62 protein-coding genes and 2 pseudogenes (2 of these 64 running past the window's edge) are annotated in these 56,971 nt (G+C 39.3%); 19 read left to right on the top strand and 45 right to left on the bottom strand.

Annotation, left to right across the window (positions count from 1 at the left end; genetic code table 11):
• Positions 1-88, bottom strand: the 5' portion of a protein-coding gene (locus BS34_RS12085; protein WP_255327155.1) for a glutathione S-transferase. The gene continues 545 nt to the left of window position 1, outside the view; 88 of the gene's 633 nt are visible here — the first part of the coding sequence; it begins with the start codon at positions 86-88; its stop codon lies beyond the left edge, outside the window.
• 258 nt (positions 89-346) lie between these two features.
• Between BS34_RS12085 and BS34_RS0101505 the strand changes: the two genes are divergently transcribed.
• Positions 347-1,501 (top strand): IS4 family transposase, encoded by a 1,155-nt coding sequence (locus BS34_RS0101505; RefSeq protein ID WP_051640610.1) that lies wholly within the window; start codon positions 347-349, stop codon positions 1,499-1,501.
• Between the two features lie 309 nt (positions 1,502-1,810).
• Here the strand turns inward: BS34_RS0101505 and groL are convergent, their stop codons facing one another.
• The 6 genes from groL to rplU form a co-directional block, all read right to left on the bottom strand.
• Entirely contained in the window at positions 1,811-3,445 is a 1,635-nt protein-coding gene (gene groL / locus BS34_RS0101500; protein ID WP_029406790.1) for a chaperonin GroEL, read from the bottom strand.
• Positions 3,446-3,506: 61 nt separating this feature from the next.
• Positions 3,507-3,797, bottom strand: a complete 291-nt coding sequence (locus BS34_RS0101495; RefSeq protein ID WP_029406789.1) for a co-chaperone GroES — start codon at positions 3,795-3,797, stop codon at positions 3,507-3,509.
• 240 nt (positions 3,798-4,037) lie between these two features.
• Positions 4,038-5,162 carry a glutamate 5-kinase gene (gene proB, locus BS34_RS0101490; RefSeq protein WP_029406788.1) on the bottom strand — a complete coding sequence of 375 codons (1,125 nt, stop codon included), beginning with the start codon at positions 5,160-5,162 and terminating at the stop codon, positions 4,038-4,040.
• Between the two features lie 56 nt (positions 5,163-5,218).
• A complete protein-coding gene (gene cgtA / locus BS34_RS0101485; protein ID WP_029406787.1) occupies positions 5,219-6,289 on the bottom strand; it encodes an Obg family GTPase CgtA in 1,071 nt (356 codons plus the stop codon).
• A 321-nt stretch (positions 6,290-6,610) separates the two neighbouring features.
• Positions 6,611-6,868, bottom strand: a complete 258-nt coding sequence (gene rpmA / locus BS34_RS0101480) for a 50S ribosomal protein L27 (protein WP_029406786.1) — start codon at positions 6,866-6,868, stop codon at positions 6,611-6,613.
• Positions 6,869-6,934: 66 nt separating this feature from the next.
• The gene (rplU, locus tag BS34_RS0101475) at positions 6,935-7,249 is read right to left on the bottom strand and encodes a 50S ribosomal protein L21 (protein ID WP_029406785.1); all 315 of its coding nucleotides are present in this window, start codon (positions 7,247-7,249) and stop codon (positions 6,935-6,937) included.
• 405 nt (positions 7,250-7,654) lie between these two features.
• Between rplU and BS34_RS0101470 the strand changes: the two genes are divergently transcribed.
• Complete coding sequence (locus BS34_RS0101470; RefSeq protein WP_029406784.1) at positions 7,655-8,620, top strand: polyprenyl synthetase family protein; 966 nt, start codon at positions 7,655-7,657, stop codon at positions 8,618-8,620.
• Positions 8,621-8,896: 276 nt separating this feature from the next.
• Here the strand turns inward: BS34_RS0101470 and BS34_RS0101465 are convergent, their stop codons facing one another.
• On the bottom strand, positions 8,897-9,514 hold the full coding sequence (locus tag BS34_RS0101465; protein WP_029406783.1) for a hypothetical protein: 618 nt from the start codon (positions 9,512-9,514) through the stop codon (positions 8,897-8,899).
• Positions 9,515-9,804: 290 nt separating this feature from the next.
• On the opposite strand from BS34_RS0101465, the gene BS34_RS0101460 reads away from it, so the two are divergent.
• The 8 genes from BS34_RS0101460 to BS34_RS13195 all read left to right on the top strand — a co-directional run bounded on the left by BS34_RS0101460 (position 9,805) and on the right by BS34_RS13195 (position 17,635).
• On the top strand, positions 9,805-11,040 hold the full coding sequence (locus tag BS34_RS0101460; protein WP_051640623.1) for a patatin-like phospholipase family protein: 1,236 nt from the start codon (positions 9,805-9,807) through the stop codon (positions 11,038-11,040).
• Between the two features lie 124 nt (positions 11,041-11,164).
• Entirely contained in the window at positions 11,165-12,319 is a 1,155-nt protein-coding gene (locus tag BS34_RS0101455) for an IS4 family transposase (RefSeq protein WP_051640610.1), read from the top strand.
• Between the two features lie 469 nt (positions 12,320-12,788).
• Positions 12,789-13,319, top strand: coding sequence for a diaminobutyrate acetyltransferase (gene ectA / locus BS34_RS0101450; RefSeq protein ID WP_029406781.1), 531 nt, complete (start codon positions 12,789-12,791; stop codon positions 13,317-13,319).
• A 17-nt stretch (positions 13,320-13,336) separates the two neighbouring features.
• Positions 13,337-14,599 (top strand): diaminobutyrate--2-oxoglutarate transaminase, encoded by a 1,263-nt coding sequence (ectB, locus tag BS34_RS0101445; protein WP_029406780.1) that lies wholly within the window; start codon positions 13,337-13,339, stop codon positions 14,597-14,599.
• A gap of 1 nt (position 14,600) precedes the next feature.
• Positions 14,601-14,993, top strand: a complete 393-nt coding sequence (locus BS34_RS0101440; protein WP_029406779.1) for an ectoine synthase — start codon at positions 14,601-14,603, stop codon at positions 14,991-14,993.
• 72 nt (positions 14,994-15,065) lie between these two features.
• On the top strand, positions 15,066-16,508 hold the full coding sequence (locus BS34_RS0101435) for an aspartate kinase (RefSeq protein WP_029406778.1): 1,443 nt from the start codon (positions 15,066-15,068) through the stop codon (positions 16,506-16,508).
• On the top strand, positions 16,496-17,398 hold the full coding sequence (locus BS34_RS0101430; RefSeq protein ID WP_038126223.1) for a tetratricopeptide repeat protein: 903 nt from the start codon (positions 16,496-16,498) through the stop codon (positions 17,396-17,398). Before BS34_RS0101435 ends, BS34_RS0101430 begins: the two co-directional genes overlap by 13 nt.
• A gap of 129 nt (positions 17,399-17,527) precedes the next feature.
• Positions 17,528-17,635: a sodium:solute symporter family transporter gene (locus tag BS34_RS13195; RefSeq protein WP_158660955.1), complete on the top strand. Its 108-nt coding sequence runs from the start codon at positions 17,528-17,530 to the stop codon at positions 17,633-17,635.
• On the opposite strand, the gene BS34_RS0101420 is transcribed toward BS34_RS13195, so the two are convergent.
• The gene (locus BS34_RS0101420) at positions 17,632-17,865 is read right to left on the bottom strand and encodes a hypothetical protein (RefSeq protein ID WP_029406776.1); all 234 of its coding nucleotides are present in this window, start codon (positions 17,863-17,865) and stop codon (positions 17,632-17,634) included. The genes BS34_RS13195 and BS34_RS0101420 overlap by 4 nt on opposite strands.
• Before the next feature lie 254 nt (positions 17,866-18,119).
• Complete coding sequence (locus BS34_RS0101415; RefSeq protein ID WP_029406775.1) at positions 18,120-18,755, bottom strand: TetR/AcrR family transcriptional regulator; 636 nt, start codon at positions 18,753-18,755, stop codon at positions 18,120-18,122.
• 120 nt (positions 18,756-18,875) lie between these two features.
• Between BS34_RS0101415 and BS34_RS0101410 the strand changes: the two genes are divergently transcribed.
• The 4 genes and pseudogenes from BS34_RS0101410 to BS34_RS0101395 all read left to right on the top strand — a co-directional run.
• Positions 18,876-20,054 (top strand): efflux RND transporter periplasmic adaptor subunit, encoded by a 1,179-nt coding sequence (locus BS34_RS0101410; protein WP_051640622.1) that lies wholly within the window; start codon positions 18,876-18,878, stop codon positions 20,052-20,054.
• Between the two features lie 81 nt (positions 20,055-20,135).
• Entirely contained in the window at positions 20,136-23,288 is a 3,153-nt protein-coding gene (locus BS34_RS0101405) for an efflux RND transporter permease subunit (protein WP_029406773.1), read from the top strand.
• The gene (locus BS34_RS0101400) at positions 23,288-24,727 is read left to right on the top strand and encodes an efflux transporter outer membrane subunit (protein ID WP_029406772.1); all 1,440 of its coding nucleotides are present in this window, start codon (positions 23,288-23,290) and stop codon (positions 24,725-24,727) included. Before BS34_RS0101405 ends, BS34_RS0101400 begins: the two co-directional genes overlap by 1 nt.
• A 244-nt stretch (positions 24,728-24,971) precedes the next feature.
• Positions 24,972-26,522, top strand: a pseudogene (locus BS34_RS0101395) (methyl-accepting chemotaxis protein); the annotation flags it as partial.
• A 564-nt stretch (positions 26,523-27,086) separates the two neighbouring features.
• Here BS34_RS0101395 and BS34_RS0101390 read toward each other — a convergent pair.
• Both BS34_RS0101390 and BS34_RS12080 read right to left on the bottom strand, forming a co-directional pair.
• Positions 27,087-27,596, bottom strand: coding sequence for an SDR family NAD(P)-dependent oxidoreductase (locus BS34_RS0101390; protein WP_051640620.1), 510 nt, complete (start codon positions 27,594-27,596; stop codon positions 27,087-27,089).
• Positions 27,597-28,643: pseudogene (locus tag BS34_RS12080) on the bottom strand (IS4 family transposase); the annotation flags it as partial.
• A gap of 410 nt (positions 28,644-29,053) precedes the next feature.
• On the opposite strand from BS34_RS12080, the gene BS34_RS0101375 reads away from it, so the two are divergent.
• Positions 29,054-29,977 carry a LysR family transcriptional regulator gene (locus BS34_RS0101375; RefSeq protein ID WP_029406769.1) on the top strand — a complete coding sequence of 308 codons (924 nt, stop codon included), beginning with the start codon at positions 29,054-29,056 and terminating at the stop codon, positions 29,975-29,977.
• A gap of 107 nt (positions 29,978-30,084) precedes the next feature.
• Positions 30,085-31,316, top strand: a protein-coding gene (locus BS34_RS0101365) for an IS3 family transposase (protein ID WP_106379956.1) whose coding sequence is annotated in 2 segments (ribosomal slippage) — positions 30,085-30,439 and positions 30,439-31,316 — 1,233 coding nt in all. Because the reading frame shifts where the segments join, the coding sequence is not laid out codon by codon here.
• A 76-nt stretch (positions 31,317-31,392) separates the two neighbouring features.
• Here BS34_RS0101365 and ssb read toward each other — a convergent pair.
• Positions 31,393-31,992 carry a single-stranded DNA-binding protein gene (ssb, locus tag BS34_RS0101360; RefSeq protein WP_029406766.1) on the bottom strand — a complete coding sequence of 200 codons (600 nt, stop codon included), beginning with the start codon at positions 31,990-31,992 and terminating at the stop codon, positions 31,393-31,395.
• A gap of 135 nt (positions 31,993-32,127) precedes the next feature.
• Complete coding sequence (locus tag BS34_RS0101355) at positions 32,128-33,507, bottom strand: MFS transporter (protein WP_029406765.1); 1,380 nt, start codon at positions 33,505-33,507, stop codon at positions 32,128-32,130.
• Positions 33,508-33,774: 267 nt separating this feature from the next.
• Here BS34_RS0101355 and BS34_RS0101350 point away from each other — a divergent pair, with 267 nt between their 5' ends.
• The 3 genes from BS34_RS0101350 to BS34_RS0101340 all read left to right on the top strand — a co-directional run bounded on the left by BS34_RS0101350 (position 33,775) and on the right by BS34_RS0101340 (position 38,364).
• Entirely contained in the window at positions 33,775-34,512 is a 738-nt protein-coding gene (locus tag BS34_RS0101350) for an SIMPL domain-containing protein (protein ID WP_029406764.1), read from the top strand.
• Between the two features lie 87 nt (positions 34,513-34,599).
• Positions 34,600-37,407, top strand: coding sequence for an excinuclease ABC subunit UvrA (gene uvrA / locus BS34_RS0101345; RefSeq protein ID WP_029406763.1), 2,808 nt, complete (start codon positions 34,600-34,602; stop codon positions 37,405-37,407).
• Positions 37,408-37,512: 105 nt separating this feature from the next.
• On the top strand, positions 37,513-38,364 hold the full coding sequence (locus BS34_RS0101340) for a DUF2927 domain-containing protein (RefSeq protein WP_051640618.1): 852 nt from the start codon (positions 37,513-37,515) through the stop codon (positions 38,362-38,364).
• Positions 38,365-38,884: 520 nt separating this feature from the next.
• Here BS34_RS0101340 and BS34_RS0101335 read toward each other — a convergent pair.
• From BS34_RS0101335 to fusA, 31 genes are all read right to left on the bottom strand, one after another.
• Entirely contained in the window at positions 38,885-39,625 is a 741-nt protein-coding gene (locus BS34_RS0101335; protein WP_029406761.1) for a tRNA threonylcarbamoyladenosine dehydratase, read from the bottom strand.
• The gene (locus BS34_RS0101330; protein WP_029406760.1) at positions 39,622-40,359 is read right to left on the bottom strand and encodes a TatD family hydrolase; all 738 of its coding nucleotides are present in this window, start codon (positions 40,357-40,359) and stop codon (positions 39,622-39,624) included. Before BS34_RS0101330 ends, BS34_RS0101335 begins: the two co-directional genes overlap by 4 nt.
• Before the next feature lie 57 nt (positions 40,360-40,416).
• Positions 40,417-40,797 carry a 50S ribosomal protein L17 gene (gene rplQ / locus BS34_RS0101325; RefSeq protein WP_029406759.1) on the bottom strand — a complete coding sequence of 127 codons (381 nt, stop codon included), beginning with the start codon at positions 40,795-40,797 and terminating at the stop codon, positions 40,417-40,419.
• A gap of 16 nt (positions 40,798-40,813) precedes the next feature.
• Complete coding sequence (gene rpoA, locus BS34_RS0101320; protein WP_029406758.1) at positions 40,814-41,794, bottom strand: DNA-directed RNA polymerase subunit alpha; 981 nt, start codon at positions 41,792-41,794, stop codon at positions 40,814-40,816.
• 27 nt (positions 41,795-41,821) lie between these two features.
• Positions 41,822-42,442 (bottom strand): 30S ribosomal protein S4, encoded by a 621-nt coding sequence (gene rpsD / locus BS34_RS0101315; protein WP_029406757.1) that lies wholly within the window; start codon positions 42,440-42,442, stop codon positions 41,822-41,824.
• Positions 42,443-42,456: 14 nt separating this feature from the next.
• The gene (gene rpsK, locus BS34_RS0101310) at positions 42,457-42,852 is read right to left on the bottom strand and encodes a 30S ribosomal protein S11 (RefSeq protein ID WP_029406756.1); all 396 of its coding nucleotides are present in this window, start codon (positions 42,850-42,852) and stop codon (positions 42,457-42,459) included.
• 21 nt (positions 42,853-42,873) lie between these two features.
• A complete protein-coding gene (gene rpsM / locus BS34_RS0101305) occupies positions 42,874-43,230 on the bottom strand; it encodes a 30S ribosomal protein S13 (protein ID WP_029406755.1) in 357 nt (118 codons plus the stop codon).
• A gap of 87 nt (positions 43,231-43,317) precedes the next feature.
• Positions 43,318-44,625, bottom strand: a complete 1,308-nt coding sequence (secY, locus tag BS34_RS0101300) for a preprotein translocase subunit SecY (protein WP_029406754.1) — start codon at positions 44,623-44,625, stop codon at positions 43,318-43,320.
• 2 nt (positions 44,626-44,627) lie between these two features.
• A complete protein-coding gene (gene rplO, locus BS34_RS0101295; RefSeq protein ID WP_029406753.1) occupies positions 44,628-45,062 on the bottom strand; it encodes a 50S ribosomal protein L15 in 435 nt (144 codons plus the stop codon).
• A gap of 1 nt (position 45,063) precedes the next feature.
• On the bottom strand, positions 45,064-45,252 hold the full coding sequence (rpmD, locus tag BS34_RS0101290; protein WP_029406752.1) for a 50S ribosomal protein L30: 189 nt from the start codon (positions 45,250-45,252) through the stop codon (positions 45,064-45,066).
• A gap of 1 nt (position 45,253) precedes the next feature.
• The gene (rpsE, locus tag BS34_RS0101285) at positions 45,254-45,763 is read right to left on the bottom strand and encodes a 30S ribosomal protein S5 (RefSeq protein WP_029406751.1); all 510 of its coding nucleotides are present in this window, start codon (positions 45,761-45,763) and stop codon (positions 45,254-45,256) included.
• A gap of 14 nt (positions 45,764-45,777) precedes the next feature.
• Complete coding sequence (gene rplR, locus BS34_RS0101280) at positions 45,778-46,131, bottom strand: 50S ribosomal protein L18 (RefSeq protein ID WP_029406750.1); 354 nt, start codon at positions 46,129-46,131, stop codon at positions 45,778-45,780.
• 12 nt (positions 46,132-46,143) lie between these two features.
• Positions 46,144-46,677, bottom strand: a complete 534-nt coding sequence (gene rplF, locus BS34_RS0101275) for a 50S ribosomal protein L6 (protein WP_029406749.1) — start codon at positions 46,675-46,677, stop codon at positions 46,144-46,146.
• A 10-nt stretch (positions 46,678-46,687) separates the two neighbouring features.
• Positions 46,688-47,083 (bottom strand): 30S ribosomal protein S8, encoded by a 396-nt coding sequence (rpsH, locus tag BS34_RS0101270; protein ID WP_029406748.1) that lies wholly within the window; start codon positions 47,081-47,083, stop codon positions 46,688-46,690.
• Between the two features lie 12 nt (positions 47,084-47,095).
• Complete coding sequence (gene rpsN / locus BS34_RS0101265; protein ID WP_029406747.1) at positions 47,096-47,401, bottom strand: 30S ribosomal protein S14; 306 nt, start codon at positions 47,399-47,401, stop codon at positions 47,096-47,098.
• Positions 47,402-47,410: 9 nt separating this feature from the next.
• Positions 47,411-47,950 carry a 50S ribosomal protein L5 gene (gene rplE, locus BS34_RS0101260; protein WP_029406746.1) on the bottom strand — a complete coding sequence of 180 codons (540 nt, stop codon included), beginning with the start codon at positions 47,948-47,950 and terminating at the stop codon, positions 47,411-47,413.
• Positions 47,951-47,967: 17 nt separating this feature from the next.
• The gene (gene rplX, locus BS34_RS0101255) at positions 47,968-48,282 is read right to left on the bottom strand and encodes a 50S ribosomal protein L24 (protein WP_029406745.1); all 315 of its coding nucleotides are present in this window, start codon (positions 48,280-48,282) and stop codon (positions 47,968-47,970) included.
• 10 nt (positions 48,283-48,292) lie between these two features.
• Entirely contained in the window at positions 48,293-48,661 is a 369-nt protein-coding gene (gene rplN / locus BS34_RS0101250; protein ID WP_029406744.1) for a 50S ribosomal protein L14, read from the bottom strand.
• 149 nt (positions 48,662-48,810) lie between these two features.
• Positions 48,811-49,074, bottom strand: coding sequence for a 30S ribosomal protein S17 (gene rpsQ, locus BS34_RS0101245; RefSeq protein ID WP_029406743.1), 264 nt, complete (start codon positions 49,072-49,074; stop codon positions 48,811-48,813).
• 2 nt (positions 49,075-49,076) lie between these two features.
• Positions 49,077-49,268 (bottom strand): 50S ribosomal protein L29, encoded by a 192-nt coding sequence (rpmC, locus tag BS34_RS0101240; protein ID WP_029406742.1) that lies wholly within the window; start codon positions 49,266-49,268, stop codon positions 49,077-49,079.
• Positions 49,269-49,682, bottom strand: a complete 414-nt coding sequence (gene rplP / locus BS34_RS0101235; protein WP_029406741.1) for a 50S ribosomal protein L16 — start codon at positions 49,680-49,682, stop codon at positions 49,269-49,271.
• A 14-nt stretch (positions 49,683-49,696) separates the two neighbouring features.
• On the bottom strand, positions 49,697-50,377 hold the full coding sequence (gene rpsC / locus BS34_RS0101230) for a 30S ribosomal protein S3 (protein ID WP_029406740.1): 681 nt from the start codon (positions 50,375-50,377) through the stop codon (positions 49,697-49,699).
• Between the two features lie 11 nt (positions 50,378-50,388).
• Positions 50,389-50,721, bottom strand: a complete 333-nt coding sequence (gene rplV, locus BS34_RS0101225) for a 50S ribosomal protein L22 (protein ID WP_029406739.1) — start codon at positions 50,719-50,721, stop codon at positions 50,389-50,391.
• A gap of 12 nt (positions 50,722-50,733) precedes the next feature.
• A complete protein-coding gene (gene rpsS / locus BS34_RS0101220) occupies positions 50,734-51,009 on the bottom strand; it encodes a 30S ribosomal protein S19 (RefSeq protein ID WP_029406738.1) in 276 nt (91 codons plus the stop codon).
• A gap of 12 nt (positions 51,010-51,021) precedes the next feature.
• A complete protein-coding gene (gene rplB / locus BS34_RS0101215) occupies positions 51,022-51,852 on the bottom strand; it encodes a 50S ribosomal protein L2 (protein ID WP_029406737.1) in 831 nt (276 codons plus the stop codon).
• 11 nt (positions 51,853-51,863) lie between these two features.
• Positions 51,864-52,160, bottom strand: coding sequence for a 50S ribosomal protein L23 (gene rplW, locus BS34_RS0101210; RefSeq protein WP_029406736.1), 297 nt, complete (start codon positions 52,158-52,160; stop codon positions 51,864-51,866).
• Positions 52,157-52,762, bottom strand: a complete 606-nt coding sequence (gene rplD / locus BS34_RS0101205; RefSeq protein ID WP_029406735.1) for a 50S ribosomal protein L4 — start codon at positions 52,760-52,762, stop codon at positions 52,157-52,159. The genes rplW and rplD overlap by 4 nt, the downstream gene beginning before the upstream one ends.
• A gap of 25 nt (positions 52,763-52,787) precedes the next feature.
• Positions 52,788-53,423, bottom strand: coding sequence for a 50S ribosomal protein L3 (gene rplC / locus BS34_RS0101200; RefSeq protein WP_029406734.1), 636 nt, complete (start codon positions 53,421-53,423; stop codon positions 52,788-52,790).
• Positions 53,424-53,484: 61 nt separating this feature from the next.
• The gene (rpsJ, locus tag BS34_RS0101195) at positions 53,485-53,796 is read right to left on the bottom strand and encodes a 30S ribosomal protein S10 (RefSeq protein ID WP_029406733.1); all 312 of its coding nucleotides are present in this window, start codon (positions 53,794-53,796) and stop codon (positions 53,485-53,487) included.
• Positions 53,797-53,961: 165 nt separating this feature from the next.
• Positions 53,962-55,152, bottom strand: a complete 1,191-nt coding sequence (gene tuf, locus BS34_RS0101190) for an elongation factor Tu (RefSeq protein ID WP_029406721.1) — start codon at positions 55,150-55,152, stop codon at positions 53,962-53,964.
• A 61-nt stretch (positions 55,153-55,213) separates the two neighbouring features.
• Positions 55,214-56,971 carry the 3' portion of an elongation factor G gene (gene fusA / locus BS34_RS0101185; RefSeq protein WP_029406732.1) on the bottom strand. The gene runs 345 nt beyond the window's last position, so the window shows 1,758 of its 2,103 coding nt (coding positions 346-2,103); the start codon falls outside the window, past its right edge; its stop codon occupies positions 55,214-55,216.

Genomic DNA, 56,971 nt, shown 5'->3' with positions numbered 1-56,971 from the left:
TGACCTTTCCACCAGGTAAAATTAAAACCGGAACCGTTCCTTTAGGTGAAACCAACAACATCTGTTCTGGCTTCTCCCAAAAAACAATTTCTCTTTAATCAACCTGTACCCCAGAAAAAGCAATTGCCATTCGAGCACGCATAGCATAAGGACAACGACGATAAGAATATAAAACAGGGTGTTTTTCCATAATGGCTATCTTTTTTGGATAAAAACCAATTCAAGTTACCAGGCCTGGCACTAGTGTCCGGAATAAATATTAAAAGCCTTGACAAAAAAGCCGTAACTCCTAGGATAGAAGTATTTCCACCACGAAATAGACTTCAAAAACAATGAGATTACGGCTATGTTTAACTCTACCCGATTTGCCCAATTTTTAAAACCCATTCGTACCACTTTTCAATCACTTGTTCATCAATATCAAACCGACAAACACGCCAAAGGGTTTAGTAGCTGGAATCAATTAGTCGCGATGATGTACGCACAACTTAGTGGCACTAAATCATTACGCCAGTTGGTTGAAGGGTTTAACGCCCAATCCTCTCACCACTACCACTTAGGCGTAAAAGAGCTGAAACGCAGCACATTATCTGAAGCAAACCGTAAACGCTCTGCTGATGTCTATCAAGCACTTTGCCAACAACTCATGGCTGGTGTGAATCGACAATTACGAAAAGAACTCCACGCTTTTACCTATCTAATAGACTCTTCTCCAATTCAACTGCTCGGTAAAGGTTTTGACTGGGCAGTACAAGGTTCTCGAGTCACAGGCTTTAAGCTGCATATGCAACTAGAACTATCCAACCAAGTCCCTGTTTGTTTTGAAATCACACAGGCCAATATTCCTGATATTACTCAAGCACGAGAGTGGAATTTAGAACCAGGTTCAACCTATGTGATGGATAAAGGGTACTTAGACTACCTCTGGTGGAAAAAGCTCAATGACCAAAAAATCCAGCTGGTCTGTCGTTTGAAAAAAAGAGCGGCAATTACCGTCATACAATCCTACGAACTCGATGAAAAAGCCCCTCATATTCTTGAAGACCAATGCATTGAGTTTAGTGGTTCAAGCCAGAAAAAACGTCTTGGTCAATTCCAGATGCGCCGTGTTGTTGTCAAACGTGACGATAATAAAGGTGAATTGGTATTGATTACCAATGACTTCGAGCGTTCAGCTCAAGAGATTGCCCATCTATACAAGCAACGCTGGCAAATTGAATTATTTTTTAAATGGATTAAACAACACCTCAAAATCAAAAGCTTCATTGGCCAAAACAGTAATGCTGTTCGTATCCAAGTGCTATCAGCCCTTATTGTGTATCTATTGATTAAGCTTGAACAGATGAAAAATAAGTCAGCAGAACCGTTGAGAGTAACGTTTTGGCGGCTTGCTCATGGGTTGTTTGAAAGACCTATTCAGCAGAGTGAATACTTTAGGCGAAAACAACAACGGGAAGAGTTTAAGAAATACCAACTTCCGCTATGGGAGGCTGGTATATGAATTGTGGTACTGAAATATTATTCCGGACACTAGTGCCAGGCCTGGTAACTTGAATCAATTCTAAATTTTAAGGGTTTAAATACTAAAAAAGCCCGAATTTAACATGTAAATTCGAGCTTTAAATCAAAAATGAAAACTTTTGAGTTAAGCGGTATAAATTTTTGAGTTGAGAAGAACCGTTTTGCGTTAGCTTCAAGGCGATAATTTAAACCGAAGCGCAGTGGACATTATGTCCATTTACGTCCATGAACATCGAAAGTAAATTATCAACGCAGAAGATGGCGTAAAAATGGGCTTCTCAACCAAAAATTACATCATGCCGCCCATTCCACCCATACCACCAGCTGCCGCATCCGCTGCTGCACCATCATCTGATGGTAAATCAGCAATGGCTGCACCGGTTGTTAGGACTAAACCAGCAACAGAGGCTGCGTTTTGTAGTGCAGAACGCGTTACTTTAGCAGGGTCAATAATCCCTGATTCGATCATATCTACGTATTCTTCTTTAGACGCATCAAAACCAAAGTTTCCTTCACCTTCCATTACTTTATTGACAATAACAGAACCTTCTAAACCGCAGTTAGCCGCAATTTGACGCATTGGCTCTTGCATTGCACGTAATGCAATTTGAATACCTACGTTTTGGTCATCGTTTTCACCTTGAACTTCTACTTTAGATAAAGCACGAACCAAAGCAACACCACCACCAGCAACAATACCTTCTTGCACCGCTGCACGAGTAGCGTGAAGAGCATCGTCAACACGATCTTTTTTCTCTTTCATTTCCATTTCAGTTGCTGCACCTAATTTAAGTACCGCAACACCACCAGAAAGTTTTGCTAAACGCTCATTCAATTTTTCAGAATCGTATTCAGAAGTTGTGGTCGCAATTTGCGATTTAATTTGTGCGCAACGACCTTCAATATCGTCTTTTGAACCTGCACCATCAATTAATTTAGTTGTATCTTTACCAACAACAGCAGACTTAGTTTCACCTAGCATATCTAAAGTGACTGACTCTAATGATAGACCGACTTCTTCAGAGATTACTGTTCCACCCGTTAAGATAGCCATGTCTTGAATCATCGCTTTACGACGTTCACCAAAGCCAGGCGCTTTAACAGCAGAAACTTTAACGATTCCGCGCATATTATTGATAACTAATGTTGCTAGAGCTTCACCGTCAACATCTTCAGCAATAATTAATAGTGGACGACCTGTTTTAGAAACCGCTTCTAAGGTTGGTAGTAAATCACGAATGTTTGAGATTTTTTTATCATAAAGAAGTACAAATGGATTTTCTAACTCAGCAACCATTTTTTCTTGGTTTGTGACAAAGTAAGGCGATAAATAACCACGGTCAAATTCCATACCTTCTACTACAACAAGTTCATCCTGCAGTGAAGAACCTTCTTCTACAGTGATAACACCTTCAGTTGAAACTCGTTCCATTGCTTCCGCAATCATTGCTCCTACTGCTTCATCAGAGTTTGCAGAGATAGTACCTACCTGAGCAATCGATTCAGAAGTAGTACATGGCTGAGCAATCTCTTTTATTTCTGCAACCACGGCTGAAACCGCTTTATGAATACCACGGTTTAAATCCATTGGGTTCATACCCGCTGCAACTGATTTCATTCCTTCACGAACAATAGACTGCGCAAGAACGGTTGCCGTTGTTGTACCGTCACCAGCGACATCGTTGGTTTGAGAAGAAACTTCTTTAACCATCTGTGCACCCATATTCATAAACTTATCTTCAAGTTCAATCTCACGTGCAACAGTTACACCATCTTTAGTCACTAAAGGTGAACCAAAAGATCTTTCTAAAACAACATTACGACCTTTAGGTCCTAAAGTAACTTTAACTGCATCTGCAAGAATGTTAATACCTTCAACCATTTTCTCACGTGCATCTATACCAAATCTGACGTCTTTTGCCATCTTACTAATTCCTTAATTCTGTTTGAATATTTAATCTAAATATCTTTGACTATCAGTATGATTAGTCAATAATCGCAATAATATCGTCTTCACGCATGATCATCACAGGCTGACCTGCATCATCTTTTACTTCTTGACCAGAATACTGACCGAACATCACTTTATCGCCAACGCTAACCGTCATTGCAATAATAGTCCCTGCATCAGATGCCTTACCAGGACCTACAGCAATCACTTCGCCCATATTTTGCTGTTCTTGCGCTGAACCAGGAAGAATAATTCCCCCTGCAGATTCTTTTTGCTCTTCTACACGACGAATAACAACGCGATCTTGTAATGGCTTAATGTTCATAGGTTTCTCCTAAAAGTTTAATAATGTTGATAATAGCGCAAACTTTAAAGCGACTTTATCTTGACTTGTTTAGTAAAAATTAAAGCAGCATATTTCTAAATTAGCACTCTTATAACGAGAGTGCTAATAATTTTAGCTATCTATCGGCTTGTGTCAACAAATATAAGGGCGAATCTTTACAATTCAAGAAGATAAAGAAAAAAAGATTAAAAAGAGAACAGAAAAGACAAGGTTTGAGCTTTATTCGCACAAAACCATATTATCGCGATGAATTAAGGATTCATCTTCAATAAAACCCAGAATGGATTCAATCGCTTGACTAGGGTGTCCCGCAATTTGATTGGCTTCTATAAAGGAGTAGTTGATTAAACCTCTTGCCACTTCATGACCTGATTCATCATAACAAACCACCATCTCGCCACGCTGAAAATTACCGCGCATAGACTTTACACCAATAGGCAATAAACTCTTACCAGAAGAACGTAAAACTTTAACTGCACCCTCATCCAAAACAAGCGTGCCTTTAGCTTGCAAATGACCTGCTAACCATTGCTGACGAGCGGTTAAAGGTTCTAAATCTGGAACCAATAACGTCCCCTCTGAATCCCCATTAAACAATCTTGGTAAAACATTATCTGCATGACCGGAAGCAATTAACGTCGCTGTTCCTGAACGTGCTGCACGCTTAGCAGCCATGACCTTAGTGTACATACCACCTTTACCTAAAGCCCCACCTTCTGGACTTGCCATCGCTTCAATATCTTTACGACTCACTTGTGCTTCAGAGATAAGTTCTGCCTTTGGGTTTTCGCGAGGGTTATCGTTGTAAAGTCCTTTTTGATCAGTCAAAATAACCAAAACATCTGCAGAGATAAGGTTAGCCGTTAAAGCTGCCAGCGTATCATTATCACCAAAACGAATCTCATCCGTTACAACGGTATCGTTTTCATTAATAATCGGCACAACACCATATTCTAAAAGAGTTTCAATGGCATTTTTAACATTCAAATAACGCTTACGATTAGATAAATCATCATGCGTCATTAATATTTGAGCAGAGTGAATATCAAACCTTGAAAATTTAGATTCGTAAGCCTGAATCAAACCCATTTGACCAACTGAAGCTGCGGCTTGTAGCTCATTTAATAACTTTGGACGAGTCTCCCAGCCAAGTCTTTTCATGCCTTCGGCAACTGAGCCTGACGAAACCAGCACAACCTCAACGCCCTGTTTTTTTAACTCAACCATTTGCTCGACCCAGCGAGCTAATGCTTCACGATTTAATCCTTTACCATCGTTAGTTAATAAGGCACTCCCTATCTTAACTACCCAACGTTTGGTTGTTTTTAAATCAGATCGTTGCATCTTGTTTTAAGCACCCTGTAAAAGACGGTTTATGAAATTTATAAAATAGTTTAATGTTAAAAATCAAAGTCTTCGTCGACTTGCGCACGAACCGGAGCTTCTTCTTCCTGAGCTTCAATACGGTTTTGGTTAAGTTTGTAAGCAATATCATTAACTAACTTTTGAGTACCATCACGCTGAACGGCGGAGATTTGATAAACTTCACCTTGCCATTGGGTTTCTTCAACAATACGCTGACAAAGCTCATCGATTTCTTCAGCTGGTAATAAATCGGTTTTATTTAACACTAACCAGCGCTCTTTGCCAGAAAGTTCTTCACTGTATTTTTCTAGCTCTTTTTGAATAACCTTAATGTCTTCAACGGGATCTGAACCATCAATCGGCGCAATATCCACAACATGTAATAACAAACCTGTGCGCGATAGATGTTTTAAAAATTGAATTCCCAGGCCTGCACCTTCCGCAGCCCCTTCAATTAGACCGGGAATATCAGCAATAACAAAACTCGTTTCAGGAGAGACTGCAACCACACCTAGATTAGGGTATAGCGTGGTAAAAGGATAGTTAGCAACTTTAGGTCGAGCCGCAGAAACAGAGGTAATTAAACTCGATTTACCCGCATTTGGCATACCTAATAGACCTACATCAGCCAATACTTTAAGTTCTAAACGTAATTCACGTTCTTCACCATCTTCACCGGGAGTACATTGTCGTGGTGTACGGTTTTTACTGCTTTTAAAGTGAATATTTCCTAAACCGTGCAACCCACCTTCTGCAACCATTAATTTAAAACCATGCTCAGTTAAATCACCAATCACTTGATCTGCATTGACATCATAAACCGTTGTTCCCACAGGAACCGTTATAACCAAGTCTTCACCAGCACAACCTGTTTTTTGCTGACCCATACCGCCCTGGCCATTTTGTGCCTTGTAGTGTTTGGTAAAACGAAAATCTACCAGTGTATTTAAGTTGCGGTCAGCCAGTAGATAAACACTACCGCCATCACCACCGTCACCACCGTTTGGGCCACCAAAAGGAATGTATTTTTCTCGGCGAAAGCTCACCACTCCGTTTCCGCCACGGCCTGCTTCTACGTGAATTTTAGCTTCATCTACAAATTGCATGAATGCACCTTTCCTTTGGATTACCACACAGTGTTGTGAGGTTTTGTTTTTTTTGATTTTATAACCTGACTAGTTAGAACACTTAATTCATCTCTAAATTCAGTATTTTAGAAGCCAATAATCAGTTTATAAAATCATTTTTAATGACTAACACAGTCGTGTATAGACATCTCTTTTATGAAAAATATTTTAGCAAAGCTTTATTAAAAAAGCTTTTATTGATGTCGACTTTAAGTCTCAAATCACAAGCTAATCATTTTTCTTTTACATACAAAAACGCCCCGTCTAAGCGGGGCGTTTTATTAACAATTGAAACTGAAATTATTCAGATACGATTGTTACGTAAGTACGTACAGGCTTACCTTTAGAAACGAATGCTACTGCACCGTCTGCTTTCGCAAATAAGGTATCGTCTTTACCGCGACCAACGTTTTCACCAGGGTGGAATTTAGTTCCACGCTGACGAACAATGATGCTACCAGCAGAAACTTGCTGACCACCAAATGCTTTCACACCTAGTCGCTTGGCATTAGAATCGCGACCGTTTTTAGTACTACCTGCTGCCTTCTTATGAGCCATGGTATAGTCCTTTTTTTAACAGTGTTACCCCCTATTAAGAAGTAACAGCCGTTTTTGATTCAAATATTAAGCTGAAATCTTACCGATTTTAACTTCAGTGAAGTTTTGGCGGTGGCCTTGCTTAGTCTTAGAGCGGTTCTTACGACGACGGAACTTGATGATAGTTACTTTCTTGCCACGACCGTTTGATTCAACAGTTGCTGCAACTTTTGCACCTTCAACAACAGGAGTACCGATTTTAACATCAGCGCCTTCACCTACCATCAATACTTCGTCAAATTCAATTGCATCACCTGCTTCTGCATTTAGTGATTCAATACGTAGTACTTGACCTTCACGAACTCTATACTGCTTACCACCGGTTTTAATAACTGCGTACATTCTATATCTCCCGGATATCTAAATTCTTTTTAATAAGCCGCTAATTTAGCGAAGGCGGAATTATATAGTTTTTTAGACTTAAGGTCAACGTAAGAGCAAAATAATTTATAAATATTTTTAACTTACCAGGCCTGGTAAGGCTTTCAGGTAAAATGCCTACCTGCATTTTACATAAAAAACCAATAAGAGTTTGAAACTATTAAATTAATTTTGACGTTATTTATTCATTTTTTTAGGTAAATCACCTGGTTTTTTTGATTAAAAAATCTAGAGATTAGCCCTTGTTTCGCGATTGATTTGGTTAAGAACTTAACTCTTGAAAGTCTAGCACTAGCTTCAACTTACTATTCATACTAAAATAAGCGTCTTTTATTAAAACTGGAAGGCTTCTTGCCTATCACCATCATGACACTATCTGAAATTCGTGCCTTAATTCAAGATGATATTCAAGCTGTTGATCAACTAATCTTAAATAGACTCTCATCAGATGTTGTCCTCATTAATCAAATTGGCCATTATATTATTAACAGTGGTGGCAAGAGATTGCGCCCATTACTGGTTTTATTAAGTGCGCGTGCATGTGGTTACAACGGGACAAACCATCAATTAATGGCTGCAGTCATTGAATTTATTCATACTTCAACCTTATTACACGATGATGTAGTAGATGAATCTGACACTCGCCGTGGTAACAAAACGGCAAATGAAGTATGGGGCAATGCCGCTAGTGTGCTGGTAGGCGATTTTCTCTACTCTCGTTCATTTGAAATGATGGTTGAGCCAGGTGAAATAAAAATTATGCAAGTCATGTCTGAGGCAACAAACGTGATTGCTGAAGGTGAAGTATTACAACTTTTAAACTGCCATGATTCGGATACGACCAAAGAACGTTATATGGAAGTTATTCATCGTAAAACTGCCAAACTTTTTGAAGCCGCCACTCAAATGGGCCCCATCTTGGCCAATAAACCTGAGCTTGAAGACGCTTTTGTGGCCTATGGTAAACATTTGGGTGCAGCCTTTCAGCTAATTGATGACGCTCTTGACTACACGGCTAATGAAGAAGAGTTAGGTAAAAACATTGGTGATGACTTAGCAGAAGGCAAACCCACTCTTCCGTTAATCTATGTACTTGAGAATGGCAGCGAGGATGAAAAAGCTATTATTCGCCGAGCAATTGAAAGCGAAGGCATCAACTTATTAGATGAAGTCACTGCTATCATTAAAAACTCTGGTGCAATAACCTTTACCCAAGAAATTGCTCAAAAAGAAGCCCAACTTGCTAAAACGGCAATAGAGGATTTAGCGGCAAGTGATTTAAAAACCGCCTTATGTTCTTTAGCTGACCTAGCGGTTAATCGCTCACACTAAGCTTTGTATGCTATTTACAATCACTACAGCAACCTACAAAAAAGCCCTGATTTAAACAGGGTTTTTTGTTTCAGGGTGTTACTCACCTTTAATTCACTACGTTTTTAATTCACTATGAGACCTTTGCACGAGATAGGTACGAAAGAAAAATGAGTGAAAATTTGCCTGATTGAGGCGGAAAACGCAGGGAATAGCTAGCTATTCGCAAGTTTTTCAACAAAAATCAGGTGAATTTTAACCATTTTTACTCGTGCATACTCTCGTGCAAAGGTCTCACTACGTTGCGTGAATTTTTCTTACTTTGTTACCCGTTTGATGTTTTGCTAAAGCTCTTTGAATCTCTTCCTCCTCTTGCCTTGCAGCCGCTTCAGCAATTTGCTCTTCAAGCTCTAACTTTTGTTCTTCAAGAAAACGTTTATATAAATCTAAGTTATTTAACTTAGTTTTATCCCAGTCAACTCGACGAATTAACCAGCGAACCATAAAACGAATAACATGACATTGCTGTTTACCAACATATAAAACTTCAGCCTTAGGTCGATAACCATGCAATCGCTCTACAACAATCGCTTGCATATCGTTATCCGGCCTTATTCTAAGAAAACCACTATTATTTTCATCAAAACTCGTACTGTAATAAAGTCTCACAACCCTATTCATACTAAAAATGGCTTTAGATAAAATCGTAGACTCATGCTTACCATTTAACCCAACAGTATGTATAAAAATATTCTGAGTCATGATTTGTCTAAAAAACCCCTCAACCTTATCAAACTCAACTTCTTGTTTGGAAAAGGCTTCGGCTTTAATCGCTTGTTGAATTTGCTCATAACGTTTTTCTAAACGTTTAAAAAAATACCTTACAGCAGGAGCAACCGGCTTGTTATTTCTCATCCTAGGATACCTCTAAGTAAGGTATCGACCAAAACGCAAATTAATGAAGCATTAAATTAAAATTAATGACATTTTTTACAAAACGACTTTCTAACAAAAACTACACGCATAAAAGTCATGATAAGATGTAAAAAACTTTTACCAGGCTAAATATTTTGCAACTTTTTACCGCTTTAAAACTAACCTTTATTTCCCTACTTTTTTTTATAATCGCAGGGTGCTCATCCATTGGCGTAATAAGTAACGACAAATACAAAAAAAACTTAACCCCCTCCCAGCATGAATACTCAATGAGTTCGGTTATTCAAAACAAACCACAAGGGGATATTGCATTAGTTTTAACTTTTTCAGGAGGTGGAACTCGAGCTGCCGCTTTGGCTTATGGCGTGTTGCAAGAGCTAAATGAAACAACGATTCGTTTACAACACAAAAACCTCTCTCTTCTTGATGAGGTCGATATTATTAGCTCTGTTTCCGGAGGAAGTTTTATTGCAGCTTACTATGGTTTAAAAGGTAAACGAACGTTTGATGACTTTGAAAAAGTCATGCTAAAGCAGGACATTGAGTATCAATTAATTAGCGGCTTACTCAACCCTTTTCAATGGTTTGGTAGCACCGGACGCACCGAGATGGCTGTGCAACTCTATAATCAATCTATCTTTAAAGGTGCAACATTTTCCGATTTAAATAAACCAAATAGACCTTTAATACTCATTAATGCCACAGATTTAAGCAATGGAGTTCGCTTCTCTTTTACACAGGATTACTTTGACCTAATCTGCTCAAACATTAATGATTTTCCTTTAGCAAAAGCGGTTACCGCCTCTTCTGCTGTGCCAGTTGTTTTTAATCCTGTTGTTCTCAAAAACTACTACCCCTGCAATAATAACGTTAACCAAAGGCTTAAAAAATTAGCTAATATCTCTAAAACTAATTATGAACTCCAGCAGACCATTAGCGGCTTAAAAAGTTACACCAATACGGTTTATCCCTACCTACATTTAGTAGACGGTGGGATTAGTGATAATTTAGGGTTAAGAGCGATTTATGAAGCGATTGAACTTTCTGGTGGGGCCAACGCTTTTATGAAAAAAGTGGGTAAACATAATGTGAAACACATTGCGGTAATTGCTGTAGACGCATCAACCCAATCCACTAAATCAATACGATTAACCAACGAAAGCCCAAGTATTCAGCAAAGCATGGATGCGGTGACTGACATTCAAATTCATCGCTACAATATTGCTACACTGCAATTGTTTGAAAAAAGCTTAGAAAAATGGGGTAAAGAACTTTCTACAGCCACTCAAAAGGTCGTGCCTCATTTTATTAAACTCAACTTCGACCAACTTCCCAGTAATGAAGAACGAGCGGAATTCAACCTCATTCCAACCAGCTTAACGCTTACTGAACCAGAAATTACCAAATTAATTAAAGCGGGACGCTCACTGCTTAAAAATAACTTACAGTTTCAACTATTATTGCAAGTTTTAGACAATGACCAAACAGCCAATAAGGCTCAATAAAAGTTACCAGGCCTGGCACTAGTGTCCGGAATAAATATTAAAAGCCTTGACAAAAAAGCCGTAACTCCTAGGATAGAAGTATTTCCACCACGAAATAGACTTCAAAAACAATGAGATTACGGCTATGTTTAACTCTACCCGATTTGCCCAATTTTTAAAACCCATTCGTACCACTTTTCAATCACTTGTTCATCAATATCAAACCGACAAACACGCCAAAGGGTTTAGTAGCTGGAATCAATTAGTCGCGATGATGTACGCACAACTTAGTGGCACTAAATCATTACGCCAGTTGGTTGAAGGGTTTAACGCCCAATCCTCTCACCACTACCACTTAGGCGTAAAAGAGCTGAAACGCAGCACATTATCTGAAGCAAACCGTAAACGCTCTGCTGATGTCTATCAAGCACTTTGCCAACAACTCATGGCTGGTGTGAATCGACAATTACGAAAAGAACTCCACGCTTTTACCTATCTAATAGACTCTTCTCCAATTCAACTGCTCGGTAAAGGTTTTGACTGGGCAGTACAAGGTTCTCGAGTCACAGGCTTTAAGCTGCATATGCAACTAGAACTATCCAACCAAGTCCCTGTTTGTTTTGAAATCACACAGGCCAATATTCCTGATATTACTCAAGCACGAGAGTGGAATTTAGAACCAGGTTCAACCTATGTGATGGATAAAGGGTACTTAGACTACCTCTGGTGGAAAAAGCTCAATGACCAAAAAATCCAGCTGGTCTGTCGTTTGAAAAAAAGAGCGGCAATTACCGTCATACAATCCTACGAACTCGATGAAAAAGCCCCTCATATTCTTGAAGACCAATGCATTGAGTTTAGTGGTTCAAGCCAGAAAAAACGTCTTGGTCAATTCCAGATGCGCCGTGTTGTTGTCAAACGTGACGATAATAAAGGTGAATTGGTATTGATTACCAATGACTTCGAGCGTTCAGCTCAAGAGATTGCCCATCTATACAAGCAACGCTGGCAAATTGAATTATTTTTTAAATGGATTAAACAACACCTCAAAATCAAAAGCTTCATTGGCCAAAACAGTAATGCTGTTCGTATCCAAGTGCTATCAGCCCTTATTGTGTATCTATTGATTAAGCTTGAACAGATGAAAAATAAGTCAGCAGAACCGTTGAGAGTAACGTTTTGGCGGCTTGCTCATGGGTTGTTTGAAAGACCTATTCAGCAGAGTGAATACTTTAGGCGAAAACAACAACGGGAAGAGTTTAAGAAATACCAACTTCCGCTATGGGAGGCTGGTATATGAATTGTGGTACTGAAATATTATTCCGGACACTAGTGCCAGGCCTGGTACTTGTCATAGCTATACCACTTGTACAGAACGCTTCACAAATCCATAAACTCTTCCAATCACCTTCAGCCTAATTTACAAGCATCTGAAAAGTCTAGGCCTTGAAATATAACTCTAGTTTGTTATCATATAAAAGAATTTATAAATCCATTGGATTAAATATCTTAAATTTAATTGTATTAAATACAATTTCTTTTGCGTTTAGGCGCCCTCTTACTCTAGACCGATTTAGGTCAAGTCTAATCCAGAGGATACGTCCCGAGGAATCAATCGTATGGTACGAATTTTTTACTAGGTCTCTTTGCACCCTTAAAAAAGCACTGAACACCATATCTTACAATCCATTTTTGTTAATACTTAACGCTATAACGAACTTGCGATTGGTTGATTTAATCAACACACCCTATAAATATAAATACATACCATGGACCCTGATAATAAAAACTTAATTACATTTAGAAAGCCCACTATTAATGATGGCGCTGAAATATACGAACTTATTAAAGAATCCCCACCTCTAGACTTAAACTCTAGCTATCTCTATTTTTTACAAGCAACCCACTTTGCAGATACTTGTGTGCTTGCTGTGCAAAATGAGGAAGTCATCGGCTTTATTTCCGCCTACTTCCGTCCAGATGAAAAAGACAGCCTATTTGTTTGGCAAGTAGCCGTTGCTGAAAAGGCCAGAGGCCAAGGTTTAGGCAGACAACTACTCTATCACTTGGTTAAAAACCAAGAACGTAGACCGACTGTAACTGAGATTTGTTGCACGATAAGTCCATCCAACAAAGCATCACAAAACCTGTTTAAAAGTTTTGCTGAGCAATACCGTTTAACGGTGAGTGTTGAAAATTTTCTTGAAGAAAAGCACTTTGGAGACTTAGGGCATGAAGCAGAAGAACTTTATAGCTTACGTGCTCCTTACAACCAAAACTTAATCAATACCCTATTTTAAAATAAAAGGAGACAAAGATGTCTTTATCAATTTTCAATGAATACGAATCTGAAGTACGAGGTTATGTACGTTCTTTTCCAACAGTGTTTAGCACAGCTAAAATGGCTGAAATCTGGGATGAAGGTGGCAAGCGATATATCGATTTCTTTGCAGGAGCTGGCGCATTAAACTACGGTCACAATAATGAGGTTATTAATAACGCCGTTATCGAATATTTACAAAATAATGGTATCAGTCACGCCTTAGATATGGCTACCGTTGCCAAGCGTGACTTTATAGAAACCTTTGTGAATATCATTCTAAAACCTCGTGAATTAGATTATAAATTACAATTTGTAGGACCTACTGGCACTAACGCAATTGAAACTGCTCTTAAAATCGCACGTAAAGTAAAAGGCCGTAAACAAGTTATGTCTTTTACCAATGGTTTCCATGGCATGTCGATGGGATCTTTAAGCATTACCGGTAACAGTTATTATCATGATGACAACTACGGTGTACCTGGTTATACCTACCAAGTACCATTTCACAACTACCTAGGCGACAAAGTCGATACGATGGCTTACCTACGTAAAATTATTGAAGATGACTCTTCTGGAACAGAACTCCCTGCGGCAATTGTTTTAGAAACAATTCAAGCTGAAGGAGGGATTAACGTAGCGGGAGAAGAATGGCTACAGTCCCTACGTAAAATCTGTGATGATTTCGATATCTTAATGATTGTTGATGATATTCAAGTTGGCAACGGTCGCTCTGGTGAGTTTTTTAGTTTTGAACGTGCAGGTGTTGTACCTGATATTGTCACCCTATCCAAATCAATTGGTGCGGGTCATCCAATGTCTTTAGTTTTAATGAAACCAGAACTAGACAAATGGAGTCCTGGCGAGCATTCTGGAACTTTCCGTGGAAACAACCTGGCCTTTGTTGCACAAACCGCCGCACTTAAAAAATATTGGGCAGATGATGAACTGGTTAAGCAAACCAAAGCTAAATCTAAAATTGTTCAAAAACGTATGGAAGAGATTGCTCTAGCCTTTCCAAACCTAATTCGTGAAATTCGTGGCCACGGTTTTATTTGGGGTATGGAGTTTAAAAAACCAGAACTAACATCGGCTATTTGTTCAACCGCTTTTGATAATGGATTGGTCATTGAAACCGCTGGAGCCGATAGCGAAGTAATTAAGTTCCTAGGGCCATTAGTTATTTCTGAAGAATTAATTAATGAAGGCTTTGATATTCTTCAAAATGCGATTAAAAAAGTAATTACACAGGAAGTATAAAATGATTGTTCGTAACTTATATGATGACATTATTGGAACAGAAGCCGATGTTGACAGCCAACAATGGAATAGCCGTCGTTTATTGTTAGCCAAAGATGGTATGGGATTCTCGCTACATGACACACTAATCAAACCAAATGAAGATTTACACCTTTGGTATAAAAACCATTTAGAAGCTGTCTACTGCATTGAAGGTGAAGGTCAAATATATGATAAAACGACTGGGATTACCCACCCAATAAAGGAAGGTACCGTTTATGCTTTAAATGAGAATGACCAGCATATTCTAAGTGCCAACAAAGGGGTTCAGATGCGTATGGTTTGTGTTTTCAACCCGCCAGTGACGGGTCGTGAAACCCATGACAAAGATGGCTCTTACAACCTGCCAGAATAAGGTTGACTGCAAAGTAGATAATGGCCTCAAATCATGAGGCCTTTTATTTCATGAACTATATTAAGAATATAAATGTCCAACAGAAACAATAAACTCAGTGTCGAGAAAATCGGTGGCACCTCAATGAGTCAATATCAAGCCGTACGTGATAACATCATGCTCTTACCAGAAAACCCTTATAATCGAATTTTCGTAGTATCCGCTTATGGCGGTGTAACAGATGATCTTTTAGAGCATAAAAAGTCTGGAAAACCAGGCGTATATGGACTATTTGCAAATGATGATACAGATGCAGACTGGCAAGTTGCACTTGAAGATCTCGGCCAAAAGCTAAATCATATCAACGCTAACTTTTTTGACGATTCGGATATGGCGTTTCAAGCTAATCACTTTATTAACAAGCGAATTGCAGAGACCGAGCAATTATTAAACTACTTACAAAACCTATGTCGTCATGGTCATTTTTCGCTCGAAAGCCATCTACTAACCGTTCGAGAGCTCCTCGCAAGCCTTGGGGAAGCACACAGCGCTTGGAATTTAACGCATCTTTTAAAGTCCGAAGGCATCAATACCCAATTTGTTGATTTGACTGGTTGGCAAACTGAAAACCCACTTTCATTAGATGAAATGATATCAATTCATTTTTCTGAAATTGACCTCAGCCAAACTCTTCCGATTGTAACGGGCTACACACACTGTTCTGAAAACCTCATGCAAACCTATGACCGTGGTTACAGTGAAATGACCTTTAGTCGAATTGCCGTCAAATTAAAGGCTTCAGAAGCGGTTATTCATAAAGAATACCATCTAAGCAGTGCAGATCCACGATTAGTAGGTGAAGAACAAGTTGTCCCTATTGGTAAAACCAATTATGACATAGCTGATCAACTTGCAAACTTAGGCATGGAGGCCATCCATCCTAGTGCAGCTCAAGGCTTAAGAAAACAGCAAATACCTTTACGCATTAAAAACACATTTGATCCTGAACACCACGGAACACTCATTACAGAAGATTATAAGAGTGAAGCGCCCCAGGTTGAGATTATTGCCGGTATGCAACGTTTATTAGCCGTAGAAATTTTTGACCAAGATATGATGGGTAATCGAGTTTTTTATGAACAACAACTGCTCGAAATTTCTAATCGTCTAAAATGCAAAGTCATCAATAAAGACTTTAATGCAAACACTATCACCATTTTTGTCGATGCCTCTTTGAAAAAAGTGAATCGTTTAACCAAACAGTTACAAGAAAAACTACCCAATGCATCGATACAGAACAGCAAAGTTTCTCTGGTTTCAGCCATGGGAAGTGACATGCGCATTAAAGGTTTCTTGAACAATGCTGTCAGTACCCTGTATGAAAATGGAATCAATATCGAAGCTATTCATCAGAATACACGCCAAGTAGAAATGCAGTTTTTTGTGAATGAAGCGGATTATGAAATATCAATAAAAGCCCTTCACCAAAGTCTAATTGAAGTTCACAACCATGGGAACGCCATATGCGCTCATTAAGCACAACGCTGTTCATCATCTTTTGTTTACTTTATCCAATAAAAGCAATATCAAATGATGATCAAGTTACAGATGAAGAAGCTTCAGCACATATTAATCAGTTGAAAAAGCCTTTATACAACCCTTTTATTGAACGATACTTGGTTGATGAAGTTAAAGCACTACGCATCGACATGCATAAACTTGAGGTCAATCTGACCAAGGAAGTGGTTGATCGAGAAATTAGAACCGTTGATAAGGTCACTAGCTACGCAACCGATACAATTACATACTTTTTCTATCTTATCGCTGGAGTCAGCTCCGTGCTAGTGATGCTTGGTTGGACCTCCATTCGAGATATCAAAGACAAGATTCATCATTTAGCTGATTCAAAAGTAAATGCCATAGTAGGAAGTTATGAAGAGCGCCTTGACCAGATGGAAGAAGCCTTAAATAAAAAATCTAGGGGGATTCTGCAAGCACAAAATAAACTTGAAAGACATCAAGAAATTCATACACTTTGGCTCAAAGCCGCTCAAGAAAACTCCAGTCACAATAAAATTTCAATTTACGACCAAATACTCGAAATTGATCCGGAAAATGTAGAAGCGTTAACCTACAAGGCCGATGCTGCATTGGAAATTAATGAACCTATATGGGCAATCAACCTTTGCCAAAATGCTTTGAAGCTTGATCCTGAAAATGCCCATGCATTTTATCAACTTGCCGGAGCACACGCCTTGCTGAACAAAATTCCAGAAGCCTTAAACTACCTAGAAAAAAACATCCAGTTATCAGAAGGCAGTTTCGAACAAATTACAGACGATCCCGTTTTTACAAACTTACTGGAACTACCTGAGTTTCAAAGCTTACTTGATCAACACCTAACAAGCACAACTAGCAATGGCTAAAAAAAGGCTACTCTTTCAATGATTCTATATGCTTTTATCACTTTTTTATTACTCTTCTTTTTTATTAGTGTCTCCAGCTATTTTGTAAGCAAATAGACACCATCAGACTATTTAGTTGCTGGAAAAAACATGCACCCACTATTTGTTGGTTTGATTTTAGAGGCCCTGTTTGCCGCGACCATGTCGACTGTTGATTCACTTATTCTAGCCTGTTCAGCGTTCTTAAGCCGAGATTAAACGGTAACACCGACGCAATCAATTTGGCTAACTAAATTTTCAACGTTTATCGTCTTAGTCGTTGCCGTAAGTTTTGCAATGAGTAATAACCAAACCATTTTTAATTTGGTCTTAGATGCCTGGGGAATGCTAGATTCGGCTTTTGCACCGCTGGTATTCTGATTAGCACTCGGTCGAGAAACTTCAGCTATCAGTTCAATCACCGCTATCAGTTCAATCACCGCTATCATTGTGGGAATAGTGATCTTTAGTCTGTTTACTTATGGCGGTTATCTCACCAATATCTATGCGTTAACTTTTGGGTTTATCGCTGGTTTAGCCATGCTCGCATTAAGCGAGTATCAGTTAGGAAAAAGTAAAAAATATGTTAGATAATCTACCAGGCCTGGTAGAAGGTAAAAAGTAAAAGCGTTGATCTAATTTAAAAATGCAGTGCAGTAAATCAAAGCCATTTATTTAGATAAAATGGCTTTTTATCAATTATCTATTTACTAATACCTTTCATAAAAATTTGCACGCCTTGAACCAAAGCTATTTCCACCTCTTCTTCTGAAATATCTTCACCAAAAAGCAGTCTATTCACAAATAATCCCTTAACCATTTCAATAAATTGGGTGGCAGCAATATCAGCATTGATAGGCGCAATTTTATTGAGCCTTACCTGTTCTCTCAAATAAGAAGCTAACATTTCTATGCCAACCTGAGGCCCATATTTATAGTAAATTCTTTGAATCTCTTTTTGATCGTCATTGTTTTCCATTAAAACTAAACGATAAATAGCAATGCCATCATGTTTTAACACAACACTTTGCATATGCCGCCCAAAGGTCATCAAACTTTTTTCTACGTCATCACTCCAAACCACACCTTCTTCTAATTCACTAAAAAAGTTCATGGCCAGACGTTTAAAAACCGCTTCAAACAAACCCAATTTATTACCAAATAAACGGTATAAGGTCCCTAAAGAACCGCCCGATAATCTCACAACCTCATTAACACTGGTATTCGCATAGCCTGAGGTCAAAAATAGTTCTTCTGCTGTTTCTAAAAATTTTTGCTGACGCGCTAAGCCCCTTTTATTACATGGCTCAGAAATGGATTGTTGTATTGCTTTTCGCATAATATCGCTAATTATTCACTTTTAATTTTTATGGGTATTGTACCTCATAAGTGATTGCCATAAAAGTGTAGTGTATGCTACACTTCTTCAAAATATTGATTATTTACAAAGGAAATTACCATGTTTTCAGCATTTTTAAATCCTAATAAAGGTTTAATTCAAAGTGTTATTGGGGCATTACTATTTATGCCTCTATTTGTTTCTGCGGCAGATTCAAGTCATAAACCGCAAGCAGTTCCTGTTGCAGCGATAACCGTTCATTTAGACAATATTCCTGTTTATACTGATTACTCTGCCCGAGCACAAGCCGCTCAACAAGTTGATATATATGCACGAGTGAGTGGAATTCTACAAAAGAAATTTTTTACTGAAGGTCAAAAAGTTAAGGCCGGACAACTGCTTTATAAAATTGATGATCGTAAATATCGAGCATTGGTGCTAAAGGCAAAAGCTCAAGTAAATGTTGCAAAAGCCAACCTCAATCAAGCAAAAAGAGAATATAACCGTGTTAAAGGCTTATATAAGAATAAAGCAGTCAGTGCGCAAGAAGTCGATACTGCTTTATCTAACCTTGAATTAGCTAAGGCGGATTTAGAAGGTCAAAAAGCGGCATTAAATGAAACTCAAATTGATTTGGATTACACTGAAGTTCGTGCCGAAATCTCTGGTATTGTTGGTATTAAGCAACAAGATATTGGAAGCTTAGTTGGCTCAAATTCTGAAAATTCTCTACTCACTAACATTACCCAATTAGATGTAATCAATGTGGTGTTTGCTATTCCTGATGCCGATTATATTCAACAGCAAAAAGAAATTCAGGCAGGCAAACTCAAGGCGCTTCCTAAAAACCGATGGACGGCACAAATCATCAATTCAAAGGATGATGAGATTACCTCTGGAAAAATTGATTATGTTGACAGCAACATCAACACAACAACTGGTAGCATTCAGGCACGAGCCGTATTTGATAATAAATCAAAACAATTAATGCCTGGATCATTTGTACGTTTAAGAATGACCGACTCAGTTCGTCAAAATGTATCCATCGTTCCTAAAAAAGCAGTTTTACAGATGGGGGGTCAATCTTTTGTTTATAAGGTTACGGATGGCATTGCAGATTTAGCTCCTGTTCATTTAGGGGATGAAAAAGGCTCAAATTGGTTAGTCGATTCTGGCTTATCTAATGGGGATATTGTCGTCACAAACAACCTTATAAAGTTACGCCCTAAAACCCCCGTATCAATATTGCCAAACAAACCAAATACCGCTGGTAAAACAGATAAAAAACACGCTGAATAATAATGACTTTGTTGTCTATTACCGTGCAAGGTCTCACCGTATTAAACCCATTAAATGAAACCGTTAATCTGAGGAAAAACCATGTTTTCTAAATTTTTTATTGATCGCCCTGTTTTAGCCAGTGTGCTGTCTTTTGTGGTGATTATCGCAGGGTTCCTTGCCATGAAAGGCTTACCCATTGCTGAATATCCTGAAATAGTACCGCCACAAGTTGCGGTAACGGCCGCCTACCCTGGAGCGAGTGCCGAAACCATTTCACAAACCGTAGCAGCACCTTTAGAACAGGCGATTAATGGCGTAGATAACATGTTGTACATCAACTCAGTGACTTCATCTTCAGGGACATTAACGCTTACCGTTACCTTTAAAATTGGTACGGATATCGACCAGGCAAATATTAATGTTAATAACAAGGTTCAAGGTGCATTAAGCAAACTACCAAACGAAGTTCAACGTGCTGGTGTCAATGTCAATAAAAAGTCATCCAGTATCTTAAAAGTGATTTCGCTCTATTCTGGAGATTCGAGTTTAGATACCGTATTTATTGCCAATTACGGCTTAATTAACGTCTTAGACGAACTCGCCCGTATTCCAGGCGTGGGAGAGGCTCGCCAATTTGGTTCTAAAGATTACTCTATGCGTATATGGCTAGACCCAAATAAATTAGCACAATACAAACTGACACCAAGTGATGTTTATAATGCCATTCAGTCACAAAACTCTCCGTTTGCTGCGGGACGTTTTGGCCAAGAACCCATGGCAAATCCTCAAGCCTTTTCTTATACCGTCACGACTGAAGGTCGTTTATCAACGCCTGAACAGTTTAAAAACATTATTTTAAAAGCCGAACAACAAGGTAATACCTTACGTTTAAAAGATGTTGCTCGGGTTGAATTAGGGGCTCAAGACTACAATTTTAATGCAACCTATGATGGTAAACCAACGGTACCGATTGGGGTCTTTTTAAAGCCTGGGGCAAATGCCTTAGAAACCTCTGATCTTATTGATAAAAAATTAGCAGAACTTTCTAATAGTTTTCCAAAAGGTCTTGATTATTCGGTACCTTATGACACGACTGAATTTGTCAATATCTCTATTGAGAAAGTAATCTACACACTGTTTGAAGCCCTAATTTTAGTGGTTTTAGTGGTCTATCTATTTTTACAAAATGCACGCGCAACGTTGATTCCCGTTTTGGCGATACCTGTCTCTATCATTGGTACCTTTATCGGAATGTATCTACTTGGATTCTCAATCAACCAACTGACCTTGTTTGGGATGATACTCGCCATTGGTATTGTGGTGGATGACGCCATTATCGTGGTAGAAAACGTTGAACGAATCATGCGAACCGAAAACCTCTCTCCACGTGAAGCAACCATTAAAGCGATGAGTGAAATAACCGGCCCGATTGTGGCGATTGTTTTAGTACTTGCTGCGGTGTTTATCCCTGTTGCGTTTATTAGTGGGTTAACAGGTCAAATGTATAAGCAGTTTGCCATTACCATTGTTATTTCTGTCACTATCTCAGGAATTGTGGCTCTAATCTTAACACCCGCTTTATGTGCCAATATATTACAATCCGCACATCAAAAACACACAGGCTTTTTCTTATACTTTAATCGCTTTTTTGAACGCATTACCAGTGGGTTTACAGCGGGTGTTAGAACGATTATGCGTTACAGCTTAATCAGCGTATTACTTTTTGCAGGCCTGGTAGCGATAACCTATCAAACATTAGGCACTGTTCCAAAAGGCCTACTTCCCCAAGAAGATAAGGGGACTATGTTTGTACTTAACTATTTACCGCCAGCGGCTTCATTGTCTCGTACCGAGGTGGTTCGTGATAAATCGTCAGAAATGCTACGCCAACACCCTGGTGTGGCTCATGCAATCAGTTTTGCTGGGTTTGATTTACAAACATTTACCAATAAATCCAATGCCGCGGTCTCTTTTGTCAGCTTAAAACCTTGGGATGAGAGAACTGCACCAGACGAAAGTTTACAAGCGATTTTAGGTCAACTATTTGGTCAGTTGATGGCGATTCCAGATGCGTTTAGTATTCCAATTGGCATGCCAACCATTATGGGAATGAGTATGACAGGTGGTTTTGAAGCCTATTTACAAAATCGTACTGGAGATGGCTCTTTAGCCTTAAGTAGAGTCACCGACGAATTGATTAAAAAGGCCACGGCACGCCCTGAATTAAAATCGGTACGGACAACTTTCTCCACTAAAGTTCCTCAATATGAAATCACTTTAGACCGTGAAAAAGCACAAGCGATGCAAATACCTGTTGCGGATGTCTTTTCTGCAATGCAAGCGACCTTTGGAACGCTTTATGTGAATGACTTCAATTTATATGGTCGTATCTATAAAGTGAACTTACAGTCTGAATCTAACTTCCGTGAAAAACCAGAAGATTTAGCTCAAGTTTTTGTGCGTTCACAAACTGGTCAAATGGTTCCTTTAAGTGCCTTAGTTAGCATAAAACGTAGCACAGGTGCCGATATTGTGGATCGTTTTAACCTTTTCCCTGCCGCTAAGTTAATGGGAGAACCTGCTCCAGGCTATAGTTCTGGTCAAGCGATAGCGGCTTTTGAAGAAGTGGCTAATGACGTCATGCCAACGGGTTATAGCTTAGGTTGGGTGGGTGAAGCATTCCAAGAAAAACAGTCTTCTAGCTCGGGGAACCAGGCCTTTATATTTGGTTTACTGTTTGTCTTCTTAATTTTAGCGGCACAGTATGAACACTGGTCAATTCCTCTTGCGGTGCTAACCGCTGTTCCATTTGCCGTATTAGGAGCAACTATTGCGGTTAAATTAAGTGGCCTACAAAATGATATTTACTTCCAGCTGGGCTTATTAACCTTAATCGGTCTATCTGCCAAAAATGCCATACTTATTGTTGAAGTTGCCATACAAAAACACAAACAAGGACTGTCATTGGTTGAAGCGGCAGAAACAGCGGCTAAATTAAGATTTAGACCGATTGTGATGACCTCTTTGGCCTTTACTATTGCTGCAATACCTCTTATGTTGAGCACAGGAGCAGGTGCTGCAGCACGTCACGCAGTGGGTACAGGCCTGGTAGGAGGAATGATTGCGGCAACTTTATTAGCACCACTATTTGTACCCATGTTTTTCCGTTGGGTTGCGGGCATATCTGAAAGATTCTCTTTCAAAAAAACAGATAAAAAAGCGATTGAAAACTCACCAATGGAGTCTAAATAATGAGAAATTTAATCACCATTTCGGCTCTTGTTCCTGTCTTAATGTTGACAGGTTGTAGCCAAATACCGACTTATGAAAAACCTAAAGTAGAACTGCCAACTCAGAGCAGTTGGAATCACTTACAGCCTAAAGTCGGTAATCAATTAAATCTAAATGAACAGGCCTGGTGGAATCAACTGTCTGGCGATGACACCTTAGCAAAATTAATCAAAGAAGCGCTTATTCACAATAGTGATATTGCGCTAGCTCAGCTTAACTTGCAACAGGCACGTTCAGTGTCAAATCAAAGTAAAGCCGCTCAATATCCAGAGTTAAGTTCAAGCGGTTCATTGGGAAGATCAAAAAATTCCTTAAATGAATACCCTGTTGGTTCTGAATATACTTATGGTGCTTTTTCTTTAGGGGGCTTATTAAGTTATGAGATTGATTTATGGGGAAAAAATGATGCCCTTAAACAACAAGCACAGGCCAACTTAAAAGCGACTGAAGCAGATCAAAAAACCATTAAATTAAGTGTCACTGCCGCAGTCGCCCAAGCTTACTTAAATTTAATGGCCTTAAATCAAAATGTGCATATTGCGCAAAACACAGTTGAATCTCGTCAAGGTGCCTTACAACTTCGACAAACACAGCTTAAATATGGCAGTGTTACCCCGTTATATGTTCACCAAGCGGAATCTGAACTAGCCTCGGTTGAAATTTCTCTACAACAGCAACAGCAGCAACGTGATTTACAGCTTCATGCCCTATCAGTGTTAGTCGGTCAATCGCCAAAAGCCTTAACGCAAATGACTGCCAGCTCATTTAAAACTAAAGACTTAAACTCACTTAATAGTTTGCCGATTCCTAAAGGATTACCTTCTGACTTGTTAGAACGTCGTCCTGATATTATTGCGATGGAACAAAAGCTCATTGCCGGCAATGCAAATATTGGTGCCGCCAAAGCCGCATTGTATCCGTCTATCAGTTTGAGTGGTTTGTTCGGTTTTTCAAGTGAAGCCTTAAATGAACTATTTACCGATGATTCTGTTAGCTGGAGTACTTCAGCTGCAATTAACGCCCCCATTTTTGATTATGGAAAACGTCAATCGCAGGTACAAATAACTAAGGCACAAAAGCAAGCGTTAGTCATTCAATACCAACAAACCATCCGTACGGCTTTTAAAGAGGTGTTGGATGCACTGACTAACCTTAAAGGCAGCAGCCAGCAACTAGCGGCACAACAACGCCAAGTGGCCGCACTTAAACAAATATTGGATCTGTCGCAAAAACGCTTTGACGCAGGTTATTCAAGTTATCTAGAAGTATTGGATGCCCAAAGAAACTTATTTAATGCTGAAATAAATAGCGTAAATTTAAAACTTGCTCACTCAACTGCTTTGGTCAATTTATACAAAGCGCTTGGTGGCAATTGGCAAGAACCTAAACTCTATACCTAAGCTATGAAATCTCTTTGCCTGTTCTGAATAAATACCTTAGCAACCTCTTTATACAGGCAGTTTAAGACGCTACTATTTTTTCTGATAATTTTATTAGTGAAGTTTTGGAATAGAACATGCTTATGTTTTTAGCACAATCTTTGGTAAAGCAGAATATAAATCGCTATTAAATTCAAAACTAGTTTAACGTAAAACTTAACCAATTAATTTATATAGAAAAAATACTTAACAAGAGGTAAAACATATGTTTTGTAGAGAATATAAGCAAAAAATCAATAAACAAACCAAGATACTAGATGAACAAGCCGCCTTTATCAATGCAATTGAAAAATCTAGTGCCATTATTGAATTTGACCTATCAGGAAAGGTATTAACAGCCAATCCAAATTTTTTACATCTAATGGGCTATGAACTTGAAGAAATTGTAGGCAAACCTCATAGAATATTTATAGCACCTGAAGAAGCATCTAGCGCTGAATATGAAGATTTTTGGCGAAAGTTAAGAGCCGGTGATTTTGTGTCTAGCCGATTTAAGAGAATTGCTAAAAATGGGAATACGATTTGGCTGGAAGCGAGTTACAACCCCATTTTAGACAAGACTGGTAAACCATATAAATTTGTAAAATTTGCGACGGATATTACAGAAAAAGTACAACATGAAATAGAAGTTCAAGCAGAGATTAATGCCATTAATTCGGTTATGGCCACGATTGAATTTGATACTCAAGGCAATATTCTGACAGCCAATGACAATTTTTTAAAAATCATGGGTTACACTCTAAGCGAAATACAAGGAAAACACCATAGCATGTTTGCCGTTGGCAATTTTGCACAAACCCCAGCTTATAAAGCATTATGGGATAATCTTGCAAAAGGCCAGGCCTTTTCAGATACTTACGAACGCAAAACAAAAAATGGCGAAACCGTATGGTTGGAAGGAAGTTATAACCCTATATTAAATCCTGATGGACAGGTCTGTAAGGTCATAAAATATGCAACCGATATTGGTTCAAACAAAAATGCTATTTTATTGGATAAGGTTATTGATGATGCCTCCAATGTTATAGATAAAATGGCAGGTGGAAACCTATCGGCGCAAATGCAAAATCACATCGACCCAGATGCGGCATCTCTTTATGACCAAAATATCATAAAATTATCAGGTACGATTGAAGAGCTAGGTTCTAAGTTACAAGATGTTATTTCAGAAGCATTAGAAGCCGCCAATACCGTCAATGATGTGTCAGGTGAAGTGGCGACGAGTGCTTTAGATTTAAGCCAGAGAGTTCAGGAACAAGCGGCTGCTTTGGAAGAAACTTCCGCGACGATGAATGAGATGAACTCTCAAGTGCAAAGTAATACTCAAAATGCACAAGAAGCAGAACAAGTCTCTAATGATGTTCAGTCAAAAGCAAAAAGTGGTCAGACGATTATGGTGGATACCATTAACGCAATGGAAAACATTCAAGAGTCGAGTCACCGAATTTCTGATATTGTCACCCTCATTGATGGCATCGCCTTTCAGACAAACTTACTGGCACTCAATGCCGCTGTTGAAGCCGCTAGAGCAGGAGAACATGGAAGAGGTTTTGCTGTCGTTGCAGGAGAAGTTCGAAACTTAGCACAAAAGTCTGCAGAAGCTGCTAAAGATATTAAAAATCTTATTGAAGAAACCGTAACAAGAGTGACGCAAGGCGTAAAATTAGCCAGTGATTCTGGTGAGATGTTAACTGACATTAATGATGCCATACAGATAGTCACGCAAATGATAACTCAAATCGCACAAGCCTCTACTGAACAGGCTGAAGGTGTTCATCAAGTTCATCAAGCAATAACGCAAATTGATGAAGTCACTCAACAAAATGCCGCATTAGTTGAAGAAACCTCAGCTTCTGCGGAGAATTTAAAAGACCAGTCTGAATCTTTAAATCACACCATGGGATTCTTTAATAGAGGTACGCAGCATCAATCCCAAACGCCTCACAAAAAAAGAATAAAAAACCAGCAGAAGATTGTTGATATCCAGCCTGTGGAAAATAACAAAGTATCATCATTTTCAACAGATTCAAATACTGTTGAAATTCCGGCAAACGCTGAAAAATGGGAAGAGTTTTAATGTGAGACCTTTGCACGAGAGTATGTACGAGTAAAAATGGTTAAAATTCACCCGATTTTTGTTGAAAAACTTGCGAATAGCTAGCTATTCCCTACGTTTTCCGCCGCAATCAGGCAAATTTTCCCTCATTTTTCTTTCGCACCTATCTCGTGCAAAGGTCTCAATGTAAATATTGGAGTTAATGAAAAAAATTGGGGGCTGTTTTTACCTTAGCTCTCTTTTTCAGAAAAAAGCAAAACGACTTTACGACACAAGTTGATTCATTCCACTAATTAATAACCCCTGTTGTGTTAAATCCATTGCCATTTTATTTGGTTTTGCAAAGGCTTCAATATCATTATCAAAATAGAGACCATTAGCATTTATAAATTTATCACTAATAGCCGTTTCAACCAGTAAATCTGAACCTATCGACAAGTCTTTTCCCTCAATTCCAAACCCATCTTTAACCATTTTTGTGGCAAGTAAAGACCCTGGATTAATTGCGATGAATTGAATATCATTTTGTTGAGACTGTGCCATTGCAAAGGTCCATGCAATCAAAGCTAATTTACTCTCAGAGTAAGCTTGCATTGGGTTCGAATAATTTTTGCCCTTTAAAAAATCTAAATCAAATTTTTCTTGGGCCGCTGAGGCCAAATTAACAACTCTTGCCGTGTGAGTTAAATTTTCCAATAACGATTTAGCCAAAATATAGGGAGCGAGTGTGTTCACTCGAAAGCGAACATCGATTTCACCCCACTGCTGTCCCACTTAATTTCTCACCAAGCCTAAACTCATTTGGGGCCTCACGTTTTCTACATTAGGTGGTGGCTTCAAAAGTTCTATTAACGGCCTTCTAATAAATAGATTCATTTGTAGTAATCTTAAAATCTGCTGAAAACTCTTTTTCGATCCTGATTGAAACTTAAGAAAAGCGATAATCAAATAAACACATAATGCGGCCATGATTTGAGTCATTACCGCATTTTTAGAGTTACCTAAAAAAGCTTTGATTTTTAGATTTTGTTTGATCCATTTAAAGAAGAGTTCTACCTGCCAACGCTCTTTATATATATCTGCAATTGTCTGAGCTGACCAGTTCATTTGATTGGTAATAAACTGATAATCTTTTTGCGTGACGGGGTCGTAATAATTCACTAAGCGAATAGCGGGTAAGTTTTCTCTAAGGGATTTCTGTCCAGTGTATTCAATGATCTGATCAGAAATAATGTTTAAGTTTTTTGTCGTCGGTAACGTTTTTACAACTTTATACTTTGCATTGCCTCGGATTCTTGTTACCCATACCAACCCTTTTGAACTCAAGGCTTTGTGCCAGCTGAAGTTGTTATAACCTTTGTCAAAAACGAGTACACTTCCCTTTGGAAACTTCCATAAATCAACTTGTTTCATTTCAGACTCTTTGGCTCCTGTTAAGGATGCAAAAGCTGGGATAAGGCCATCATGATCAAGTCCAATATGCAGTTTCATGGCTGATTTTTTCTTATTGTAATCCGCCCATGGAAAAAGCTTCATGGAAAGATCAATAAGAGAACCATCCAACGAGAATAGCTTTGATTTGAATCTGAAATTATGTTTTGGTGAGTGCTGAGAGCATTGTTTGTAAAGCTTAGAAAACAAGTCAGAATAGAACTGATAATCTAGCTTTTCATTGGCTCGACTGAATGTCGTGCGTTTTATTTTTTGGCTGCCTAAATGATATTGCTGTTGGGGTTGTGACTCTATTGTGGCTTCAATATCTCGAAGGCTATGGCGTGCACCTATCTGGCCAATCGCCAAGGCTGCAAATTGAGACCAGCGACTTAAAGCGTCACTTCGTCATTTCCCATCATGAATGCTTGAAAGCTTTTCAAATTCAAGTCTCGGAAACATTTTTAAGACTTGTGATAATACTGTATTATGAAAGCTCATAGTCTGAATCCTCTGTTATTACATATGTTTGGTGGTACTTACATTGTAACAATCTGTATGGATTCAGGCTTTTTCATTTTAGCTAAGTGGGACAGCAGTGACGTGACCCTCTTTTATCTGAGGTTTGGCAACAACTTGCTGTGAAAATTTTGCCGAAGAACCATATTCATTTAAAACCATTGCTTTCATTATTTTTATCCTTGTATTTAATTGCTTAATCTGACAAAACAATTCTAATACCTACTGAATAAATTTATAATACAGCCTAAAAAACAAACAGTTTATAGATTTTACTGAAAATGAATATTGAACACTTAAAACTTTTTATCCGCATAGCCGCCTTATTAAATATCAGTAAAGCGGGTCAAGAACTTGGACTTTCGCCTGCCGTTGCCAGTGCACATATCAGCAAATTAGAAGAGATGCTTGGCACGCGTTTATTAAGCCGAAGTACCCGAAAAATCTCTTTAACTGAAGAAGGGAGAATTTTCTTACCGCATGCCCAAGAAATTCTAGAAAGCGTTGAACAGGCAAAAGGCTCTATCGGCATTGGCAACCGCACACCAAGCGGGACTATTCGCCTAACCGCTCCTGCCTCTTTTGGTCGACAACACCTACTACCTGCCATTACTGACTTTTTGAAAGATCATCCACAAATCACCATAGATTTAAGTATGACGGACATTATTATGGATGTAATAGAAGGTGGATTTGATGTGGCGATTCGCATTGGAAGTTTAAAAGATTCAAACTTGATTGCACGAAAAATAGCTGAAGACAACAGAGTGATCTGCGCCTCGCCTGATTACCTTAATGAACATAATCCGATTGAATCACTGAACGACCTTAAACAACATGATTGCATTAACCTTAGAGGCTTAGATGTTTGGTATTTTAAAAACCCAGAATCTGTAGATGAAAAACCCATTGCCATTAAGACCCAATCTAGACTCATGACAGACAATGGAGAAGTTATGCGTGACGCTACGGTTGCTGGATTAGGACTTTCAATCAATTCAACTTGGAATTGCTACCAACAAATACAATCAGGTCAATTACAGCAAACCCTAGAGAATGTCTCTTTGAGTGATTCAAATGCCATTTGGGCGGTTTACCCTACTAACCGATTAGTGGCACCCAAAGTCAGGTTGCTTATCGATTATCTAATTAAGCGGTTTGGTAAAGAACCTTATTGGGATAAATCTTTTAAAGCAAAAACATAAACAATATTTTTTGGCATAAAAAAAGCCCGCTTTCGCGGGCTTTTTGAGTAATTTTGACCCGTCCTAAATAAGGTTGACACTTTTTCCACTCTTAAAAGGAAAAAGTAATGACATCAAAAACTAAGCGCACCCAACGCGATTATTCTCTCGCCTTTAAACTGTCTGTTGTAGACCAAATTGAAAAAGGCGAAATGACTTATAAACAAGCACAAGCTCGTTATGGCATCCAAGGTCGCTCAACCGTTTTAACTTGGCTACGCAAGCATGGTCGGTTAAATTGGACAGACTCCACATCGATTAACCGCCATCAACGAGGTATTTGTATGCCAACTGAAAAATCCAAACCCACACCAGAACAACGTATTAAAGAGTTAGAGCAGCAACTTGCCGAAGAAAAGCTAAAAGCGCAGTTCTTTGAAGGTGTGGTCAAAGTCTTAAATGATGACTTTGGAGTCAGTATCTCAAAAAAGCGGCTTGCCATCTTATCACGCAAAAACAGATCCAAGGGCTCAACGTGAGCAATGCTTGTCGGTTTTTGCAGATTAGCCGTCAGGCTTATTATCAAGAGTTGGCAAGACAAGAAAAGAGAGAAAAACAGTATCAGGCGGTACTGGATTTTGTTCGTGAGATAAGAATGGAACAGCCTCGTATAGGCACTCGAAAGTTACAACACTTATTACTCTCTCAAGCTCAAGAAGTGTTGAAGATAGGACGAGATCGATTGTTTGACTTACTGCGTTGGCAGCGTTTATTAGTCGTTAATAAGCGCGCCTATCATAAAACTACGCACAGTCATCATCGGTTCTATAGGCATCCTAATTTACTAAAGGAAAAGCCTCGAGAGGAACTGGCATGTTCACCTGAACAACTATGGGTGGCGGATATCACCTATTTACCATTGCAAAATGGGCAAGCTTATCTAAGCTTAGTCACCGATGCTTATTCGCGTAAAATCGTTGGCTACCATGTGCACGATACGCTTCAAGCCACCCCTGTTCTCAGTGCTTTAAAGAAAGCAGTAAAATCAAGACAATACCAAGGCGAGTTAATCCATCACTCAGATGGAGGGATACAATACTGCTCAAAAATCTATCAAGACTTCCATCAAAAGCATGGTATTACCTGTTCGATGACAGATGGTTATGACTGTTATCAGAATGCTTTAGCAGAAAGGGTCAACGGGATATTGAAGAATGAATTCTTGTTAACCAAGCCAAAAGATATCCAGCAGGCTAAGAAAATGGTGAAAGAGTCGATTGAGATTTACAACACAAAACGACCGCACTTGGCGTTAAAATACAAAACGCCCGACGAAGTTCATCGAGCGTTTTTAACCTGAAAAAAGTGTCAACCTATATCAGGACGGTACATTTTAAACAATTTTAAATTTACTGTATTTTAAAATCAGGTACACTTCAAAACGGAACATCATCATCGTCAAAGTCATTAGGTGCATAAGCTGGTGCTCGTTGTGGTTGTGCTGGCTGTTGCCCACCCATTGGCGGTACATTTTGTTGTCCCATTGGGTTTTGTTGTCTTGGTTGTTGTGCTGGCTGCTGGTTGAAACCACCTTGCTGAGGTGCACCACCCATTTGACCACCTTGGTTACCCATGGGCGCTTGGTTAAAATCATTACCAGCACCAAAAGATGCGTCACCACCTTGACGATTACCCCCGCCAAGCATCTCCATTTTGCCTTCAAAACCACTTAACACTACTTCAGTGGTATAACGGTCTTGACCATTTTGGTCTTGCCATTTGCGGGTTTGCAATTTACCTTCAAGATAAACCTGTGAGCCTTTTTTAAGGTATTGGCCAGCAATTTCAGCTAATTTTCCAAACATAGAAACACGATGCCATTCAGTTTTTTGCTGTTTTTGCCCAGTGTTTTTGTCATTCCACTCATCACTGGTTGCCACACTTAGGTTTGCAATGGCATTACCATTTGCCGCATATTTCACTTCTGGGTCTGCACCTAAGGTTCCCACCAAAATGACTTTATTCACACCACGCATACAATTGCTCTCTCTATTTTTAATTTATATCTTGAGTCCTTTGTACCCCAGAAGCGCGAAAGAAAAATATGGTAAAAACCATTTTTATTCATGCCGCCGTCTGGTGCAAAGGTCTAATCTTATTAATTTTACAATTTATCTTTGTTCTATGTAATTAATTAACGCAGCTTCATCGACAACTTTTCTGTCTATTTTGAAGTACACACGTTTTTCATCTGCTAATACTACCACTTCATAAATACCGTCGTAGGATAACAATTTGTTTTGAATACTTTCAATCTCACCTTCTTTAAGGTCTTCAATCGCCAGTGAAGCAATGCTTAATGGAAGAGGTTTTTCCATTGTTAAAGCGGCTAATGTCCATAAAGCACCAATGGTTGCGGTAAAAATGAACACGCCATCATGCCCATAATGCTGATAGAAGTAACCCCCCATTGCGCCACCTAAAGCGGCGCCTAAAAACTGACTGGTTGAAAACACACCACTGGCGGTTCCTTTTTTATCTGCTGGAGCAAGTTTTACGACTAATGAGGGGAGAGATGCTTCTAATAAATTAAAAGCGGTAAAAAAGATTAACAATAATGCAAATAGTGTCCAAAAGCTTGGTGCTACAAAGGCAAAACCAAGTTGCATTAGAGTTAGAGTCGCTATAGCGCCTACAAATACCATTTTCATTCTGCCGCGGCTTTCGGCTTGAATAATAAAGGGCACCATTAATACAAATGACAGGATCATAACAGGTAAATAAATTTCCCAATGATCAGTCACTACCAGGCCTGCTGAATCTTTTAAAGTAAGAGGTAAAACCACAAACATGGCGGTTAACATGGCGTGCAGCACAAATACACCAAAGTCTAGACGCAGCAGTTGAGGATTTTTTAGAATCTCTTTAAATTGACTAGGATCAGCTTCGGCTTCACGTTGAAACTGTTGTTTTTCAATATCAGGCATTGCATATTTAACAAGTAGCATACCCGCAACCGCTAAGGCAGCAATTGTCCAAAATATACCTCTTACCCCAAATACACTGGCTAATAATGGCCCTGCGATTAATGACAAGGTAAATGAGAAACCAATAGTCATTCCTACAATTGACATGGCTCTTAAACGAAACTGTTCTGAGACTAAGTCTGCTACAGAGGCCATAAGCACTGCGGCAACAGCCCCCATACCTTGAATCGCTCGTCCAATAATCATCATTTCAATAGAGTCGGCCATGGCACAGACTATCGAGCCAAGCATAAAAATAAACATACCCGCAATAATGAGCGGTTTACGACCATATTTATCTGAAAGCATTCCGTATGGAATTTGCAAAAACGCTTGGGTAAGGCCATAAATCCCCATGGCAATACCAATTTGTAGACCCGTTATACCGTTAAATTCCTGATGTGCAAATAATGCAAATACAGGAAATATCATAAAGAGACCTAACATTCGGGTAGAAAAAATACCTGCAATAGAGAACGCGGCTCGTTTTTCTGTAGGACTCATGACATTAGAATGTTCAATCATTTATTTTGTGTCTCAATGTTTAATTAATCTGAGAAATCAGGTCTATTTTTTAATAACAAATAACGCGGAATTATAACACCGTTGACAAAAACTAGAGCTATAATCGAATACAACTTATTGACAGTTATAATGAGACCTATGCTCGAGATGAATACTCGAAGCGACTTCTTACAAATTAATTTTAATCTCTAACTATAGTCATAAGCATGGAATAAACATTAAGGTTTCAATTTTAAAAACAACCAGGCCTGGTTGAAAGGAATTATCATGAATAATACGACTTACCCCGCGTTTTTATTACCGATTTTTATTTTAAGCTTGCTATTGCTGAGTGTTACGTCTCTAACGGTAAATGCTGACGATAGCTATAAAGATGATAGCTATACCAAGGGTAATAAAGTGCATTTTTCTATTACGGAATCGCAGAATGTGGCTAACAACCGCATTACACTGACCTTTAATCGAGTTGCCGAGGGCATTAGTCCACAGGCTGTGGCGAATGAAATCAACCTAAAAATGCAGGCGGCAATCAGAGCCCTAAAAGCCTATCCAGAAATCATTACTCAAACCAACCAATACAACATTAGGCCCATCTATAAAAAACAGGTCATTAGTCACTGGCGCGGGCAACAAAGTTTGGTGTTGAGCATAGAAAACAAACCCGGTTTAATTGCTATTTTGACTAAAATCCAGCCTTACTTAGCGTATCAATCAATGCAGTTTGGTATTTCAGATTCGGTAAAAAAACAAGTTATGGCTCAGTTAACCGATAAAGCAATTCAAAGTTACCGCAAGCAAGCCCAACGCATTGCTAATAACTTTCAAGCTAGCTCATTTAGAATTTTAGAGACTCGTATTAATAACGCTAACGGCTATACCCCTCAACCAAGATATGCACGCTCAGAAATGGCCATGATGTCTTCTGATATGGCGGCACCCGCGGTTAAAGTGGGTCAAAGTAAATTAAACGTGACCATTACAGGCACTCTTTTATTAACGCCATAAGAGTGACCAGGCCTGGTAACTCTAGTCGCGTAAGATTTTACTTTCTTGCTATAATGGCCGTTTGCTAATTTAAAACGGTCGTTTCCAATGCTCGAAGAAATTGTTATCCGCGGTGCTCGTACCCATAACCTAAAAAACATCGATGTTACCCTTCCTCGAGATAAACTAATTGTGATTACGGGTTTATCTGGTTCAGGTAAATCCTCACTCGCTTTTGATACGATTTATGCTGAGGGACAACGACGTTATGTGGAGTCTCTTTCTGCCTATGCACGGCAATTTTTATCCGTCATGGAAAAACCCGATTTAGATCATATTGAAGGGCTTTCACCTGCCATTTCTATTGAGCAAAAATCGACCTCTCACAATCCTCGCTCTACTGTTGGTACGGTAACTGAAATCTATGACTATTTGCGTTTGCTTTACGCTCGTGCTGGTACACCACGTTGCCCACATCATGGTTGTGATTTAGAAGCCCAAACCGTTAGCCAAATGGTTGACCACACCTTAACCTTACCAGAAGGCAGCAAGTGTTTACTCATTGCTCCCATTGTACGAGGTAAAAAAGGCGAACATCACCACCTATTGGATGAGTTACAAGCGCAAGGTTTTATACGAGCCCGTATTGATGGCAAAATTTACGACTTAGACGGCACCATTCAATTAGAAAAAAATAAGAAACATGATATTGAAGTTATTGTGGATCGTTTTAAAGTTCGCAATGACATCAAACAGCGTTTAGCTGAATCGTTTGAAACGGCTTTGAGGCTTGCTGAAGGTTTAGCGCAAGTCTTGCCCATGGATGAAGACGATGATTTTGCGCTCCTATTTTCGGAACGCTTTGCCTGCCCGCATTGTGGTTATAGCGTGCCAGAGCTTGAACCTCGAATTTTCTCGTTTAACAATCCGCATGGTGCTTGTCCAACCTGTGATGGTTTGGGCATTAATGATAGTTTTGATGCTGACCGCGTTATTACCCATCCTGAATTAAGTTTGGCCGGTGGAGCAATCCGCGGCTGGGACCGTCGCCACAAATACTATTATGACTTACTCAAAGCCTTAGCCGATCATTATGGTTTTGATATTGAAGCCCCTTGGGAATCGTTAAACGAAAAACATCGTAAAATCATTTTATTTGGCTCAGGTAAAGAAAAAATTCCCTTACCCCATGGAAAATATAGCGACACTCGACGTTTTGAAGGCGTTATTCCCAATATGGAACGCCGTTTTGCGGAAACTGAAAGTAAAGCCGTACGCGATGAATTAGAAAAATATCGAGTCACCACGCCTTGTAAAAGTTGTCACGGAACTCGTTTAAATGAAGCTGCACGTAATGTATTTGTTAATGACCACACCTTACCTGCTTTAACATCACTTCCGGTAGGCGAACTCCATGACATTTTTAGCAGCTTAACGCTTGAAGGTGCCAAGGGTGAAATTGCCAGTAAAATTATTAAAGAGGTGCATGACCGCTTAACTTTCTTAGTCAATGTTGGCTTAAATTATTTAACCCTAGACCGCAGTGCCGACACCTTATCCGGTGGAGAAGCTCAACGAATTCGTTTAGCCAGTCAAATTGGAGCAGGCCTGGTAGGTGTGATGTATGTGTTGGATGAACCCTCAATTGGTTTGCATCAACGTGACAATGATCGTCTTTTAGCCACGTTGACTCATTTACGTGATCTAGGTAATACCGTTATTGTCGTTGAGCACGATGAAGATGCCATTAGAGCCGCTGACTATGTATTAGATATTGGCCCTGGAGCAGGTATTCACGGTGGTCGAATTATGGCGGAAGGTACGCCTGATGAAGTGACGAACAATCCTAATTCATTAACCGGACAATTCCTAAAAGGAACTCGCAAAATTGAAGTGCCTGGTGAACGTTTACAGCCTAGCAAAGATAAATGGCTAACCATTACTGGAGCAAGTGGTAACAACTTAAAAGACGTTACCTTAAACATTCCAGCAGGCCTGCTAACTTGTGTAACCGGTGTTTCAGGTTCAGGTAAATCCACTCTTATAAACGGCACCTTATCTAAGCTTGCCGCTAATGAATTAAATAAAGCTCAACATACACCAGCCCCTTATAGCAAACTCTCAGGAATAGAACATTTTGATAAGTCGGTTAATATTGACCAGTCTGCGATTGGACGCACGCCACGCTCCAATCCAGCCACTTATACCGGATTATTCACTCCCATTCGTGAACTGCTTTCAGCCACTCCAGAGTCACGTGCGCGAGGTTATACTCCAGGACGCTTTAGCTTTAACGTTAAAGGCGGACGCTGTGAAGCCTGCCAAGGTGACGGCGTACTTAAGGTAGAAATGCACTTTTTACCGGATGTATATGTGCCCTGTGATGTTTGTAAAGGCGCCCGATATAATCGAGAGACCCTGCAAGTTCAGTACAAAGGCAAAAACATTCATGAAATTCTAGAAATGACTGTGGAAGATGCTCGTGCATTTTTTGATGTGATTCCAGTCATTGCACGTAAACTTCAAATGCTAATGGAAGTTGGTCTGGGTTATATCAAACTAGGGCAAAGTGCCACAACCTTATCTGGTGGTGAAGCCCAGCGTGTTAAATTAGCTAAAGAACTTTCTAAACGTGATACGGGCAATACACTTTATATTTTAGATGAGCCTACCACAGGGCTGCATTTTCATGATATTGAGTTACTATTAACCGTTATTCGTCATCTAAGAGATCAAGGTAATACCATTGTTATCATCGAACATAATTTAGATGTTATCAAAACCGCAGACTGGATTGTAGACTTAGGCCCCGAAGGTGGCTCTGGTGGTGGTCAAATTTTAGTCGCAGGGACTCCAGAAACCGTAGCAAGCTGTAAAGAGTCTCATACCGGTTTCTATTTAAAGAACATGCTGTAAGTTACCAGTCCTGGTAGAATTCATAACTATTAGTGATTCAAAATTCAGGCGCTTACTCAAATATTTTCTTATGTTTGCAATGTTAATAAATGGAAGAATAAAAGCATGTTCTTAATCAATAGAGTGAATTTTAATTTGAATCATTCAGCTCTTTTAATTTTAGTGATAGCACTATTTCTATATGCTTCGAAGAGCCCTGCGCAAAATATTCAGGGCAACAAACCACTCAATAAAACGCAAAACCAATTTAGCGATTGGCAGACCCCACAATATATTCTTAAAGCATTTCAGGAGATTGCGCTTAAAAACGAGTATAAAAAAAGTAACAAACGTATCGTAAAGTGGCAACAGCCAATTCGTTATCGATTTGATTATCAAAAACTGAAAAGAAATCAATTAGTAGAAACTCTATTTAAAACCCATCTAAAGCATTTAGCAGACATTACAGGGTTAAATATTCAACCCGCAATAAATTCAGATGCAAACTTAATTATCTATCTCACTACCGATAAAACCTACGCCGATGTGATTCATCGTTTTACCCGTTCAACGGTTAAAAATATCGCCAAAGACAGTAATTGCATGGGAAATTACAAAACCAATAAACAGAATGAAATTACACAAGCTGAAGTTGTACTTCCCGTAGATCACGATTACAGCCGTGGACTTCTTGTAGCTTGTGTTGTAGAGGAAACCACTCAAGTTTTAGGATTACCAAATGATGCTAGCTGGGTAAACCCGAGCATCGCCAATGACGATAGTAAAATAGAATTGCTGACCGGTTTGGACTATATATTTTTAAAATTACTTTATGATTCTAAAATCAAAGCAGGCATGTCTCAATTACAGAGTCAAAGAATACTCAAAAAAGAAATTACAAAACTTATTAACTCTGGAGTCGTTAAAAATGCCGCTAAAACGGTTAATTCAAAAGGTCTTTACCAATTGGTAAACTAAGCTAGTTTTGCCTTGATTTGTAAAAAATTAAAATTAATCTGGCAAGACAGCAGTTTATTTCTAACCTAACTTGATGAAAATCCATTATCAGATTTGAGTTATTTTCCAATTTTGTGATACTTAATATTGAAGCTTGGACAAACGCCTTAAGTCCCCCCTTGTAATAAATGGTGCAAAGTTCTTAGCGTAGTGAACGATTAAAAAACGTTGCTGTTTGAGCGTGGCGAGTTCAGCGTTTTCAGTTCACAAGCTTAGAACTTGCCCTTTTATGGAGCGGGGTTTGCTTTTTGGTTACTTTTTTGCCAAATTGCAAAAAGTAACGGGAAGCCTGAGTGACAAAATTTAAGGCAAAGGCATGATATTCAAAAAGGCTTCTCAATCGCTATACGGTCTGATTAAATCTAAGCTTTTACACTTAATTAAACCTGTAGAAACCTACAAGGCCTGGTAAGTTACATTTTTGACAATGAGTTTTGCTCATGGTTATTACTTAGACAAATCTCTTTAATAAGAATCAAAGCTACGGCTTAGGGTGAGCAATCTGGGTAATGACATAGCCTGCTAACATTAGCCCAAAAATACCCGGCATATAACTCGCTGTTCCATTCACTACACGACCACGTGCCCCTTCTATTTCTTCCATTGGTCCTGGTGCTTGAGGTATCTCAGTAGAGAAGACGGTCATAACCCCTTTTTTAATACCTTGTTTTTTGAGTCTTTGGCGCATATTACGGGCTAAAGCACAGCCATGGGTTTTTGATATATCAGCCAAGGCTATTTTAGACGGGTCAATTCTACGACCGGCTCCCATACTTGATACAACTGGAACGCCCTTTTCAACCGCCGTAATTACTAGGTTTGCTTTACAATTTAGGCTATCTATTGCATCCACCACAAAATCAAATCCTTGGCTAGATTGGGTTAATAATGGCTCCATATCTTCAGGGGCTAAAAAGGTTTGGAGAACATTAACCTTACATTGTGGATTAATCTCAGCAATTCGTTGAGCCATAACTATGGCCTTATTGGTACCAATCGTTGAGTTAAGCGCAATAATCTGACGATTCTTATTAGAAGCAGAAACATCATCATGATCAACTATGGTTAATTCACCCACACCGGCTCTTGCTAAGGCCTCAATCACAAAACCGCCTACGCCGCCAACACCCGCGACAAGCACATGAGAGTTGATTAAATTAAGCAATCCTTGTTCTTCAAATACCAGTAAACTTCTTTCATACAGTTCATCGTTTATATTCATAATGCATTTCTTTTAAATATTTTTTGAGCATTATAATCAGTTTGTTGAATAACGTCTTCAATTGGAATAGATAAGAGCTTAGCGACACATTCCGCAATCGTATTAATATCAGCAAGAGATGAACTTACCAGGCCTGGTAACTTTATATTGGGGTAATCTGTTTCAAGAACAATATGCTCTAAACCAAAATATTTTATTAAAGCATGATAACGATTAGCATTCTCTCTTACAGCCACACCATTTACACCAAATTTAAAGCCCAAATCAATATACTGTTTGGCTATTTCTATACTGGTTCCTAATCCATGAATAACACCAAAAGCATGCTTGCTTTTAAGTAACAACAACATCTCATTATGTGCTTTGACACAATGCACAGAGAGGGCTAACTGATTACTTTCAGCTAGGTTTAGTTGCTTTTGAAAACACTCAATCTGGTTTTCTCTAGTGTGTTTGTATGACTCATTAAAATCCAAACCAACCTCTCCTATTGAAGCAATATTATTACTTTGTAGAAGGCGTTCTAAGACAACTAAGTCAGATACAAATGATTCCGTTACAAACCAAGGATGAATTCCAATAGCAGGAAGTACATTGGCATGTTTTCGTGAAAATTTAATTGTGTTAGACCAATCATCAACATTAGTTGAAACATTTAAATAGGAATTTAAAGAATTAGGAAAACGAGTAGAAGAATTTAAATAGGAATTAAGATGACAGTGAGTGTCAAACATAGAAAAGCTTTTTAAAAGATATAAAAAAGCCCGCTAAGAGCGGGCCTTTAAATCTGATTACTCAGCAGCAGAATCAGTAACCGGATGGTCAACTAATTCAACAATTGCCATTGGTGCATTATCACCAGGGCGGAATCCACATTTTAAAACGCGGATATATCCACCTGGACGACCTTGGTAACGAGGACCAATTTCGCTGAATAACTTACCAACAGCTGCTTTATCGCCTAAGCGTGCAAACGCAGTACGACGGTTATGTACGCTGTCATTTTTTGCCAACGTGATTAAAGGCTCAGCAACTCCGCGAAGTTCTTTAGCCTTTGCAACCGTAGTACGAATCACTTCGTGTTCGATAAGTGAAGCAGACATGTTTTTAAACATTGCCTTACGGTGCGAGCTGTTACGATTTAACTTACGACCTGTCTTACCATGACGCATGATAGCTTCCTTATAATTAAGCTGACTCTTTACTTACCAAACTTGCTGGTGGCCAGTTTTCTAATTTAGTACCTAGACTCAAACCTCTTTGAGCAAGAACATCTTTGATCTCTTGCAGAGATTTTTTACCTAAGTTTGGAGTCTTAAGTAAGTGAGGCTCAGCTCTCTGTACTAAATCACCAATGTAATAAATTTGTTCTGCTTTCAAACAGTTAGCTGAACGGACTGTTAACTCTAAATCGTCAACAGGCTGTAAGAAGATAGGATCAAATTCGTTCTCTTCTTCTTCCGGTGCAACAACTTCTTTATGCTTAAGATCAACAAAAGCATTAAGCTGATAGTGAAGAACCGTTGCCGCTTGTTTAATAGCGTCTTCAGGGTCTAAAGTTCCATCAGTTACTACATCAAGAATTAACTTGTCTAAGTCAGTACGCTGTTCTACACGAGCGTTCTGTACTTCGTAACTTACTGTATGAACAGGGCTAAAACTAGCGTCTAAACGAAGAACACCAATCTGTGAATCTTTAGCAGTAGGAGCTGCACGGTAACCCATATCTCTCTCTACTTTAAGAGTCATATTCAACTCTGAACCTTCTGAAACATGTGCAATAACATGATCAGGGTTAGCGATTTCAGTATCGTGATTTAATACGATATCTGAAGCACGAACAACAGCCGGACCTTTTTTATTCAGTGTCAACTCAGCGCTTTCAGAAGCGTTAAGTCGTACTGCAACTTCTTTAAGGTTTAAAAGAATTTCTAAAACATCTTCTCTTACACCTTCAATTGAAGAGTATTCGTGTAAAACACCATCAATTTGGGCTTCTACAATAGCAGCACCAGGCATAGAAGATAATAGAATACGACGTAAAGCATTACCAAGTGTGTGACCATAACCACGTTCTAATGGTTCTAAAGTTACACGGCTATGAAAAGCTGTTTTTCTATCAATGTCTACTAAACGTGGCGTTAGCAACTGTTCTAACATCTCTTGCATTAGAAGTTATCTCCGTAGTATCAAAGTTTACTTAGAGTAAAGCTCAACAATTAAGTTTTCTGAAATATCAGCAGATAAATCTGTACGATCAGGAACATTTTTAAATGTACCTTCAAATGCAGATTTGTTTACTTCAACCCAGCTTACTCCACCAGCTTGTGCATTTAATTCTAATGCAGTCGCGATACGAGTTTGACTACGAGATTTCTCTCTAATAGAAACGATGTCACCTGAACCCACTTCAAAAGAAGGGATATTCACTGCTTGACCGTTAACTAGGATCGCTTTATGAGATACCAATTGACGTGCTTCAGAACGAGTAGAAGCAAAGCCCATACGATAAACAACGTTATCTAAACGGCTCTCAAGAATTTGCAACAAGTTAACACCTGTTGAACCTTTACGACGATCCGCTTCTTTATAATAAAGACGGAATTTTTTCTCTAGTACACCGTACATACGACGTACTTTTTGTTTTTCACGTAACTGTAAGCCGTACTCAGTTACTTTTTTGCGCCCTGCTCCGTGTTGACCAGGTAGTTGATCAATCTTACACTTAGATTCGATGCTACGAACACCGCTTTTTAAGAAAAGATCAGTACCTTCACGACGAGCAAGTTTACACTTTGGACCAATATATCTAGCCATGTTAACCTCAAATATTAAACGCGACGTTTCTTAGGTGGACGGCAACCATTGTGTGGAATCGGAGTTACATCTGCAATAGATGTAATTTTGAAACCAGCACTATGTAAACCACGAACAGCTGAATCACGGCCAGGTCCAGGACCTTTAACCATTACTTCCATGTTCTTAACACCATAGTCGTGAGCCATTTGACCTGCTCTCTCTGCAGCAACCTGTGCAGCGAATGGAGTACTCTTACGAGACCCACGGAATCCACTACCACCAGAAGTTGCCCAGCAAAGTGCATTACCTTGACGATCTGTGATAGTCACAATTGTGTTGTTAAAACTTGCATGAACATGTGCAACTGCATCAGTTACAACCTGTTTTGCCTTCTTTTTAACACGCGAATTTGCTTTAGCTTTTGCCATATCTAATCTCGCAATTATGCGTTATCTCTTAATAGGTCTTACAGGACCTTTACGAGTACGTGCATTAGTTTTTGTACGTTGTCCACGTAAAGGTAGACTACGACGGTGACGAATTCCTCGGTAACAACCCATGTCCATCAAACGTTTGATGTTCATAGATACTTCACGACGAAGATCACCTTCAATTTTATAATTTGTTACTTCTGAACGAAGTGCTTCTAACTGCTCTTCAGTTAGTTCTCGAACCTTCGTGGTCGGGTCTAATTTAACAGCTTCACAAAGTGCTTTAGCTGAAGTAGAACCAATCCCGTAGATCGAAGTCAATCCAATAACAATATGCTTGTTAACTGGAATGTTTACGCCGGCAATACGAGCCATTTTGCGCTCCCTTTAATTCCATCTACTGAAAAACGGGCAATTATACACGTCTTCCAACCTAAATACCAGATATATAACTACTTTTAGTTATTTACCTTTTAAATTTGCTTTCTTCATCATTCCTTCGTACTGAGTAGACTGCATCTGTGCTTGTACGGCTGTCATGAAATCCATAACAACAATTACGATAATCAGCAAAGATGTTCCACCAAAGTAGAACGGAACGTTCCAATATAAAATAAGGAATTCTGGTAACAAACAAACTGCCGTGATATATATTGCGCCGGCTAAAGTTAGACGACCCATAATACTATCAATATGACGTGCTGTTTGTGCACCTGGTCTGATACCTGGTAAATAGGCACCTGATTTTCTTAAGTTATCAGCTGTTTCTTTCGGATTAAAAACAATCGCAGTATAAAAGAAACAGAAGAAGATAATAGCCATTGCATACAAAAGTACATAAAGCGGCTGACCTGGTGACATCGTCGTTGCGATGTCCTTCAACCATCCTAGACCTTCAGCACTACCGAACCAACCACCTAGCGTAGCTGGAAATAGAATAATACTTGAAGCAAAGATGGGAGGAATCACTCCAGCCATATTAAGTTTAAGTGGAAGATGTGACTCTTGACCACCATATAACTTACGCCCACGCATCTTTTGTGCATAATGAACCGGAATGCGTCGTTGACCACGTTCAACGAAAACAACAAACGCAATAACAGCAAATACTAAAGCTAACAATACAAAAATTGTAATTGCATGCATAGCACCTGTATTAACCTGTTCAAATGTACCACCAAGAGCTGACGGTAAACCTGCTACGATACCGGCAAAGATAATCAAAGATATACCATTACCAATACCACGTTCAGTAATCTGTTCTCCTAACCACATTAGGAAAATCGTACCACCTACTAGAGTAATTACTGCCGTAAGTCTAAACATTAGACCTGGATCAATAACTACAGACATACCGTTAACATTCTGCGATTCAAGTGCAATAGCAACACCAATGGCCTGGAAGGTAGCGAGAACAACAGTACCATATCGAGTGTACTGTGTAATCTTACGACGACCTTGCTCACCTTCTTTCTTTAGTTGCTCCAAAGTTGGAGAAACTATAGTAAGAAGCTGCATGATTATCGATGCCGAAATGTACGGCATAATTCCAAGGGCAAAGATGGATAAACGCTGAAGAGCACCACCAGAGAACATGTTAAACATGTCTAAGATAGTACCCTTTTGCTGTTCAAACATTGCTGCTAGAGCAACTGGATCAATTAATGGTACAGGGATATGAGTCCCTAATCGATAAACGATTAAAGCTCCCAAAACAAATAAAATTTTGTTTTTTAAATCACCCATACCTGATGCAATAGAACTATTCATAATTAGGCTTCTACTGACCCACCAGCAGCTTCAATAGCCGCTTTGGCACCAGCAGTTGCTTTAATGCCTGACAATTTTACTGCTTTAGATAATTCACCTGAGCAAATTACTTTAACAATTTTAATCTTATCACCAATAACATCTGCAGCTTTAAGTGCAGCGATATCAATAATATCAGCATCAATTTTTGCTAATGTATCTAGACGAATCTCAGTTGCGTATGCAGATTTGCGTGAAGAGAAACCAACTTTTGGCAATCTTCTTTGAAGAGGCATTTGCCCACCTTCAAAACCAATCTTAGGCATACCACCAGAGCGAGATTTTTGACCTTTATGACCACGGCCACCCATCTTACCCCAGCCAGAACCTTGACCACGTCCAACACGCTTTTTAGAAGGTTTTGAACCTTCAGCAGGTTTTAGAGTATTTAATAGCATCTTATGCGTCCTCTACCTTAAGCAAATACGAAACCTTATTGATCATTCCACGATTTTCTGGAGTATCAATTACGGTTTTAGTTTGGTGCATCTTTCTCAGACCAAGACCAGATACACATGCTCTATGAGCTGGTAAACGACCAATGGTGCTTTTTACCAACGTCACTGTGACATATTTTTTATCTGACATCTTACTCACCTACAATTTCAGAAACTGTTTTACCACGTTTAGCAGCAATATAATCAGGACTTGAAATACCTGACAATGCATTAACCGTAGATCGAACAACGTTAACTGGGCGTGTAGTTCCTACACATTTAGATAGTACATCTTTAACACCTGCAGCTTCTAAAACCGCACGCATAGCACCACCAGCAATAACTCCAGTACCTTCAGAAGCAGGAAGCATAACAATGTTAGCTGCACCCTGTTTGAAGTTAATTGGGTATTGGATAGTACCGTTGTTTAAGTGTACGTCTTTCATGTTACGACGTGCTTTTTCCATTGCTTTTTTGATCGCCACAGGCACTTCGTTAGCTTTACCGCTACCGTAACCTACTTTACCTTCTCCATCACCAACAACTGCTAGTGCTGAGAATGCAAATACACGACCACCTTTTACAACTTTAGCAACACGACGAACGTTTACTAACTTTTCAATTAGACCATCTTGTCCGTCTTGTAATTCACGTGAAGACATAATTAATCCTTCTATTAAAATTCAAGACCGTTTTCACGGGCTGATTCTGCTAATTGTTGGATGCGTCCGTGATATTTAAAACCAGAACGGTCAAAAGCAACAGCTGTAATTCCGGCAGCTTTTGCTTTTTCAGCAATTGCTTTACCTACTGCAGCAGCAGCATCTTTATTACCACTGTTACTAATTTCTTTCTTAACGTCCGCTTGCACAGTAGAGCTTGAAGCAATTACTTCAGAACCTGTAGCAGAAATTAACTGTGCATAAATATGCTGAGACGTACGGTGTACGCAAAGTCTTGGCATTTTAAGCTCGTTAATTTTCCCACGAGTTTTCTTAGCTCTACGAAGACGGGCTGTTTTCTTATCCATATCAACTCAGCCTTATTTCTTCTTAGCTTCTTTACGTAAAATGCGCTCACCAGCATACTTAACACCCTTACCTTTATAAGGTTCAGGAGGACGGTATCCACGGATTTTAGCAGCAACTTGTCCAACAACTTGCTTGTCTGCGCCTTTTACAATGATTTCAGTTTGGCTTGGAGTTTCAACAGTAATACCTTCAGGTAATTCATGTTTAACTGGGTGTGAAAAACCTAAAGTAAGGTCTAACACTTTACCTGCTGCTTTAGCACGGTAACCAACACCAACTAATTCTAATTTCTTTTCATAACCATCTGTTACACCAATAACCATGTTATTAATAATTGAACGCACAGTACCAGCATGTGCCCAACCATTAGCAGCACCGTCTACAGGTGAACAGTTGATAACGCCATTTTCATTCTTAACGATAACTGAAGAGTTAAACTCTTTAGTTAAAGACGCTTTAGAACCTTTAACAGTTACAGAGGTACCATTAATAGATACTTCTACACCTGCAGGTAAGTTCACTGGAGCTTTTGCAATTCTAGACATAATATTTTCCTTATGCTACGTAGCAAATAACTTCGCCACCGATACCAGCTTGGCGAGCATCGCGGTCAGTCATAATACCTTTTGACGTTGAAATTACAGCGATCCCAAGACCGCCAATGACTTTAGGTAACTCATCTTTGTTTTTATAAACACGTAGACCTGGACGGCTTACACGTTTAATCATTTCAATAACTGGTTTACCATCAAAATATTTAAGGTCAACTGAAAGTTCAGATTTACCTTCATTCTCATTAATGCTGAATGTAGTGATAAAGCCTTCATTTGTTAAAAGTTCAGCTACAGCTGCTTTTAACTTTGAAGAAGGCATTACAACATTCGAATGACCAGCCATTTGGCCGTTACGAATGCGTGTTAACATATCAGCAATTGGATCAGACATACTCATAGATATTTATCCTTACCAACTGGCTTTTCTTAGTCCAGGAACATCACCTGTCATGGCTAATTCTCTTAGCATGTTACGTGACAATCCAAATTTTCTATAAACACCGTGAGGGCGTCCTGTAATACGACAACGATTACGTTGACGAACAGGAGATGCATTACGTGGAAGAGCAGCTAGCTTTTCCATTGCATCCATGCGCTCTTCGAAACTCAAAGACATATCTACAGATGCTTTTTTTAATGCAGCACGTTTCTCTGCATATTTAGCAACTGTTTTAGCGCGCTTTGCTTCACGCATAATCATTGATTGCTTAGCCATTAGAAACCTCTATTTCTTAAACGGAAAGTTAAAGGCTTCTAAAAGAGCTTTCGCTTCATCGTTAGTTTGTGCTGTAGTAGCAAAGTTGATATCCATACCACGGATTTTATCAACTTTTTCAAACTCGATTTCAGGGAAAATAATTTGCTCTTTAAGGCCTAAGTTGTAGTTTCCACGACCATCAAAAGCTTTCGGATTTACACCACGAAAGTCACGTACACGAGGTAACGCGATATTGATAAGACGATCTAAAAACTCATACATCTTTTCACCACGTAAAGTCACTTTACATCCTAAAGGGTATCCATCACGGACCTTGAAGGAAGCAACTGATTTACGAGCTAAAGTCTTTATTGCTTTCTGACCGGCAATTGCTTCCATGTCAGATACAGCACTATCTAAAACTTTTTTATCACCAATAGCTTCACCAACACCCATGTTGATCGTGATTTTCGTCAACTTAGGAGCTTGCATTGGAGATTTATATTCAAATTGTTCTACTAATTTAGAAACAACTTGTTCTTTATACATTTTTTGTAATCTTGCCATCTTTAAAACCCCTTTAATTAAGCGTCAACCGCTTTACCATTAGATTTAAAGAAGCGGATCTTTGTTTCACCTTCAACTTTAAAACCAACCTTGTCAGCTTTATTTGTTTCAGGATTAACTAAAGCCACATTTGAGGCATCGATTGGCATCTCTTTAGAAACAATACCACCTTGCGCACCTGTCATTGGGTTTGCTTTAGTATGCTTCTTTACTAGGTTGATACCATCTACCAGAACTTTACCGTTAGCTAGAATAGAAGAAACAGAACCGCGTTTCCCCTTATCTTTACCAGTAATAACGATAATTTCATCACCTTTTTTTAAACGATTCATTACGTCTTCCTTATAGAACTTCAGGAGCTAAAGAAACGATTTTCATAAACTTATCGTTTCTTAACTCACGAGTTACTGGGCCGAAGATACGTGTTCCAACTGGTTCTAACTTACCATTAAGAATTACAGCAGCATTGCCATCAAACTTAATTAAAGAACCATCTTGACGTCTTACACCTTTAGCTGTACGAACAACTACGGCGTTATAAACATCACCTTTCTTCACTTTTCCACGTGGCGCAGCTTCTTTTACGCTCACTTTAATTACGTCACCAACACCAGCGTAACGACGTTTTGATCCGCCTAACACTTTGATACATTGGACGCGTTTTGCTCCACTGTTGTCAGCGACATCAAGCACAGTTTGCATCTGAATCATGGTGGTACTCCATCCATAAACTAAAAATTACTTACAGCACAAAAACCACCAAAAAGAACAGTCCCTAATTTAAAATTAGGCTTAATCTTTTAAGTGGCTAAGTAGATTCCGGGAATTATAACAGATAATTTTCGGAATTGCTATAAAACTTAAATTTTTGCTTTTTCGTCGATACTTACTAAAGTCCAAGACTTGTTTTTTGAGATTGGTGCAGTTTCTTGAATAGTTACTGTATCACCAACACCACAAGCATTATCAGCATCATGTGCCATAACTTTAGTTGATTTTTTAACGAATTTTTTATATTTCGCATGTTTGATGAAACGTGCAATTGAAACAACGATAGAATCCTGCATACCATTACTTACAACAACACCTTGCATTGTACGTGCTTTACTTTCTTGACCAGCCATCTTTACTTACTCACTTTTTGACGAATGATGGTTTTAACACGTGCAATTGTACGACGAGTCGTCTTCAATTGCGCCGAATTAGATAACTGACCAGTTGCGTTTTGCATTCTTAGATTAAATTGCTCTTTCAAAAGATCAAGCAATTCAGCTCTAAGCTCTTCAACTGTTTTTTCATTTAATTCTTTAGCAGTCATTTACATCACCGTTTTAGTTACAACTTGTGTTTTGAAAGGCAGTTTAGCCGCAGCAAGATCGAATGCTTCGCGTGCTAATTGCTCATTTACACCCTGGATTTCATATAGAACACGTCCTGGCTGAATCTGAGCTACCCAATACTCAACACTACCCTTACCTTTACCCATACGAACCTCAAGAGGCTTGTTAGTAATTGGCTTATCAGGGAATACGCGAATCCAAATTTTGGCTCCACGTTTTACATGACGAGTCATAACACGACGACCAGCTTCAATCTGACGTGAAGTCATTCTTCCGCGCTCTAGGGCTTTAAGACCGAAATCACCGAAGCTAACTTTGTTTCCGACTTGCGCCAAACCACGGTTACGTCCTTTGTGTACTTTTCTAAATTTAGTACGTTTAGGCATTAACATAGTTAGTTATCCTTTTATTTACGGCCTTTTTTGCCCTTAGATTGATTATTATCATCCAATGCAAGCTTACCTAGCTTCTCACCTTTGAAAATCCACACTTTAACACCAATCTTTCCGTAGGTAGTGTCAGCTTCAAAAGTAGCATAGTCGATATCTGCACGGAAAGTATGAAGAGGAACACGTCCTTCTCTATACCATTCAGCACGCGCAATATCAGCACCGTTTAGACGACCTGAAACAGTTACCTTAATTCCTTCAGCACCGATACGCATTGCATTTCCTACAGCACGCTTCATTGCACGACGGAATTGGATACGCTTCTCTAATTGCTGAGCAATACTTTCAGCAACTAATTTAGCGTCTAATTCAGGCTTTTTAATTTCTTCAATGTTGATATTAACTGGTAAACCAGTTTTTGCAGTTAAAGCTTGCTTTAACTTCTCAATATCTTCACCTTTTTTACCAATAACAACACCTGGACGAGCTGTATGGATAGTTACACGAACTCCATTAGCTACACGCTCAATATTAATCTTGCTTACAGATGCATGTTTTAGCTTCTCATTTAATTCGTTACGAATCTCAACATCACTGATTAAATTATCAGAATAGTTTTTGCTATCCGCATACCAACGAGAATTCCAATCTTTTGTGATTCCAAGACGAATCCCAATAGGATGAACTTTTTGACCCATTCTGATTCTCCTTACTTATCGCCAACAGTTACAGTGATGTGACTGATACGCTTTAAAATACGATTACCACGACCCTTAGCACGAGCGCGCATACGCTTCATGATTGGTCCTGCATTAACAAATGCTGCAGTAACTTTTAATTCATCAATATCAGCACCTTCATTATTTTCAGCATTAGCAATAGCAGAGTTTAATACTGCTTTCATTAGGCTTGCAGCCTTCTTATCACTAAACGCTAAAATATTCACTGCCGTTTCGACATCTTTACCACGGATTAAGTCTGCTACTAAGCGAGCTTTCTGTGGAGAGATACGAGCAAATTTATGTGTTGCACTTACTTGCATATTATTCCCCTACTAGCGCTTGGCTTTCTTATCCGCAGCATGGCCGCGATAATAACGAGTCATTGAAAATTCACCCAATTTATGGCCTACCATGTTTTCTGAAACGAAAACTGGAATATGCTCTTTACCATTATGAACAGCGATTGTTAAGCCGATCATATCAGGTAAGATCATTGATCTACGAGACCATGTTTTAATTGGACGTTTATTACCAGATTCTTGTGCCTCTACCACTTTTTTATACAAGTGGTTATCAACAAAAGGTCCTTTTTTAACTGAACGTGGCATCAGTGTCCTTCCTTATTTTTTATTTCTACGACGTACGATCATTCCATCAGTACGCTTATTGCTACGAGTCTTCTTACCTTTAGTCGGAACACCCCATGGAGTAACAGGGTTACGTCCACCAGAAGTACGACCTTCACCACCACCATGTGGGTGATCAACAGGGTTCATCGCAACACCGCGAACAGTAGGACGAACACCACGCCAGCGTCTAGCACCAGCTTTACCTAATTTACGTAGACTGTGTTCAGAGTTTCCAACTTCACCGATAGTCGCTTTACACTCAGCTAAGATTTTACGCATTTCACCAGAACGTAAACGAACTAGAACGTATAAACCATCACGACCTACGATTGAACAAGAAGCACCTGCACTACGTGCAATTTGAGCCCCTTTACCAGGACGCATTTCTAAGTTATGAACAATAGTTCCAACTGGAATATTACGTAAAGGTAGACAGTTACCAACCTTGATTGAAACATTATCGCCAGTTTCTACAACATCACCTGCCGCTAGATTTTTAGGAGCAATAATATAAGAACGCTCACCATCTGCATACTTTAATAAAGCAATATGCGCAGTACGGTTAGGATCATATTCTAAACGCTCAACAGTTGCTGGAACACCAGCCTTAGAACGTTTGAAGTCAATCATACGGTAATGTTGCTTATGTCCACCACCGTGGTGACGAACAGTAATACGACCGTTATTGTTACGACCACCTGATTTTGATTTCTTTTCAAGTAGAGCTGAATGAGGTTTACCTTTGTGTAAACTTGGTTCAACAACACTTACAACAAATCGACGACCTGGAGAAGTCGGTTTAGAATTTTTTACAATTGCCATGTGTGAACTCCTTATTCAGCTGAAGCGAAATCAATGTCTTGCCCAGGAGCTAAACGAACAATTGCTTTACGCACACCATTACGCTTTCCTTGACGACCTTTGAATACTTTACGCTTACCTTTAAGGTTAATCATATTTACCGACTGTACTTTAACTTCAAATAAAGACTCAACTGCGGCCTTAACTTCTGTTTTAGTTGCTGTTGGTAAAACTTTAAACACGTATTGTCCAGCCGCATCAGCCATAAGAGCTGATTTTTCTGAAACATGCGGTGCTAGCAATACTTGTAGAATTCTTTCTTGATTCATGCTAATTGCTCCTCTAGCTGCTTAACTGCACCTTGAGTCATCACAACATTTTGGAAACCAATTAGGCTCACAGGGTCGATAGACGCAACATCACATACATCCGCACCATAAAGGTTACGAGCTGATAAATATAAATACTCATCAAAACCTTCAGTGATAACCAATGCATCAGAAATATTTAACTGTGCTAGTTTTGCATTAAATTCTTTAGTCTTTGGAGCTTCAACCTTGAAATCATCAACAACAATTAAACGACCTGTACGGTTAAGCTCTGCGAAGATAGAACGCATTGCACCACGGTACATTTTTTTGTTTACTTTTTGTGAGAAATCACGATTATGTCCAGGGAACGCACGTCCACCACCAACCCAAATAGGGCTACGGATAGTTCCGGCACGAGCACGACCAGTCCCTTTTTGATTCCAAGGTTTAGCACCACCACCACTTACTGCAGCGCGGTTCTTTTGACCCTTAGTACCTTGACGTCCTGCATTTATATATGCAGTCACTACCTGGTGAACAAGTGCTTCGTTGAAGTCAACACCAAATAAGGCATCAGATACTGCAACAGAACCATTCTCTTTACCAGAAGCTAATTCAATTAATTTTAAATCCATCATGCCCACCTTACTTAACAGCTTTACGAACAATGACAGTACTATTTTTAGCCCCAGGAACTGCACCTTTGATCAACAATAGACCATTTTCTGCATCAACCTTAACTAAATCTAAGTTCTGTGTTGTTTGTCTAACATCACCCATATGGCCTGACATTTTCTTACCTTTGAAAACGCGACCTGGAGTCTGGTTCTGACCGATAGAACCGTTAGAACGGTGAGAGATAGAGTTACCGTGAGTAGCATCCTGCATACCGAAGTTATGACGCTTAATACCACCTTGGAAACCTTTACCCTTAGTAGTACCAGTTACATCAACAACAGCGATTTCAGAAAAACGCTCAACAGTTAACTCAGAACCAACTTCAAGACCTTCCATTTCAGAATCTTCTGCACGGAATTCCCAAAGTCCTTTACCAGCTTCAACACCTGCCTTAGCAAAATGTCCAGCAGCAGGCTTGCTAACGCGCCCTGCATGCACTGATCCAGCGGTAACCTGAATCGCAGAATAACCATCAGACTCTAAAGTCTTGATCTGTGTAATACGATTTGGAGAAACTTCAACAACTGTTACTGGAGTTGAAATACCTTCATCATTAAAAACACGAGTCATTCCGATTTTCTTACCAATGATACCAATACTCATATCATTACCTCATTATTATAGTGTTGCGAGTCATTACGATTGATGACTAGCTATCTACGAATTAACGTAGTTCCAATTGAACGTCTACACCAGCAGCTAAATCTAACTTCATTAATGCATCTACTGTTTTTTCAGTAGGATCAACAATGTCTAGAAGACGCTTATGAGTACGAATTTCGTACTGATCACGAGCATCCTTATTAACGTGCGGAGAGATCAAAATTGTAAAACGCTCTTTACGAGTTGGCATTGGAATTGGACCGCGTACTTGCGCACCAGTTCTTTTTGCAGTTTCCGTAATTTCTCGAGCTGATTGATCAATCAAACGGTGATCAAACGCTTTCAAGCGAATACGAATATTTTGAGTCGCCATAATTTATTCTCTTTTATTTAGAATATAGAAAAGCACGCCTAATCTAGTGGCGTACAAACTAAGGATGCGGATTATAACAACTAAATTAAATAAAAACAAGCCCTTATAAAAACAAAAAAGGGAGCCTAAGCTCCCCTTTTTATAACAGATATGTATTATCTAATATTATTCAATAATTTTAGCAACAACACCTGCACCAACTGTACGTCCACCTTCACGGATTGCAAAACGTAAACCTTCTGCCATCGCGACTGGGTTGATTAACTCTACAGTCATTTGTACGTTGTCACCAGGCATAACCATTTCTGTTCCTGCTGGTAATTCACATGCACCGGTTACATCAGTTGTACGGAAGTAGAACTGTGGACGGTATCCGTTGAAGAATGGAGTATGACGTCCACCTTCGTCTTTACCTAGTACATAGACTTCTGCTTCGAACTTAGTATGAGGAGTTACTGTTCCTTTGTGTGCTAGAACTTGTCCACGTTCGATATCTTCACGCTTAGTACCACGTAATAGGATACCTACGTTGTCACCCGCTTCACCTTGGTCAAGCAGTTTACGGAACATTTCAACACCGGTAACCGTTGTCATTGTTGTTGGACGAATACCGACGATTTCGATTTCTTCACCAACTTTTACAACACCTGTTTCTACACGTCCTGTTGCAACTGTACCACGACCTTGGATTGAGAAGATGTCTTCTACTGGCATTAGGAATGGTTTGTCAGTTTCACGTTGTGGAGTTGGGATGTATTCATCTAGCGCGTCTACTAAACGTCCGATTGCTGGCGCTCCAATTTCTGAATCGTCACCAGCGATCGCTAGAGTTGCTGATCCAATGATAACTGGAGTATCGTCACCTGGGAATTCGTACATGTCTAGAAGTTCACGAACTTCCATTTCTACTAGTTCCATTAGCTCTTCATCATCTACCATATCTGCTTTGTTTAGGAAAACAACGATATATGGTACACCTACCTGACGTGATAGTAGAATGTGCTCACGTGTTTGTGGCATTGGTCCATCTGCTGCTGAACATACTAGGATTGCACCATCCATCTGTGCTGCACCAGTGATCATGTTTTTAACGTAATCCGCGTGACCTGGGCAGTCAACGTGTGCGTAGTGACGTGTTTCTGATTCGTATTCTACGTGTGAAGTTGAGATTGTGATACCACGATCTCTTTCTTCTGGTGCGTTATCGATAGATGCGAAGTCTTTTACGTCTCCACCGAATTTCTTACCTTGTACAATTGTTAATGCCGCAGTTAGAGTTGTTTTACCATGGTCAACGTGACCGATAGTACCAACGTTTACGTGCGGTTTCGAGCGTTCAAACTTTTCTTTTGCCATTTTAAAATACCTATATTAAGCAAAGACCTGCCTTAGACAGGTCACGAATTAAATAAAAAACTTAAGAGCCTTTTTGGACACTTGCAATAATTTCGTCTTGGATGTTTTTTGGAGCGTCATTATACTTTTCAAATGCCATACTATAGTTAGCACGACCTTGAGTCAATGAACGCATCTGATTTGAATATCCAAACATTTCTGATAATGGTACTTCAGCCTTAATAGACTTACCAGTAGGAATATCATCCATACTAGAAACCATACCACGACGACGGTTAAGATCACCAATGATATCACCCATATACTCTTCAGGAGTTGTTACTTCTACAGCCATAATAGGCTCAAGAATTACTGGGTTTGCTTCTTGTGTACCATTTTTGATACCCATACCTGCTGCTACAGAGAATGCCATTTCATTCGAGTCAACATCATGATATGAACCATCAATTAACTCAACACCTACGTCAACCATTGGGAAGCCAGCAATTACACCGCTTTCTAGCTGTGCTTTAGCACCTTTTTCAACTGCACCGATATATTCACGCGGAACAGCACCACCTACGATAGAGTTAACAAATTCAAAACCAGATCCCGCTTCACGTGGGTAGATTTTGAATACTACATGACCATACTGACCACGACCACCAGACTGACGTACAAATTTACCATCAGCTTCAACTGGAGTCTTAATTGTTTCACGATATGATACTTGTGGCGCTCCAACATTAGCTTCAACACTGAATTCACGCTTCATACGATCAACAATGATATCAAGGTGAAGCTCACCCATACCAGAGATGATTGTTTGATTCGTTTCTTCATCAGAATGAACACGGAATGAAGGATCTTCTGCAGCAAGCTTCTGAAGCGCAATACCCATTTTCTCTTGGTCAGCCTTAGTTTTTGGCTCGATCGCAATAGAGATAACAGGCTCAGGGAATTCCATACGCTCTAGTACAATTTTATTGTCTAAATCACACAGAGTATCACCTGTAGTCGTGTCTTTAAGACCTACAGCACAGGCGATATCTCCTGCACGCACTTCTTTGATTTCTTCACGTGAGTTTGAGTGCATCTGTAAGATACGACCAACTCGCTCACGTTTTTCTTTAACTGAGTTATAAACTGGACTACCGGCTGCTAACACACCAGAATAAACACGGAAGAATGTTAGCGTACCAACATATGGGTCAGTCATGATTTTAAACGCTAATGAAGAAAAGGGCTCATCATCAGTTGAATGACGAACAGCATGTGTACCATCTTCAAGCTCACCTTCAATCGCAGGAACATCCATTGGCGCAGGCATATAATCAATTACTGCATCAAGAAGAGTCTGTACACCTTTGTTTTTGAAAGCAGAACCACAAAACATTGGAACGATTTCTACATCGATACAACGTTTACGGATACCGAACTTAATATCTTCCTCAGACAAATCGCCTTCGTCTAAATACTTATCCATAAGTTCTTCTGTTGCTTCAGCTGCAGTTTCAACCATTTTTTCGCGCCATTCAGCAGCAAGATCAACCATGTCAGCAGGAATATCTTCATAACGATACTCCATACCCATGTTTTCTTCTTCCCAATAGATAGCTTGCATTTTGACAAGATCAACTACACCACAGAAAGTTTCTTCAGCACCAATTGGTAACTGCATAGGAACAGGACTTGCACCTAAACGATCGATAACCATTTGGTTTACATTTAGGAAGTTTGCACCTGCACGGTCCATCTTGTTGACGAAGCCCATACGTGGTACACCATATTTATCAGCCTGACGCCATACAGTCTCAGACTGTGGCTCAACACCGGATAC

This window comes from Thiomicrorhabdus sp. Milos-T2 (assembly GCF_000702325.1).
GTDB lineage: Bacteria > Pseudomonadota > Gammaproteobacteria > Thiomicrospirales > Thiomicrospiraceae > Thiomicrorhabdus.
This window is presented reverse-complemented; position numbering and strand designations above follow the sequence as displayed.

What these genes read in the sequence shown, in the direction of transcription:
- BS34_RS0101460 (WP_051640623.1), top strand. Translation starts at nt 9,805, where the DNA reads ATGAGTTCGGTTATTCAAAACAAACCACAAGGGGATATTGCATTAGTT.
- rpmD (WP_029406752.1), bottom strand. Translation starts at nt 45,252, where the DNA reads ATGTCAGATAAAAAATATGTCACAGTGACGTTGGTAAAAAGCACCATT.
- rplU (WP_029406785.1), bottom strand. Translation starts at nt 7,249, where the DNA reads ATGTACGCAGTTATTAAAACCGGTGGTAAGCAGTATAGAGTTCGTGAA.
- rplQ (WP_029406759.1), bottom strand. Translation starts at nt 40,797, where the DNA reads ATGCGTCATGGTAAGACAGGTCGTAAGTTAAATCGTAACAGCTCGCAC.
- cgtA (WP_029406787.1), bottom strand. Translation starts at nt 6,289, where the DNA reads ATGCAATTTGTAGATGAAGCTAAAATTCACGTAGAAGCAGGCCGTGGC.
- ectA (WP_029406781.1), top strand. Translation starts at nt 12,789, where the DNA reads ATGGACCCTGATAATAAAAACTTAATTACATTTAGAAAGCCCACTATT.
- BS34_RS0101440 (WP_029406779.1), top strand. Translation starts at nt 14,601, where the DNA reads ATGATTGTTCGTAACTTATATGATGACATTATTGGAACAGAAGCCGAT.
- BS34_RS0101340 (WP_051640618.1), top strand. Translation starts at nt 37,513, where the DNA reads ATGTTCTTAATCAATAGAGTGAATTTTAATTTGAATCATTCAGCTCTT.
- ectB (WP_029406780.1), top strand. Translation starts at nt 13,337, where the DNA reads ATGTCTTTATCAATTTTCAATGAATACGAATCTGAAGTACGAGGTTAT.
- BS34_RS0101420 (WP_029406776.1), bottom strand. Translation starts at nt 17,865, where the DNA reads ATGATAGCGGTGATTGAACTGATAGCGGTGATTGAACTGATAGCTGAA.
- BS34_RS0101375 (WP_029406769.1), top strand. Translation starts at nt 29,054, where the DNA reads ATGAATATTGAACACTTAAAACTTTTTATCCGCATAGCCGCCTTATTA.
- BS34_RS13195 (WP_158660955.1), top strand. Translation starts at nt 17,528, where the DNA reads ATGCACCCACTATTTGTTGGTTTGATTTTAGAGGCCCTGTTTGCCGCG.
- BS34_RS0101495 (WP_029406789.1), bottom strand. Translation starts at nt 3,797, where the DNA reads ATGAACATTAAGCCATTACAAGATCGCGTTGTTATTCGTCGTGTAGAA.
- BS34_RS0101400 (WP_029406772.1), top strand. Translation starts at nt 23,288, where the DNA reads ATGAGAAATTTAATCACCATTTCGGCTCTTGTTCCTGTCTTAATGTTG.
- rplN (WP_029406744.1), bottom strand. Translation starts at nt 48,661, where the DNA reads ATGATTCAGATGCAAACTGTGCTTGATGTCGCTGACAACAGTGGAGCA.
- rpsK (WP_029406756.1), bottom strand. Translation starts at nt 42,852, where the DNA reads ATGGCAAAAGCTAAAGCAAATTCGCGTGTTAAAAAGAAGGCAAAACAG.
- BS34_RS0101455 (WP_051640610.1), top strand. Translation starts at nt 11,165, where the DNA reads ATGTTTAACTCTACCCGATTTGCCCAATTTTTAAAACCCATTCGTACC.
- secY (WP_029406754.1), bottom strand. Translation starts at nt 44,625, where the DNA reads ATGAATAGTTCTATTGCATCAGGTATGGGTGATTTAAAAAACAAAATT.
- rpsJ (WP_029406733.1), bottom strand. Translation starts at nt 53,796, where the DNA reads ATGGCGACTCAAAATATTCGTATTCGCTTGAAAGCGTTTGATCACCGT.
- BS34_RS0101465 (WP_029406783.1), bottom strand. Translation starts at nt 9,514, where the DNA reads ATGAGAAATAACAAGCCGGTTGCTCCTGCTGTAAGGTATTTTTTTAAA.
- BS34_RS0101505 (WP_051640610.1), top strand. Translation starts at nt 347, where the DNA reads ATGTTTAACTCTACCCGATTTGCCCAATTTTTAAAACCCATTCGTACC.
- rplO (WP_029406753.1), bottom strand. Translation starts at nt 45,062, where the DNA reads ATGCTATTAAATACTCTAAAACCTGCTGAAGGTTCAAAACCTTCTAAA.
- BS34_RS0101410 (WP_051640622.1), top strand. Translation starts at nt 18,876, where the DNA reads ATGTTTTCAGCATTTTTAAATCCTAATAAAGGTTTAATTCAAAGTGTT.
- ssb (WP_029406766.1), bottom strand. Translation starts at nt 31,992, where the DNA reads ATGCGTGGTGTGAATAAAGTCATTTTGGTGGGAACCTTAGGTGCAGAC.
- rplC (WP_029406734.1), bottom strand. Translation starts at nt 53,423, where the DNA reads ATGAGTATTGGTATCATTGGTAAGAAAATCGGAATGACTCGTGTTTTT.
- BS34_RS0101355 (WP_029406765.1), bottom strand. Translation starts at nt 33,507, where the DNA reads ATGATTGAACATTCTAATGTCATGAGTCCTACAGAAAAACGAGCCGCG.
- rplV (WP_029406739.1), bottom strand. Translation starts at nt 50,721, where the DNA reads ATGCAAGTAAGTGCAACACATAAATTTGCTCGTATCTCTCCACAGAAA.
- rpsH (WP_029406748.1), bottom strand. Translation starts at nt 47,083, where the DNA reads ATGAGTATGTCTGATCCAATTGCTGATATGTTAACACGCATTCGTAAC.
- BS34_RS0101330 (WP_029406760.1), bottom strand. Translation starts at nt 40,359, where the DNA reads ATGTTTGACACTCACTGTCATCTTAATTCCTATTTAAATTCTTCTACT.
- BS34_RS0101435 (WP_029406778.1), top strand. Translation starts at nt 15,066, where the DNA reads ATGTCCAACAGAAACAATAAACTCAGTGTCGAGAAAATCGGTGGCACC.
- rpsS (WP_029406738.1), bottom strand. Translation starts at nt 51,009, where the DNA reads ATGCCACGTTCAGTTAAAAAAGGACCTTTTGTTGATAACCACTTGTAT.
- rpsN (WP_029406747.1), bottom strand. Translation starts at nt 47,401, where the DNA reads ATGGCTAAGCAATCAATGATTATGCGTGAAGCAAAGCGCGCTAAAACA.
- BS34_RS0101405 (WP_029406773.1), top strand. Translation starts at nt 20,136, where the DNA reads ATGTTTTCTAAATTTTTTATTGATCGCCCTGTTTTAGCCAGTGTGCTG.
- rpsQ (WP_029406743.1), bottom strand. Translation starts at nt 49,074, where the DNA reads ATGGCTGGTCAAGAAAGTAAAGCACGTACAATGCAAGGTGTTGTTGTA.
- BS34_RS0101350 (WP_029406764.1), top strand. Translation starts at nt 33,775, where the DNA reads ATGAATAATACGACTTACCCCGCGTTTTTATTACCGATTTTTATTTTA.
- rpoA (WP_029406758.1), bottom strand. Translation starts at nt 41,794, where the DNA reads ATGCAAGAGATGTTAGAACAGTTGCTAACGCCACGTTTAGTAGACATT.
- BS34_RS0101415 (WP_029406775.1), bottom strand. Translation starts at nt 18,755, where the DNA reads ATGCGAAAAGCAATACAACAATCCATTTCTGAGCCATGTAATAAAAGG.
- rplW (WP_029406736.1), bottom strand. Translation starts at nt 52,160, where the DNA reads ATGAATCAAGAAAGAATTCTACAAGTATTGCTAGCACCGCATGTTTCA.
- proB (WP_029406788.1), bottom strand. Translation starts at nt 5,162, where the DNA reads ATGCAACGATCTGATTTAAAAACAACCAAACGTTGGGTAGTTAAGATA.
- rpmA (WP_029406786.1), bottom strand. Translation starts at nt 6,868, where the DNA reads ATGGCTCATAAGAAGGCAGCAGGTAGTACTAAAAACGGTCGCGATTCT.
- rplR (WP_029406750.1), bottom strand. Translation starts at nt 46,131, where the DNA reads ATGGATAAGAAAACAGCCCGTCTTCGTAGAGCTAAGAAAACTCGTGGG.
- groL (WP_029406790.1), bottom strand. Translation starts at nt 3,445, where the DNA reads ATGGCAAAAGACGTCAGATTTGGTATAGATGCACGTGAGAAAATGGTT.
- rpsM (WP_029406755.1), bottom strand. Translation starts at nt 43,230, where the DNA reads ATGGCTCGTATTGCCGGCGTAAACATTCCAGTTAACAAGCATATTGTT.
- rplX (WP_029406745.1), bottom strand. Translation starts at nt 48,282, where the DNA reads ATGAATCGTTTAAAAAAAGGTGATGAAATTATCGTTATTACTGGTAAA.
- rplF (WP_029406749.1), bottom strand. Translation starts at nt 46,677, where the DNA reads ATGTCTAGAATTGCAAAAGCTCCAGTGAACTTACCTGCAGGTGTAGAA.
- rpsD (WP_029406757.1), bottom strand. Translation starts at nt 42,442, where the DNA reads ATGGCTAGATATATTGGTCCAAAGTGTAAACTTGCTCGTCGTGAAGGT.
- BS34_RS0101470 (WP_029406784.1), top strand. Translation starts at nt 7,655, where the DNA reads ATGACACTATCTGAAATTCGTGCCTTAATTCAAGATGATATTCAAGCT.
- rplP (WP_029406741.1), bottom strand. Translation starts at nt 49,682, where the DNA reads ATGTTAATGCCTAAACGTACTAAATTTAGAAAAGTACACAAAGGACGT.
- rpsE (WP_029406751.1), bottom strand. Translation starts at nt 45,763, where the DNA reads ATGTCTTCACGTGAATTACAAGACGGACAAGATGGTCTAATTGAAAAG.
- BS34_RS0101430 (WP_038126223.1), top strand. Translation starts at nt 16,496, where the DNA reads ATGCGCTCATTAAGCACAACGCTGTTCATCATCTTTTGTTTACTTTAT.
- BS34_RS0101335 (WP_029406761.1), bottom strand. Translation starts at nt 39,625, where the DNA reads ATGAATATAAACGATGAACTGTATGAAAGAAGTTTACTGGTATTTGAA.
- rplB (WP_029406737.1), bottom strand. Translation starts at nt 51,852, where the DNA reads ATGGCAATTGTAAAAAATTCTAAACCGACTTCTCCAGGTCGTCGATTT.
- uvrA (WP_029406763.1), top strand. Translation starts at nt 34,600, where the DNA reads ATGCTCGAAGAAATTGTTATCCGCGGTGCTCGTACCCATAACCTAAAA.
- rplE (WP_029406746.1), bottom strand. Translation starts at nt 47,950, where the DNA reads ATGGCAAGATTACAAAAAATGTATAAAGAACAAGTTGTTTCTAAATTA.
- rpsC (WP_029406740.1), bottom strand. Translation starts at nt 50,377, where the DNA reads ATGGGTCAAAAAGTTCATCCTATTGGGATTCGTCTTGGAATCACAAAA.
- tuf (WP_029406721.1), bottom strand. Translation starts at nt 55,152, where the DNA reads ATGGCAAAAGAAAAGTTTGAACGCTCGAAACCGCACGTAAACGTTGGT.
- rpmC (WP_029406742.1), bottom strand. Translation starts at nt 49,268, where the DNA reads ATGACTGCTAAAGAATTAAATGAAAAAACAGTTGAAGAGCTTAGAGCT.